At 49.3% G+C, this 48,181-nt stretch carries 43 protein-coding genes and 1 riboswitch; of the genes, 5 read left to right on the top strand and 38 right to left on the bottom strand.

The genetic code is table 11. The annotated features are described in order from the left end of the window. Nucleotides 1–324: 324 nt before the first annotated feature. From AB4124_RS33200 to AB4124_RS33250, 11 genes are all read right to left on the bottom strand, one after another. A complete protein-coding gene (locus AB4124_RS33200) occupies nt 325–750 on the bottom strand; it encodes an NUDIX hydrolase (RefSeq protein WP_430131529.1) in 426 nt (141 codons plus the stop codon). Between the two features lie 167 nt (nt 751–917). Beyond that, complete coding sequence (locus tag AB4124_RS33205) at nt 918–1,730, bottom strand: DUF2785 domain-containing protein (protein WP_430202813.1); 813 nt, start codon at nt 1,728–1,730, stop codon at nt 918–920. Between the two features lie 125 nt (nt 1,731–1,855). Further along, complete coding sequence (locus AB4124_RS33210; protein WP_076321873.1) at nt 1,856–2,386, bottom strand: DUF6933 domain-containing protein; 531 nt, start codon at nt 2,384–2,386, stop codon at nt 1,856–1,858. A 278-nt stretch (nt 2,387–2,664) separates the two neighbouring features. Continuing rightward, nucleotides 2,665–3,195 carry a GNAT family N-acetyltransferase gene (locus tag AB4124_RS33215; RefSeq protein ID WP_441975365.1) on the bottom strand — a complete coding sequence of 177 codons (531 nt, stop codon included), beginning with the start codon at nt 3,193–3,195 and terminating at the stop codon, nt 2,665–2,667. 35 nt (nt 3,196–3,230) lie between these two features. Continuing rightward, the gene (locus tag AB4124_RS33220; RefSeq protein WP_441975366.1) at nt 3,231–3,614 is read right to left on the bottom strand and encodes a GNAT family N-acetyltransferase; all 384 of its coding nucleotides are present in this window, start codon (nt 3,612–3,614) and stop codon (nt 3,231–3,233) included. 162 nt (nt 3,615–3,776) lie between these two features. Then, a complete protein-coding gene (locus AB4124_RS33225) occupies nt 3,777–4,667 on the bottom strand; it encodes a GNAT family N-acetyltransferase (protein WP_441975367.1) in 891 nt (296 codons plus the stop codon). A gap of 193 nt (nt 4,668–4,860) precedes the next feature. Next, nucleotides 4,861–5,322, bottom strand: a complete 462-nt coding sequence (locus AB4124_RS33230; protein ID WP_379413610.1) for an 8-oxo-dGTP diphosphatase — start codon at nt 5,320–5,322, stop codon at nt 4,861–4,863. Between the two features lie 312 nt (nt 5,323–5,634). Then, a complete protein-coding gene (locus AB4124_RS33235) occupies nt 5,635–6,453 on the bottom strand; it encodes an SPL family radical SAM protein (RefSeq protein ID WP_441975368.1) in 819 nt (272 codons plus the stop codon). Between the two features lie 86 nt (nt 6,454–6,539). After that, complete coding sequence (locus tag AB4124_RS33240) at nt 6,540–7,253, bottom strand: 2OG-Fe(II) oxygenase (protein WP_441975369.1); 714 nt, start codon at nt 7,251–7,253, stop codon at nt 6,540–6,542. After that, nucleotides 7,246–7,794 carry a methylated-DNA--[protein]-cysteine S-methyltransferase gene (locus tag AB4124_RS33245; RefSeq protein ID WP_441975370.1) on the bottom strand — a complete coding sequence of 183 codons (549 nt, stop codon included), beginning with the start codon at nt 7,792–7,794 and terminating at the stop codon, nt 7,246–7,248. Before AB4124_RS33245 ends, AB4124_RS33240 begins: the two co-directional genes overlap by 8 nt. After that, the gene (locus AB4124_RS33250; protein WP_441975371.1) at nt 7,766–8,377 is read right to left on the bottom strand and encodes a bifunctional transcriptional activator/DNA repair enzyme AdaA; all 612 of its coding nucleotides are present in this window, start codon (nt 8,375–8,377) and stop codon (nt 7,766–7,768) included. Before AB4124_RS33250 ends, AB4124_RS33245 begins: the two co-directional genes overlap by 29 nt. Before the next feature lie 141 nt (nt 8,378–8,518). Between AB4124_RS33250 and AB4124_RS33255 the strand changes: the two genes are divergently transcribed. Continuing rightward, nucleotides 8,519–9,505 carry a DNA-3-methyladenine glycosylase family protein gene (locus tag AB4124_RS33255; protein ID WP_441975372.1) on the top strand — a complete coding sequence of 329 codons (987 nt, stop codon included), beginning with the start codon at nt 8,519–8,521 and terminating at the stop codon, nt 9,503–9,505. 97 nt (nt 9,506–9,602) lie between these two features. Here AB4124_RS33255 and AB4124_RS33260 read toward each other — a convergent pair whose 3' ends face one another. The 20 genes from AB4124_RS33260 to AB4124_RS33355 form a co-directional block, all read right to left on the bottom strand. Continuing rightward, complete coding sequence (locus AB4124_RS33260) at nt 9,603–10,076, bottom strand: DUF3574 domain-containing protein (RefSeq protein ID WP_071220445.1); 474 nt, start codon at nt 10,074–10,076, stop codon at nt 9,603–9,605. A 224-nt stretch (nt 10,077–10,300) separates the two neighbouring features. Then, nucleotides 10,301–11,347 (bottom strand): ATP synthase beta subunit C-terminal domain-containing protein, encoded by a 1,047-nt coding sequence (locus AB4124_RS33265; protein ID WP_441975373.1) that lies wholly within the window; start codon nt 11,345–11,347, stop codon nt 10,301–10,303. Then, entirely contained in the window at nt 11,335–12,114 is a 780-nt protein-coding gene (locus AB4124_RS33270; RefSeq protein ID WP_441975374.1) for an alpha/beta fold hydrolase, read from the bottom strand. Before AB4124_RS33270 ends, AB4124_RS33265 begins: the two co-directional genes overlap by 13 nt. A 99-nt stretch (nt 12,115–12,213) precedes the next feature. Then, complete coding sequence (locus AB4124_RS33275; protein ID WP_441975375.1) at nt 12,214–13,170, bottom strand: acetamidase/formamidase family protein; 957 nt, start codon at nt 13,168–13,170, stop codon at nt 12,214–12,216. A 335-nt stretch (nt 13,171–13,505) separates the two neighbouring features. Further along, nucleotides 13,506–14,519 (bottom strand): LacI family DNA-binding transcriptional regulator, encoded by a 1,014-nt coding sequence (locus AB4124_RS33280; protein WP_441975376.1) that lies wholly within the window; start codon nt 14,517–14,519, stop codon nt 13,506–13,508. 101 nt (nt 14,520–14,620) lie between these two features. Beyond that, nucleotides 14,621–15,703 (bottom strand): glycoside hydrolase family 172 protein, encoded by a 1,083-nt coding sequence (locus tag AB4124_RS33285; RefSeq protein WP_441975377.1) that lies wholly within the window; start codon nt 15,701–15,703, stop codon nt 14,621–14,623. 14 nt (nt 15,704–15,717) lie between these two features. Next, nucleotides 15,718–17,736 carry a hypothetical protein gene (locus tag AB4124_RS33290; protein ID WP_441975378.1) on the bottom strand — a complete coding sequence of 673 codons (2,019 nt, stop codon included), beginning with the start codon at nt 17,734–17,736 and terminating at the stop codon, nt 15,718–15,720. Next, nucleotides 17,733–19,175, bottom strand: a complete 1,443-nt coding sequence (locus tag AB4124_RS33295) for a DUF4185 domain-containing protein (protein WP_441975396.1) — start codon at nt 19,173–19,175, stop codon at nt 17,733–17,735. The genes AB4124_RS33290 and AB4124_RS33295 overlap by 4 nt, the downstream gene beginning before the upstream one ends. 66 nt (nt 19,176–19,241) lie before the next feature. Continuing rightward, a complete protein-coding gene (locus tag AB4124_RS33300; RefSeq protein ID WP_441975379.1) occupies nt 19,242–21,461 on the bottom strand; it encodes a DUF6259 domain-containing protein in 2,220 nt (739 codons plus the stop codon). 31 nt (nt 21,462–21,492) lie between these two features. After that, nucleotides 21,493–22,317 carry a carbohydrate ABC transporter permease gene (locus tag AB4124_RS33305; RefSeq protein WP_076321887.1) on the bottom strand — a complete coding sequence of 275 codons (825 nt, stop codon included), beginning with the start codon at nt 22,315–22,317 and terminating at the stop codon, nt 21,493–21,495. Between the two features lie 21 nt (nt 22,318–22,338). Continuing rightward, nucleotides 22,339–23,226 (bottom strand): carbohydrate ABC transporter permease, encoded by an 888-nt coding sequence (locus AB4124_RS33310; protein WP_076321888.1) that lies wholly within the window; start codon nt 23,224–23,226, stop codon nt 22,339–22,341. A gap of 92 nt (nt 23,227–23,318) precedes the next feature. Then, nucleotides 23,319–24,719, bottom strand: a complete 1,401-nt coding sequence (locus AB4124_RS33315) for an ABC transporter substrate-binding protein (RefSeq protein ID WP_441975380.1) — start codon at nt 24,717–24,719, stop codon at nt 23,319–23,321. Nucleotides 24,720–24,792: 73 nt separating this feature from the next. After that, nucleotides 24,793–25,908: a DUF4185 domain-containing protein gene (locus AB4124_RS33320; RefSeq protein ID WP_441975381.1), complete on the bottom strand. Its 1,116-nt coding sequence runs from the start codon at nt 25,906–25,908 to the stop codon at nt 24,793–24,795. A gap of 40 nt (nt 25,909–25,948) precedes the next feature. Beyond that, nucleotides 25,949–27,058, bottom strand: coding sequence for a glycoside hydrolase family 172 protein (locus AB4124_RS33325; RefSeq protein WP_441975382.1), 1,110 nt, complete (start codon nt 27,056–27,058; stop codon nt 25,949–25,951). Nucleotides 27,059–27,263: 205 nt separating this feature from the next. Then, complete coding sequence (locus AB4124_RS33330) at nt 27,264–28,940, bottom strand: ribulokinase (protein WP_441975383.1); 1,677 nt, start codon at nt 28,938–28,940, stop codon at nt 27,264–27,266. A 12-nt stretch (nt 28,941–28,952) separates the two neighbouring features. Beyond that, nucleotides 28,953–30,749: an L-fucose isomerase gene (locus AB4124_RS33335; protein WP_441975384.1), complete on the bottom strand. Its 1,797-nt coding sequence runs from the start codon at nt 30,747–30,749 to the stop codon at nt 28,953–28,955. A 40-nt stretch (nt 30,750–30,789) separates the two neighbouring features. Further along, on the bottom strand, nt 30,790–31,797 hold the full coding sequence (locus AB4124_RS33340) for a LacI family DNA-binding transcriptional regulator (RefSeq protein ID WP_441975385.1): 1,008 nt from the start codon (nt 31,795–31,797) through the stop codon (nt 30,790–30,792). 336 nt (nt 31,798–32,133) lie between these two features. Then, the gene (locus tag AB4124_RS33345) at nt 32,134–33,006 is read right to left on the bottom strand and encodes an aminoglycoside phosphotransferase family protein (RefSeq protein ID WP_441975386.1); all 873 of its coding nucleotides are present in this window, start codon (nt 33,004–33,006) and stop codon (nt 32,134–32,136) included. Continuing rightward, nucleotides 32,990–33,523: a hypothetical protein gene (locus tag AB4124_RS33350; RefSeq protein ID WP_441975387.1), complete on the bottom strand. Its 534-nt coding sequence runs from the start codon at nt 33,521–33,523 to the stop codon at nt 32,990–32,992. The genes AB4124_RS33345 and AB4124_RS33350 overlap by 17 nt, the downstream gene beginning before the upstream one ends. 232 nt (nt 33,524–33,755) lie before the next feature. Further along, nucleotides 33,756–35,636 (bottom strand): beta-L-arabinofuranosidase domain-containing protein, encoded by a 1,881-nt coding sequence (locus AB4124_RS33355; RefSeq protein WP_441975388.1) that lies wholly within the window; start codon nt 35,634–35,636, stop codon nt 33,756–33,758. 192 nt (nt 35,637–35,828) lie between these two features. Between AB4124_RS33355 and AB4124_RS33360 the strand changes: the two genes are divergently transcribed. Next, nucleotides 35,829–36,689, top strand: a complete 861-nt coding sequence (locus AB4124_RS33360; protein WP_430104721.1) for a helix-turn-helix transcriptional regulator — start codon at nt 35,829–35,831, stop codon at nt 36,687–36,689. A 26-nt stretch (nt 36,690–36,715) separates the two neighbouring features. Here the strand turns inward: AB4124_RS33360 and AB4124_RS33365 are convergent, their stop codons facing one another. From AB4124_RS33365 to AB4124_RS33375, 3 genes are all read right to left on the bottom strand, one after another. Next, entirely contained in the window at nt 36,716–37,510 is a 795-nt protein-coding gene (locus AB4124_RS33365; RefSeq protein ID WP_339265756.1) for an SDR family NAD(P)-dependent oxidoreductase, read from the bottom strand. A gap of 118 nt (nt 37,511–37,628) precedes the next feature. Then, nucleotides 37,629–38,474 carry an aldo/keto reductase gene (locus AB4124_RS33370; protein ID WP_441975389.1) on the bottom strand — a complete coding sequence of 282 codons (846 nt, stop codon included), beginning with the start codon at nt 38,472–38,474 and terminating at the stop codon, nt 37,629–37,631. A 132-nt stretch (nt 38,475–38,606) separates the two neighbouring features. Further along, entirely contained in the window at nt 38,607–39,812 is a 1,206-nt protein-coding gene (locus tag AB4124_RS33375) for an MFS transporter (protein WP_441975390.1), read from the bottom strand. A gap of 192 nt (nt 39,813–40,004) precedes the next feature. On the opposite strand from AB4124_RS33375, the gene AB4124_RS33380 reads away from it, so the two are divergent. Then, nucleotides 40,005–40,409 (top strand): winged helix-turn-helix transcriptional regulator, encoded by a 405-nt coding sequence (locus AB4124_RS33380; protein ID WP_076321900.1) that lies wholly within the window; start codon nt 40,005–40,007, stop codon nt 40,407–40,409. Between the two features lie 243 nt (nt 40,410–40,652). Then, entirely contained in the window at nt 40,653–41,282 is a 630-nt protein-coding gene (locus AB4124_RS33385) for a dihydrofolate reductase family protein (RefSeq protein WP_441975391.1), read from the top strand. 121 nt (nt 41,283–41,403) lie between these two features. Here AB4124_RS33385 and AB4124_RS33390 read toward each other — a convergent pair whose 3' ends face one another. From AB4124_RS33390 to AB4124_RS33405, 4 genes are all read right to left on the bottom strand, one after another. Beyond that, on the bottom strand, nt 41,404–42,402 hold the full coding sequence (locus AB4124_RS33390) for an ABC transporter substrate-binding protein (RefSeq protein WP_441975392.1): 999 nt from the start codon (nt 42,400–42,402) through the stop codon (nt 41,404–41,406). A gap of 33 nt (nt 42,403–42,435) precedes the next feature. Then, on the bottom strand, nt 42,436–44,151 hold the full coding sequence (locus AB4124_RS33395; protein ID WP_441975393.1) for an ABC transporter ATP-binding protein: 1,716 nt from the start codon (nt 44,149–44,151) through the stop codon (nt 42,436–42,438). 94 nt (nt 44,152–44,245) lie between these two features. Further along, a complete protein-coding gene (locus AB4124_RS33400) occupies nt 44,246–45,280 on the bottom strand; it encodes a FecCD family ABC transporter permease (RefSeq protein WP_441975394.1) in 1,035 nt (344 codons plus the stop codon). Next, on the bottom strand, nt 45,280–46,335 hold the full coding sequence (locus tag AB4124_RS33405) for a FecCD family ABC transporter permease (RefSeq protein ID WP_339265771.1): 1,056 nt from the start codon (nt 46,333–46,335) through the stop codon (nt 45,280–45,282). Before AB4124_RS33405 ends, AB4124_RS33400 begins: the two co-directional genes overlap by 1 nt. A 232-nt stretch (nt 46,336–46,567) precedes the next feature. Next, nucleotides 46,568–46,628, top strand: a riboswitch (Fluoride riboswitch). A 73-nt stretch (nt 46,629–46,701) separates the two neighbouring features. Here AB4124_RS33405 and AB4124_RS33410 point away from each other — a divergent pair. Beyond that, nucleotides 46,702–48,024 (top strand): voltage-gated chloride channel family protein, encoded by a 1,323-nt coding sequence (locus tag AB4124_RS33410; RefSeq protein WP_441975395.1) that lies wholly within the window; start codon nt 46,702–46,704, stop codon nt 48,022–48,024. The last annotated feature ends 157 nt before the right edge of the window (nt 48,025–48,181 follow it).

Genomic DNA, 48,181 nt, shown 5'->3' on the forward strand with positions numbered 1-48,181 from the left:
CCATCTAAGACCATTCCTTTCTTTGAGCCTGAACATCTCAAGTTTATCGGAATGGTCTTAGTGGTCAAACCCTCAATCCCTCCACCCGCATAGCGGGTGGTTTTTTGTTTCGCGCGTTTCACGCACTCAACTGGCTAAAGCCATAAATATAAGAGCAGATCTCAGTAGAGATCCGCTCTTATTGTTGATCATCATAACATAGAAATTGTGCATTTCAAGTACTACTAAAGATTTTAATGCCTCGAACAGACTGAGTGCAGAACGTCCTGCAGCGTGAGCATATGGTTAGATGATGTATGCAGCGTCTTTATCTACTCTATACTCTCATATATTCTTCTCGTCATTAAATTCAATACAAAACGGTTGCGTTTCTGGGCTTAAACAGCACTCAATTCTTTGTCTAAAATCTTTCCATTCAACTTTTTTCAGTGCTTCTTCTATTGGAAAAAAGCCTGACTCCAAGCTCTCTGATGATTGTATTAATTCTCCACCTATAGGCTTCGCTAAAAATAGTGTATTGCAAATTGAATTTCCTACGTTCTGAAATATTCCACAGAATTTGATAATTTCTATGTCTATCCCTGACTCCTCTTTGGTTTCTCTTATGGCTGCGTGACTTAAAGATTCTCCTACTTCAACTTGACCACCAGGCATCTCCCAGCCTCTTCTTGGTCCTTTAATAAGCAACAATTCGTTTTTTTCATTTATTACAATGGCAGCTGCCGAAACAATATGCTTGGGTGGATTCATAAAAGTCTCTCCTTAATCGATTGATTTAATTATGATCTAAGGTATTTTTGTATGTTGTATGACGTACGCAACTTCTGTGAGATTCTTTAACCAACTACTCGCAGCGTGAATATATTGTTATCGGATGTTCGGAACTTCTTCAATTTAGTTAGAAATAGATTTGTTTTTTAAAGCTGTTTTAATGTTTTTATTATTTCATCTGTTATAACTTCAGATCCACTAATATCCAGTAATTTAAAATAGACACTTCGTAAAAGGTTTTTGGTATTTCCTCTTATAATCTCATCTTGAGGATATATTCCCAATCTTTCAAAGCCTCCAAGTTGTTGCACCCAATTAATTATAATATCTTTCTTTAGAGTATTACGTTTTACAATTTGAAGAACGACTTCGGCTATCCTTTCATCTTCACCGTTTGTAAAATAATAGTTATTAACACAAGCCTTTTCCCCTATCAATTCTAAAATAAACAATATCTGTTTATGAGAATAATAGGACGAGGCGACGATTGAATCTAAAGCATCAGCCGCATGTGCAATCGAATGTGCCCATCCCTTGTCTAATACATATCCTCTAAAATCCTTTTCAAGTTCAAAATATAAAGTCACTCTAGAGTAAATATATTCATAGTCCGTTTCAGTTAAATAATTGGAGATATCGTTGTAATGTAAAGCAAGTGGTATGAACAATACTGAAAAAGAACGCGTAAATACGGTATCTTGATCGTTATCCCCAATTCCATAGAATAAATGATCATCATCTAAGGTAACGTATAATACTTTTCTTACTGTTTCTATACTTAGTTCTTGAGTCATTATCCATTTACTTAAAGTTCCATAAATGAGCTGATCCCTTAATTCCTCATCGATCGACCCAATGTGTTGAATCATTTCTTGAACTACTTGATCAATATCTGTTCCCTCAGGAACCTTATAATTATTATCTCTTACATCTCTCAGAAAGCTTTTAATGTTGTTCATTTTTTTCTCCTTTTGTTTAGGGTTCAGGTACTAAGGTTGCGATATCTCCATAAGGCATACAGGACCGGGGAGCTATTTGCCCCGCTCGGGAACGTAATGTTAACGATTTTATTAACCTTGATTCATTAACTGTCAAATAATCCTATGTATCGTTTTTCTAATTCCTTATTAAATAAATCTATAGGTCTAAGATATTCTCGTTGATTATTTAGATCTATCGATTTGTAAACTCTATCATTATTCCATCTATTTAAATCATAATAATTATCAAATTCCTTTCCTACTTCCTGCATGATTAGAACAATATCATTCAGTGTTCCGAGAACACTCCTATTGTTAGTTGTTGTATAAACAGCTTCATTACACTCGTTTAGGTATTCATTAATTGTTGAATTGTTAATGTTTTCAGATATTAGATAATTCTTTAATTGTTCCTTGAATATATTCTCCAGGTTTTTGTATTGGGTACTTCTAATTCCTGCTAAAGTCAAACTCAATCTCGACAGATCATTTATTAAAACTATATGCTTCCGTTTGTTCACAAAAACGAGATTAGCATGCCAACTAAAGAACGGATCAGCTATGTCAATTGTGGTTATGGTTTTATCGATTTTCATATCCCTTAACAAATTCTTTGTTGATCGGATAACAAGCAAAATATCGCCTCTTCTTTGGTTTGATCTATTTATTATACATGGTTTCACCTAACGTTGTTGTATTCTTGAGTCCGAGTGGCTTAAGGGAGCACAGCGACTAAGTGGCTTCGCCACATAGTATCCTCGCTTAATTGTATTACAGATCTCTCATATAACGGTCTGCAAGAAACCTCTTCCTCGAAATCTCTCCAGCAGCCCACCCACGGGCGTCAGCCTGCCCGCTGCGTAAACGCATTGTTATGCGATTCCTTTGCCCATCTTCCAAACTGCTTCAACCTTTATCCATCTTCAAATTTGTTATACCAGAATACTGCTTTTTCATTAGCTGTCGGAAATTTTGAATAAAGCATATTATCAACTCCACCGATAATAAAATTGTTCTTGGAGTAAAACCTACATGCTGAAATATTAACATCTTGAGTTTCGAGCATAAGACCGATAAGTTTATTCTCCTTTGCCCATTCAATTGCTTTCTCTAGTAGTAATTTCCCAATACCTTTGTTTCTCCAATTCTTTGCAAAAGCGATATCTTCTAATAAAGCATAGCCATTCCAATAAGTACTAAGTTGTATTTGGCCTACACAATTATTGTCAACATAATAAAAGTAGACAGCTTTTTTATCGTTATCTATATAACTTACGTCGATGTCTTCATTGTCATATCCCTTAGTATATTGTTCAGAGAATAGTTCTTCCGTGTAAGTCCAAATATCGTCTTCGTATTTAGGAATTATCCTTCCGAATACAGTCAATTCTTCATTAGCCTTATTAAAATCCTCTATATTTTCATGTGTCATTTTAATAATCATAATCCCAAGTATCTCCTTAGATAGTTTACGTTTACTCAGATTTGAAAGGGCTTCGCATAACGTCCTAGTTCATTAAAAGCATATTCAATTAATCTACTAATAACCTCTGTTGCAAGACCAACTCCCCAGTATTCTGGAAGGCACTGATACGACACTTCAATGGTTTCACCATCGTAATATTCATCCAAAGATATCAAGCCGATAAATTCTTTGCTTTCTGACATTCTCACAATCCAATAACTTGAACTATCCTCATTAGATTTATTAATGATTTCGAGATATTTGATTCTCAGGGATTGTTCATCATCAGTTGTTCCGCCAAGGTAAGATCGAACATGCTCATTTATGTATAATCTCTTTACATTTTCATAATCACTTTCTTGAATTATAGAAAGTAAACATCGTTTTGTTGTTAACATGGAGAACCTCCATGGATCATCTTTTTAGTTTTTTAAAATCACGCTGGTTCACATAACGTTTGGTGTTCCCGACATTCAACTCCACTAAGCCCAAAAGGGGGGAGTCGCAACTGCGGTTAGGGAGTTGAATATGGTTGCTGAGTCCGCTTCTTCGAAATGCTGCTAATACATCTCGTCGGGCGGTCTACTCAATCGGCTGTCCGGTCTATAGTATTTAGTTACGATATGGTACAAGGATTTTTCCTTGAAGCCGAGACTCTCGTACAGCGTTTTCGCAGGATTGCCTTTGACTACCTCAAGCTTAACGATCTTTTCGCCACGATGCATCATCTCATTCAAAAGAAATGAAACGAAGGCTTTACCGTATCCACGAGATTGCAAATCTGGCCGAACTGCCACCTGACGCAGCTCACAGCCGTCAATAACTCCACATGCCGCTATTTCACCATCGATATCCATTACAAATCTGTTGTTTCTATCTTTCAAAAAATTATTCCGTTCCCATTCTGAAGGTGCAATATAATACGATGGGAGAATACCAACTCGTTCACGCATTTTGTAAAAAGCCATTTCGCGAATAACATGCCACACAGGATAATCATCATCTTCATACTGCCTGATAGGAAAATGACTTTCAGGAAGAATTTTTCCTTCACGCACCATGATATAAGAAGAATGAAGTATATGGTAACCGTTCTTACATACAAATTGCAGAGAAGACCGATCGCCGTCCATACATGCACCAATCGAACGTTCTACTGCCTCGTATTGATTAAGTAATTGTTCTGCGCTTTCAATAAGCTTGCTACCGATGCCTTTTCCTCTATATTCCTTCCTTACAAAAATTGTCATCTCGGTTCCTCTCCCCTTAAAACCGCTAAAAGAGAGAAATCCCACGGTCACATTGTTGTAACAAGCAACAAATATACCTTCAGGAAAATTGATTTCGGTCTCCAGAAACTTTTCCTTAAAGTATTCATCCCCAAACAACATGGCTTGGATAGCGGATATATCCCTTTCGGGTTTGTAGGGTTCTATTATTAGATTCTCCACCTTGATAATCCTTTCAATTAATAGGGAGGTAACATCACCGTTTTGTGTGTTTTATCCACTCGTTATAATCATGACATCAATGTATCGCCTGAATCCTATTCCTCGAACCATCTCCGTCGACCAAGGGGCGAATGCCTCGCAGTAGGAATGTCAAGTGAGTTGATGTAATTGCCATCTCCAAAATACCGTTAAATCATGTTTCCCTTATATGTACTTCTTTCTCTCCATCTTCCCAAACCACATGAATTTCGAATGTCCCATCTTGGAAAAAGTAGGGCATTCTTCTTCTGATAGATTGTTGCATAGGTAAATGTTCTAAATCTGAAATCTTCACCCACTCTGGTATACCTTCTGTGAAATCCGACAATAATTCTCCAGAAAAATCGTTTGTTAAGTAATTTAAAATAATGTGTCTATCATTGGCTTCTTCATTTACATACTCATAGATCCCTTTAAACCTCAGATTTTTAACAATAAGTCCTGTTTCTTCTTTTACTTCTCTGATCGCACCTTCAATTGGACTTTCAGGAAATTCCAATTTACCTCCAGGAGCAATATATCCCTTAAAATTATCATGGGTTCTATTAAGCATTAAAACCCTATCCTCATCTTGCACCATACATAGAGTCCACATCTTATAATTTACATCTTTCATAATTCACCTCATCGATATAACTTCTTCGCAAAAGTAAACGGATTGATCAGGTAATTTCGTACTCTCAGCTACTCCATCTATGTATTCAATATCTCCTCTTTATCCGATAATCTCATAACGTCAAACCCATCTTCATTGTGCATTCGCTCCTCTACCGTCTGACTGGTTATTTTCGCCTATCATACCATAATCATCTATCACGAGACATGACAAAAAAAGACCAGAAACGAACTCCTGGTCCTGGCCTAAACCTATCATAATCTATCTAATCCATGGATCACGGATCACCTTCTAAACTTTACAACCTAAACCTTACGGTTCAAAACCCTTCTGACTCACAAACAACTGCTCCTCCGGAAACTCCCTGCTAAATCGGTCATAGACCACCTGATAAGCAGCTGGATCGTACCACTCGTGCTCCCCAAGCTCCTCGTACAAAGCCTGAACAGGCAGTCTTTTTGTACGTTTCCCGCCACTGCCATCCCCCATAAAATAATCGTCGATGCACACGCGATTCACAAGCGGCCGCAGGATCTGTGGGAAAGCCTCCGTGCTCGGAAGCACGGGTGCAATCGCTGCTTGAACGGGAATTCCTGCGTCTCTCAGGAGTGCCAGGGCTTTCAGTCTCGCTTGGATCGGCGGGGCTGATGGCGTAAAATGCTTGCGCATCTCATCACGGTCCGTCTCGACCGTCATGCTTACCCGCGCGCGTTCTCCTAACTGCTGCAGCAGATCAATATCCCGCTGGACCAACGGACTGCGCGTCTGTACGAGCAGAAAATCCGGCGGTTCGCTGACCATCACCTCAAGCAATGCGCGAGTCACTTCTTCCTTGGCCTCAACCGGCTGGTAAGGATCGGTGCTGGAAGACATGAAAATCGTGACGGGTCCCTTGGACTTGGCACGCTTCAGTTCTTTACGCAGGATGGCAGCAGATTCGAGTTTAACGTCAACCCAGCTCCCCCATTCCTGATTGCGGAATATCGATACCGGCATTTGCCGGACATAGCAGTAAGAACAAGCGAAGGTGCAGCCCGTATACGGGTTCAATGTATGGCTATATCCATTCAGGAATCCCGTTCCTTTATTGAGCAGGGTCTTCGGCGTTTTATAGAGCACTTCTTGTTTCACCTCGGACACCCCATTTCTACACTTTCTTCTATTATACTATTTCTCTCCTCACAACTCATAATGAATGAGTAAACACACGCGCCCCTCTACTTTGCATCATGAAAAATAATCCCGAGGCTGTATCTGGTACCCGACGTAATCGTGCTGACACCATGCCGGAGCGTGGTCCGGTAATACCCCCGCGTTCCCTGAACGGGACGATGGTTGGTCGGAAAGATTAACCCCGCACCTTGTTCCAAGGTGATTACATGCCCCCGGCTCTGTGCCCGCGGCCGCTGCTCGATGAGCAGAAATTCTCCTCCCATGTAATCGACTTCCTTCTCATTCAGAACAAACACCACTTGAAACGGAAAAAATTCATCTCCGTACAAATCCTGATGCAAGCAATTATAGCCGCCCTCTTCATATTTCAAAATCAACGGCGTCGAACGCTTTTGCCCCTGAGCATGGCACATGCCAAGAAACTCATCCAAGCTCGCCGGATACCTCTCCTCATGTCCAAGCTGCGTCAACCAGCGGTTAGCCGTCAGCGCAAGCTCTGGATAGAAGCCTTCCCGAAGCTGCTGCAGCGATTCTGGCAGCGGAGCTTGATAATACTTGTACTCTCCGAGCCCAAACCGGTGCCTAGCCATATTGATCGTGCTTCGAAACCGATCCTCTTCCGAATAGGTGTTGATAATCTCTGTACACTCTTCAGATAGCAGCAGCTTTGGTAGGACAGCATATCCCTGTTCATCCAAAGCTCCTTGTATCCTCGTCCAATCAAGCCCTGCTATGCGTTGCGGCAATGAATTAGGCATAATTCAACGTCTCCCTCATCCTGGCTCGCTCACCCTCAAGCTCCAGCAGCCGGGTCTTCATGGCAAGCCCCCCGCGATACCCCGTCAATGCGCCGCTTTTGCCAATTACCCGATGACAAGGAACTGTTATCAGCAGCGGATTAGCCCCAATAGCCGCTCCTACAGCTCGAACTGCTGCCGGCTTTCCGATCTGGTTGGCGATGTCAGAATACGTAAAAGTCTGCCCATATGGGATCTGGCATAGCGCATTCCATACCGCCATCTGAAAAGCGGTCCCTTTGTAATCCAAAGCCAACTCAAACCGATCGCGTTTCCCCTGAAAATACTCCATCATCTCGGCGGCATATGGCTGCATAGCTTCATCATTCTGCACGATTTCACAGCCAGGGAATTTTGCTTGTACCCAGTCCTCCAACTCTGTTAAAGGCTTATCCTGTGATCCGACGAAGCATAATCCCTGCTCCGTGGCCGCGATGTATACACTCCAGTTATCATGGCGCAGTTGAGTCCAGTTAATGGTAATCGAATGATTGGATTTCATGATCGTGCACCTCCGCACTCGTATTTTTTAAATATTGCCCGCGATAGTTAAGGGGGGTCATCCCCGTTTTCTTCTTAAACAACGTGATAAAATAAGCTGTGTTCTCCATGCCCACTTTATGGCCGATATCCGAGATCGCCAAGCTGGAATTCGTCAGGAGCTCCTTGGCCTTGCCGATCCGGTAATCCTGAATGTATTCCATCGGGGTCTGACCTTTGACACGCTTAAATATCCGGTGCAGATGGTACGGACTGCCGTGGCTCACATCGGCCAATACATCAAGTGATAAATGATCCATGTAGTGTGTATCGATATACTCGGTGACGAGTTCAATCCATTCGTGGTCCGGCAGACGTTCTCCCGTCGGCTTGCACCTTTTGCATGGCCGGAAACGCTCAGCTTTCGCTTCATCTGCCGATTGAAACACGCGCACATTTTCAAACTTCGGGGGTCTGGATTTACAGGATGGCCTGCAGAAGATCTTTGTTGTCTGCACCGCATAGAAAAACTTGCCGTCACTGTCCTTGTCGTTGTTGATAATGGCCTGCCACTGGGCTTCGGTCGGTTGTATTCGGTTTGCCACGTTTCCTCACCTCCGCTAACATTATAACCACAGGATAATCCTGTTGTACGCTTTTTGGAATAGAAGAGCAAGATAACAAAATTATACGGTCTGCATTTATGGTACAACTAGTATGGAAGAGTTCAGGAGCGAAAGGAAACGATGAAGATGCAGAAGCGAAACCAGATACATGACGATAAGCCCTATACTATGGAGAATCATCTCCCCCGGGACAGCTGGGAAGATCATGCCGAAGCCATAAGGCTGTTCGTACCGAAGGAGTTCAGTTTTACGGAGAACCTCAATTATTTGCAAAGATCGCCGAACGAATGTCTTTTTCATATCCGGAATGACAGCATCTACCGGGCTATCCCGCTTGATGGTGACATCGCTGTGATTGAAGTCAGTGCGGAGCCTCAAGAACAGGCGATCCTTGTTCGGTTTTTGGGGAATACCGCCCCCTCCGATCCCTGCAAGCGGGCGGAAGTAGCGGGTTATGTTCGGGACTGGTTCGATCTGAATACCGATCTCGTACCGTTCTATACGATGGCGGAAGCAGATCCATTACTCAGTCAAGCCGTTCAATCCTTCTACGGGCTTCGCAATATGGGTATTCCCGATCTGTTCGAGGCTTTGTGCTGGGGCATTCTGGGGCAGCAGATTAACCTGGCCTACGCCTATACGTTAAAAAGACGTTTCGTAGAAGCCTTCGGCCGCCGCGTGGAGTGTGAAGGAGAGGTTTATTGGATTTTTCCAAGACCTGAGGACATTGCACCGCTACGTGTTGAAGACTTGGACGGGCTTCGGATGACCGTGAAAAAAGGCGAGTATCTTATCGGAGTGGCCCAGCTTATGGTAGAAGGAAAATTGACCAAGGAGCAGCTGCTTGAAGCAGGCAGCTTGAAACAAGCGGAGAAACAACTGGTCAGCATTCGCGGGATCGGACCATGGACGGCCAATTATGTGTTGATGCGCTGTTTGCGAATGCCGGCCGCTTTTCCCATCGATGATGTGGGTCTGCACAACGCCATCAAACATCTGCTGGGCTTGGAGGTCAAACCGACGAAGAAGGAAATACTGGAGCTGTCGGCAGCATGGGCGAACTGGGAATCCTACGCCACATTTTATCTGTGGAGGTTTCTTTATTAAAGTTCAAACATAATAAAGAGGACGTCTCCCTCTTCTGCCAATCACTGACAGCAGGGAGACCTCCCCTATTTAGCAAACCCTTTGATCCGAGAATCAACTATTCGATGAAGTACAGTTTACCGTCAACCTCGAGTGAGATCGCGGATTGCGACAAATCGTCTTTAAGCTTCTTCGCATAATCCACCACTTGATTAAGCGAGTCCTTGTCAAGCTTCTCGGCAAACGCGTACACGATCGTTACTTTTTCCTTGATCAGGGTTTTGTTATTGTCCACCCATGCCCCTTCACCCGGAATCGCCGTTGCCCCGCCAAACCAGCCGGACAGCTTTGTCAGTGTTTGGTCAACAAACTTCTGATGAGCTGCATCCGTAATCGGAATATCTCCCTTCACCGTTGAAGGCACGTAAATCTTAACGACATGATCCAAGTGGAACTGATCGTTCAGAGCACTCTGTGTAATGGCAGTTGCCGTCGGATTGCCCTCTGCACTAAAAGACTGCTGAACCGGTACTACGATAAGTGTTAACAATAATGCCGCTGCAAAAGCGATAAGCCAACCTTTTCTCTTCATATCCATTTCTCCTTTATGTATGGTCTCGTATCCGTACAAGCATGGCATTTCAGTTGTCCAGTGCAACCTTCCTGCCATCCGCACGATACAAACTAGCACATATTATATACTGGCCTTTGCTTATCAGCTATGGGACATACGGATTATATTATGCGGAATCATGTAAAAAAGCCGATATTCCCGATAAACAAACTACGAGAATTCGACTTTTGATGATTACACCGCTATTTTATCGATCCGATCCAGGATAAACTCTCCACCGAACGATGATCCATGCTGCCGTTCAAAATAGCTTGAACATCATGCAGCGTATCCTGCAAATGCACCCGCTCGCCAGATAACCCGGTGTAAGCCTCGGCAACGTAAAAAGGCTGCGTAAGATAAGCCTCAAGCCGTGCTCCACGCTCATAAACCTCCGTCTCGGGTGCCGGAATGGCCTGCAATCCTCGCACTTGAACCAGCGAACGCAGCTCGCGATAACGGCGCAGCAGCTTCTGGGCCCGCTGTTGGACCGATAAGTGAGCCTGATCCAGGTGAACGCCTTCCGATACGGAAGATGTAGAATATAACGGGTTCACGGCAGGAAACATATGTCTGGCCGCCAGATCGGCATCGAAATACCACAGCGTCTCCAGCGGACCGTAAGGCATGTCTTCATCGACAACCGCACCTTTAAGGTCCACAAGAAAAGTCGTGACCTGCCTCAAACCCTCTTGTTGAAGACGTTCCTGGAGGTCGTAGATTTTGCCGGTCAAGACATGCTCCCGGTCCGCTGCAAACACAATCTCTTTATTGGTATTTGCATTCGTCACAATGGAATAGGTTTCTTCTATTGAATTGGCAACCCGTTCTACGTCATTCAGCATATCCTGCAGCTCGGGATATTCGCCTTCCGGCTTCAGCAGAATCGTCATATACCCTTCCTGCTTGAAGAGATGAAACAATTCACCAAGCAGCACCAATTGGCCCATTCCGGGACGGGCGACCAGCCCGACGGTACCGCCTTTGGCCAGAGGAGCAAATAGATCAAGGGGCTTAATGCCCGTTTCGATCATCTCCACGCTTTCCCCGCGCAGGATCAGTTCATCCAAACTGCATTTTGCCAGAGATGCCAATGCAGCAATGGTGCGGACTTCCGCCCGACCAACGGGAATTTTTCCTGTGCATAGGTTGGAGACTGTGGCCGGCCGTAATCCCACGGATTTGGCTGCGCTGGTCAGGTTCGGAACCCTTTGTCGTAACAGTGATACATTCAGCTTCAGATTGTCCAAGTGCGTACACCCTTTTTAGTGATAGATTGATGGTTCTTACTAATCTCTTTCAGAAAAGAGTCTGCGGTGCGGACAAACACATCCACATCCGGTTCAAAAATATTATGATCATGCTCCTCGAACGCCACGATGCTTGCCTGAGGCAGCGACACCTTATATTGTTCCACTGCTTCTAATGATAACCCGGGATGTGGTTTTACGCCACGGATAATAAGGACTGGGCAAGTCAATCGGGTTAAGTCGTTCCACAATTCGACCTTAGCCGATTCCTGTTGCAGCGCCTGTAAAGCCGATGTTTTCATACGGTCGGACAGCTTCTTTCCTCTCCAAGGCGGTAGCGAAGCGAAGAATTCCACCCATCCCGCTGGCAGCTGGGTATGAACCGCGGGATAGTCTCCGATGATCAGGCCTTGAATGCGTTCCGGATTCTGAACCGCGTAGCCTAACTGATAGGACACCCCTCGGGAGTATCCCATGAGTACGAATTGCTCAAGTTCAAGATGACAAATAGCCGCATCAATGTCGCTGATATGGTCTTCGAGTGCATATCCCGAGACAGGCGAATCACTTCGTCCCCGGCCGCGAAGTGTGATGACAACGATATGTCTGGGCGTCAGCTTTTCCATTATGGCGATGTAATCCTCAGCCGACTCGGACAGTCCCGGGATGATGACCAATGAGTTCTTTTCATTCCTAAGCTCCCGATGTACCTCCGTCACATGAATATATACCCCTTGGTTATTGACCATTGTCTCGTATAACTGCATACATTAGACCTCCTTAAAAATGGACATTTATTTATGAAGTTTGATTATAGAGTTATCTCCTTTTTTTCATCCGTCTGAGCCATCCCCCTTAACTTCCTTTCACCTCAACGCCCCAAAAGGTAAAAATGCGTGCACGCCCTTAAGGATGTTCACGATCTGGGTTACCCGCAGATCCACCGTCAAGGTGGCGTAGGCGTACGCCTCCGTTCTTGAAATAGAGTAAAGCTCGGTCATGAGATCAAGCATCCCGCTTAAGGCCATCCACATGGCTTCGTCCAGATCCTCGTGGAACCCCATCGTAAGCCACCCGGTACTCGTCTTGGCTCTGGGCATCGTTATGGGCATGTCGTCACGGACATGAAAAGTTAGACATACCTTATCCATGGGGCATTCCAGGGCGGGACCGCTAACTTCGCCGTCGCCCTGAGCCGCATGTCCATCCCCTGTTGAGAACAGCCCGCCATCCACAGGAATCGGCAGGTACAACGTGCTGCCAGCTGTCAACTCTTTGCAATCGAGATTGCCTCCATATGGGCGCGGCACAAAAGTCGTATGCTTGCCTTTTTCCTTCGGCGGCATGCCCATAACCCCCATAAACGGTTTCAGGCCGATGCTGTGTTTGAAATCTCCGAACTGACTCCTGCCTGTCATTGTCCTGGCATCCAATTCAAAATCCAGCGTCACTTCCTTGGTGTCGGTCATGCCCAGCTTCTCGTTCCAATAACTCGGAAAACCTCCGGCAGAGGTCCACCCCCACGATCCGGGAATTACTTCGTTGATCTGAATCTCCAATGTAAGTCCGGGTTTAGCCCCTTGAATATGGACGGGACCCAATAACGCATGCCCAAAATGCTCCTCCTGCCGCTCCGGCTTGCGCTCCGTAAACTTCGTTCTCGCCGCGCCCGGGGCTGTGCGTTTCTCGAGCCCCCAACCCGCATCCAAGGTTTGATACACGACAGTATCCCCAGACTGAATGTATAGGGCGGGCTCCAGTTCCCTGCTAAAAAATCCATGAAGCGTATGAATATCCGGGTGCAGCATATGAACCTGTGACATCTATCTTTCTCCCTTCACAGCCATCTTCAGAGTGGTCATTTCATGTCTCATATTCACCCTGTTACTTTATAAGGTATTTTAAATTACTCTTAGAGTCAATAATTAATTACTTCATAGCGTAATATTAATTACTCTTAATACATTTTGTTACTCATACCCGTTCGTACCAAAGTAGGTCGTTGCAGCACAAAAAACCGTCCGCTGCGCAGCTTCACTGCGAGGGACGGTTCATCACTATGTTCAGTTAAATTTCATATCAGCTAATGACTGAGCGTTCAGGGGAATGGTAACCGTTATTGTGCGCATGACCATTCTCATTACACTCTATTCTTTCTTCAAACCCTTACACTGGAATCCCGCACGACCATCTGCGGCATCAATTTCACGGCCCGCTCTTCCCTCGGAATTCCCAACATGCGATCCATCAGGATTTGTGCTGCCTTGCGGCCGATTTCCTCCTGCTGCAAGGCAACGGACGTCAGCTTGGGATATACGCGGGAGGCAAGGTCCAGATTATCCATGCCCACAACGGCAACGTCATGGGGAATGCGCAGACCGGCTTCCTCGCAGGCCTTCATGACCCCGATCGCCATTAAATCGTTCGCGGCAACAATGCCCTCCGGATGGTCGGGCCCTTCCAGCCACGCCTTCGCCATTGCATGACCGCCGCTTTCGGTGTAATCGGATTCAGCGATAAAACGCGGGATCAAGGGCATTCCGGCATTCAGCATGGCATCCCGATACCCGCAGAACCGCTCGTGGCCGGTCTGCTCGCTCAGATTGCCGCCGAGATAGGCGATGCTGCGCAGGCCTTGACGGATCAGATGCTCCGTGCTTTGCTTGATCCCGTCATATGTGTCCACATACACATAGTCGAAGCGGTCATTCCCTTCCGGCGAGACATATTTATTCGTGAGCACGACCGGTGCTTGCAGTGCATTGATGGCCCCGATATTCTCTTCACCGAAATGAAAGGACACCATGATCATGCCGTCGGCCACATTTTCCCGCAGGGTCTGAATCGCCTTCATCTCCTCCTGGAGCCTGTGCTTGGTGTAGAACAGAATCATCAGGTAATCATGCTCTTCCAGCACCTGATTGATTCCGTTGATCATATCGAAGTAGAAAGGGTTGCATATATCTGGCACGGCAAAAATGATTTTGTTGGTTTGTCTCATTTTCAGCATTTTCGCTGCATGATCGGGCGCATAGTTCATTTCTTTGGCAGCTTCCAGAATTTTGCTCTTCGTCTTGGGACTGCAATAACCTCGTCCCGACAAGGCTCTGGACACCGTAGAAGGGGATACGCCTACCCGTTCAGCAATCGTATAAATCGTATGTTTGTCCATCCTATCCTCCATTAACAACCATGGAAACGCCATATGCTCCCGCAAAAGGCTCCATGGATTCACACTATCACCTTACCGCCAGGTAAGCAATAGCTCCTCCTTTATATAACCTCCCGCTCATCATTATCCGGAAGCTCCGGGAATGGCGCATGGGGCTCGGCCTGATACCAGAATGCCGTCGATGCAATATCGCTCTGCTGCGGAAGATACCTTCCTCCGGACCTCCAGCCGAGATCCTGAATGGTCACGCGAAGATCGCTTTGAAAGCGGATTGGATCCATGACATGCCATCGATACATGCCAAAACGCTGTTGACTTCGATACAAACCGTCCGGCTTCAGCACTTGGTGCATCCCCAGATATGGCGTCGAGTAGGTTCGATAGGTACCAATCGGCTGCTCCCAATTCCAGGCTCCGCCAAAATAATCTTCCGTTCCCGTACCGCATAGGGTCGGATAATCCTGATCCCCGTCCATATAGAACTTGATCTCGCCTTCGCCCCACCAGCCGTTATTATTCACCTGCCAAGCGAGGTAAGTCCCTACATAGTGCCCGTGTCCAGTTACGCCATCCAGAATGGTATAAACCTCTTTATAAGGAACGGGATTCGTTCTCCGCCACTGCGCGTGAAAATAAGCCTCATCTTCCGGGATGTTCGTCAGCGTATAGTCAATTTGATAGTAAAGGACTGCCTTTTCCGGCGCACGGTTCTCCATCGTCAATCGGGCATGCTTGCGGAAAGGCATCTGCCAGTAGCTGTTCATGCCGCCGGCCGGATTCACGGCAACCGGAATCGAGTTGACATCGCTGCGCTCCCCCCATCCGTTACAGAACAAATCACCGACGGGTACCTCAACCGAAGGGGACTTCTCATCGTCCCAATACATGCGGATAATCAGATTGCGCCACAGCGTCGGATGGCAGGTAAGCCAGATATGCTGAATCGCCCCGGGACCCTGAATGTCACCCATCGTAAACGTTTCTCCCGGTAAAATCTCCACGGAAGGAGAGACCTTCCAGCCCACGCCCAAGTCCCTGGAAGCCGCTGCGCCCGTGCCGTCGGTGGCCATGCCGCCCTTTCCTTTGTCACCGGTAAAATTCTCCGCGCTGATGGATCTTGTCTGCGCATTGGACAGCCGGGATAAATTTCCGAGGTGCATGTTGAGCCCATTAAAGTTCGTCATCTGTTATCGCTCCTTTAGTATGTGATATCGTATCCGTACCGTTCTTTCAACGTTTGACCCAGGTGATCCTTAATTCGCAGGTAAGCTTCAGCGGCCGCACCGTTCCCCCAATCGAAGATGGTGAATGTCCCCATGCCTCGTCCCTCCTCGTCCACAACACCATCATGACCGTAATTCTCCATCATGAAGCCGTAATCCTTCTCGTTAAAGAAAGGATACGCCCGCTCCCACTGCTGTTTTGTTTTTTCATTCTCGGGACAATACATCATGACGAACGAGGCCTGCAAAGCGGCGATCCCGCGCTCAATATATTCGGGCAGATCCAGTTCCATCCCATATTGCAGGATCAACTCGGCAAACAAGCTTTGCCGCGCATCATTCCACTCCCCATCACAGTTCATGACGCCGAATCCGCCCAATACGTCAACATACAGGTAGGGAGGCTGCCAGGAAGCCTGCGTCATCAGCATTTCATCCAGCACACATTGGCCAACGTTCAAATAGGCAGGATTGCCGCTCATTTTATACATATGGTATAACGCTTCTGCCGTCCAAAACATGGAGAAATTGCATTGCTTGAACATATTATTCCTAGCCACCTTGTTGCCTGGAAGCTCTTCACGACCATAACCGCAGCAGGACCAATAGGTCTCGAAATCCTCCCACCTGCCGGTCGGCACGATCTCCTTCATCACAACCTCCAGCGCCCGCTGTGCCGCTTCCTTGTATTTGGAATCCGGGCGCAATTCATGCAGCTTCAGCAAAAAAGTGACGGATAGCGAAGTTTCCGGGGACTCTCGAAGAATATCCAGCGGAACTAACGTATCCTGATTGAGCCAGGCCGGAAAATAGCCTTTCGCGTCTTGGAGGGGCACAAGCGTATCTGCATAGCGCACGGCATATTCCAGCAGCCTTGGATCCGGCTCTAGCTCATCAAACCAGCGAAGCATGAGCAGCGCCGTCCAGCTCATATCCAGCACGTGATAAGGGGCATCCGCAATCGAACCCCATGGATCAGCCGGATTGCGATTGGAATTTCCCCAGAAGGCAGACGCCCAGTTCCCGGAACGGTTAACCTCCTGTCCATCTACCACTACCCGCTTCATCTCCGTTGCAATGACGGCGGGAAAGAACCCGCCGCGCTGCGGAGCAGCGAGAGCAAGCTCTTTCATGAGCAGAGCTTTCCGAACTAACTCCGAATCGCATTGTTCCCGACCGTAACGACAGATGCCTTGTGCCGAGCGAAGGGAGCTGAACCATGCCTGATTCCAGACGGATCGGCTCTCCCGCTCGTTTGGCACGCCCGGATAATTCGGGCTTTGACTCACATCGGCAATGAATACCGCAGCCCCTACGTTCCGTCCGTCCCATTCGAACTCCTGCCATACCGTGTCTTTCCAGTGACGAAAAGCCCACTCATAGGCATGCTTTACATAGTGGTCAAGATGGACCTCTTCATAGATACTGTGACGGAATTGCGTACGCCCCCACCTGTCCCATAAAAACTGCAGTACCAGCCGCCAGGGATTGAATACGGCTTGATCAGCCTCCACCATTTTAAGAAAGAAGCCGATTCGTATCGTTCCTGGCGGGTATGAAGCCCCATTCACCTTCTCAAACAGCACATGGTCGCTCACCCGAGTTCGGCTCATTCCCAAGACAAGCAGGTTATTAGGAGCATCCAGGTCCATGTACCAACGAGCGTCCGCATCCTTCGTGATCAGATCCAGATCCGGTATGAGCATGAGCGTCCTTGTATCGTCATGAACGATGAGCGCGGGCGATCGAAAGCAGTGTTGGTCCATCACATGCCGGGATGTCGGTGTTACATGAGGCGCCCAGTGAAAATGAGGCAGGAATGCCGGTTCCAAGCGCATCTGCCAGTCATCCTGTTGAATCTCCTGATCCAGCTCAAATGTCAGTATGCAATGAATCGTGTCCTCATCCAGCTGATGCAGACTTACCTTCGGAGCCGCTTGCCGAATATGGTCGTAACCCCACTGCTTTACAAATAACTCCGGTAATCGTCTCATAAGTTCCTCCTTTCTCCCCGGTTTTCTGCCATGGGCTCATCATTAATTCTTAACCACGCTGAAGCGGTTTCCTTAGCGACGGCACCATCTACAGGCTCCCTTATCCCGAAGTAACCTTCCGTATTGTTGCTCGATGTACGAACCCAGCCTTTCAGCGTGTAATTGGTGTACGGCTGCACCACGACCCGCTGCTTGATCGCGTTCCATCCGCTGCCATTGCGTACATAGCCATTATTCTCACCGGTTCGGGCATTTCCGAGCTTGCGGTCCAAGCCGCCCTCGCCCGTAACATACCATGGAGCCATGACCGGCGTTTTTATCTGCGTTTCGAAGCCTGGGTCCGAGATGAGATTGTCGCCGAGCATGTCAGGGGCCAGCGTGGTCTTCATTAGATGAGTATTGTAATCCGGGTACCAGGTCGACATGATAAAATACATCTCAGGCCCGTTATTGGACAGCGGATGCATATACGCATTGTACTGACCAAGGCCCGTAAAATCTCCAGGCACCAGAATTTTTTCCCCGCTCCATGGGCCGATCGGCGTTGCCGCATCCCGCATGACGATCGCCTGCCGGTCTTCGTTCAGATAGGTCATGATATACCGTTTGAAGTGGGCGTTGTAAGCAACGGACATCTCGCCCGCCACCCCGATCGCCACTGGCTGGGCCGCAGCCTGTGCGGCCGACCAGCCGTTACCGTCCCAATAACGATAATCCCCGATATTCAGCAGCGCATTCTCCGGTACCCGTGCAAGATATACGTCCCCGAAGCGGCCATTTGGCGTAGCATACATATAGACGAATCCGCTGTCCTTAAGGAATGCCGCCATTTGAAAAGGATTGTTCCAGGTTGACGTGTTGTTGTACCAGCGGGCGGACGGACTCTTGGTCCAGTTCTGCCCGTTGTCATCCGAGTAAGCGATGCCGGAGTAATTCGTATACCATCGCCCTGCTGGTCCCCAGTGATTCACGGACATATAATGGATATAATGCCTGTTGCCGACGGTTACGCCTGCCGTCGGGATGACTGTCATCTCATCATTGTTGATTTTTTTGGAGGGGAGAATCTCTTTGGCGTGGCCGGGCTTGCTCTGAATCATTGTTGAGAACGTAAGTCCATCCTCCAGATTCGCATCTGATGAGATCGCCAGCAAATTGCTCCGGTTCCAGTTGCCTGCCGTGTCGTTGGTATCGCCGAAAGCAATGAAATATTCGCCGCCTCCCTTATCCCACACGATGCCCAAATCCGTCCCGCCGACATTGTAGTTTACGTTGGTTTGATTCGGATTCGGCATGGTCTCTCCGGCAGGCGTTGCACCCGTTACCCGGGCGATCATCTTCGTGCCTTCCGGCGTCAGCGCTTCGGCGCTGCCTGCCCACGCGGAAGCGAATATTATGGACACGGCGAGAACACCTGTCGTCATCTTTTTCATAAACATCACGGACACCCTCCTTCACATCATCGGCCTCAAGCAGCGGTGCTATTTATGTTCTCGAATACATGGCTAAGTCAATTCCAGCATTGCCATGCTTCGGGGAGGAAGCGTTAGCAAGCGCTGAGCATCTTGCTGTGGACCGCAATTAACGGCCTGCTCACCCGCTAGCGTGAACAGCCGTCCGTTTACTGCCGTTTTCCCGTAGTCTTCCGGACGAAAATCCACACGAATCGTTTGCTCCTCTTCAGTCACATTCGCAAAGAATAAACCGACATGCCCCTGAGCGTTTAGCCATGCCGCGTGGATGACGGAGTCAGTCAAAAGTTCCCCCTCATTGTTATACTCCGGTGTTTCCTTACCATGGTTATAATGAAACCATTTCATGGAAGTCTGAGGGCTGTCGAAGGAGAGCGGCCGAACCATGGTCCCATATGACCAATACGCCTTCGCTGCTCCGGTCCGTAGTCGTGCATACAGGGCCAAGTAATCTGCCCTGTTCGTGGAGAAGGAATACCCGCGCGGATCAAACGAATAGTAATGCTCCTCCGCCTTATTTTCGTTGCCATCCAGTACCTCCATTGGGCTGTATTCGTAATTCAATTCGTACAATCCGCCCCAGAGGTACGTGCGTGCCACCGTAAAATAGTACAGCTCCCCGATCTCCTCCGTCAGCTTGCCCCAGCCATCTAGTCTCAGCGCGCCGTACTCATGATATACGTACGTGAACATCGGGATCAGGCGGGCCTCGCCTGACTTAAGCAGTTCCCGGATTGGCCAGCCTTCAAGCGGTGCTGCGGGCTGCCCTCCGGCCCGCGCCTGATAATAGTCGATCAGATCCAGCATCGTTTCATTGATCATCTCGGTGCCCATGGGGATATAACGGCCTGCAGTTTTGCACATGGCCGCCTTCGTATCCGCATAGTTCCGCCTGTAGGCATCCTCTATCATGATGCCGGCTCCAACCGGATGACCATGACTTTCATCCATGCAGATTTTCAGAATGTTGTTGGCGGAGATGTCATAATAAATCGCATCGACATCATCACTCTGCTGCAGCGCCGTATCCCGTTTCACATGAAAGTCATGAGTATACGGATGTGCCGGACAGAGGAACGGGAAGCGGTACGCATCCACGCTTTTTTTCAAATCGGGAAATTTCTGCGCGGCTTCCCTGCCAAGTGCGCCGTCCGCTCCGTCGAAATGATACAGGTAATCGAACTCGAAAGGAGCGAAGCGGTGGCCCAGCTTTCGGATCAGAGCGATGTTCTCTGGGTTGAAGCGGGTCGGAAACCAATCGTCGTATCCCCCAGGCACGCCGCTGCCAAACGTTTGCGGCCGGTGCGTCCAGTCTGGGCCCAGGATGTGAAACATCGGCGTTCCGATGCTTTCATGGTATTTCTGAATCCATGCGGTCCGATCCGATCCCGCATTGATCCCAAAGGTAGCTGCCCCCATATCCTCATGCAGCCATTGACTCCCCTCCTTCTCAGCCCTGCCCGCAAGCTTGCCGCGTGAACACCATTTCTGCTGTACGGCCCAGCTCTTGTATCGATCAGCAGCTTCGTACCACCCGGTTCCTGACAGAAGCGACAGCTGCACCGGGTAATGAGGCTGAATCCCTTTACCGGGACCCATATCATCGCAGCCATGGATCATCGAAGCTTCCAGCATGCCGTTTCCGTTCTTGAAGAAATTAAGCCACTTCGGATGGCCTTCGCCGTCCAGGGCCGCGAAATACAGCCCGCCCCTGTCCTTGCCATAATAGGCAAAGAACTGCATCGTCGCCCCCGAGAAGCTTTCCGGGTACGGCATGAAACGAAAACCGATCCCATTCATTTCAAACACCTTCATCGGGTCGTTGACCTCAAATCCGGTAGCAAAGGGGTGAGCAATATAATCCTCCTCCCCATGCTCCGTAATCGTGGTCAAATTCGGGATAATCGGATATTCCAGACTAAGCAATCTGCAATCCGAGTTGTTTTCAGCGTCGCATCGGAATTCAATACCGTCCCCCTCCGCCGAGAGTGTCAAGGAAGAGGTTACGATCATGCCTTCCTGCGTGTGCCAGCTTAGTCGAACTTGATCCTGCCCGGATGCCGCCTTGTTCCTGCCCCAATCGAATCGCTGAAAGGAACTGCTGAAGCCCGCGTCTGTCTCAAGGCGAAAGGGATCCGTAATGCCCGCAACCGCGATATAATCGATCCCTCTTAAGTTATCGCGAACAGCTTGAATCGTACCGTCCGTCTCGCTGAGTTCAAGCCGGATGAGTCTGTTCTCAAGAATAATCATGCTTCACCTCCACCTGTATGGCTTAGATCGTTTATTTTAATCCAGAGATTTTGATTCCTGATATGATGTGCTTCTGGAAGAAGAGGAACAGGATAATGGTCGGCAGACAGGAAAGCGCCGATCCGGCCATCAACATGCCCATTTCCGTTGCACGCTCGGAACGGAAGGTGTACAAGTACTGCATAATCTGAAACAGCTCCGGATTGGTAATCGTCATCGTCGGCCATACGAAGGAGTTCCAATAGGCTAAATAGGAGCCAATGCCCACAATGACAAAGACCGGGAACGACATTGGAATGAAAATATGCGTAAAAATCTTGATCCTGCCCGCTCCATCGATCAATGCCGCCTCTTCCAGCGCCATTGGAATATTCAGATAGAATTGGCGGATGAAGAACATATGTCCCGCGGAAGCAATCCCGGGCAATACGAGCACCGCAAGGGTGTCGAGCATGCCCATCTCATTCACCACGATAAAGGAGGTCAGCAGGATCGCCATGCCGGGAATGAACATGGTGATGATGACGTAAACCCACAGAAATGTCTTGAACCGGAATTCCAGCCTGGAGAAGACGTAAGCCGCAGTAGCGTTAACGGCCAAGCTTAGCGATGCAAAAAGAACGGCGCCCCCGAATGTAACCAGCATCGTTTGAATAAAGGCCGAATCGCCCAGAATGTCCATATAATTCTGAACCATCCATTTCTTCGGGAAGAATCGGAACGGAGTGGCAAGCACCTCCGCTTTGTCTTTGAACCCGGCAAGGATGACCCACAGCAGCGGGAACAGAGCCATAATGGTCACCAGGCCGGTCAAGAGTGTCATCAATGTTTTTTGAAGTCCGTTGAACGTTTTCATCTTGTTATCCTCCTGTCTTCCCTAACCGTCGATCGCTTTTTCCGAATTCAACACTCTGAAGATGATGGCCGAGATACTGCCCAGGACCACAAACAACAGCAGCGATGCCGCAATCGAGTTGCCGACCATGACGTCGTTGCGGAAATGGTTCAAGATGTACAGGTTCGGCGTTGTGGTCTCGCTAAGCGGTCCGCCGCCCGTCATCACGAGGGACAGCTCGAACTGTGAGATTTGCGCCGTAAATCCGGTTACGAGCAGATACAGGATCACATTGCGCATGAGCGGAATCGTGATATACCACATCCGGACAAAGGTGCCCGCTCCTTCCAGTTCGGCAGCCTCATAGTAGCTTTTCGGAATATCGTGGAGACCTGCCAGCATGATCAGCGTTGTAAGGCCGAAGCCCAGCCATACGGCAGGGGCTGCGATGCTGGGCAGTGCCGTAGCTACTTCGGCAAGCCACGCTTTCGGCTCGTATCCGAACAGTCCGATGATGTAGTTGGCCAAGCCGCCTGCATAATCGAAGATAAAGACGAAGATGACCGATGCAACGATCCCGGAAATGATGGTTGGGATGTACACGGAGGTCTTCACAACGCTTGCAAAGCCGGAGCCCAGGTTCTTAATGATGTTGGCGAACAGAAATGAGAGAATCAGCATTGTCGGAACGACCATAAGGGCAAACTTGAGCCCTACCCAGATGGACTGGAGAAAGAGGTCATCGGTCAGCACCATATAGAAGTTCTGTAAGCCCACAAAGGTGGAATCCTGGTAGAAGCTCCAATTATAGAAGCTCACGCGCAGGGCATAGAAGAAAGGTATGATGACAAAGATCGTCAGCAGGATGACGATGGGTGCGAGAAGCAAATAAGCCACCCCATTGTCCTGCCGGTAATTTTTCTTAAACATGTAGAGTCACCACCATGACCTAAGGATGAGGCAGCCATCCGAAATCGGATATCCGTATCTGAAGGGATGATCCCCGGGTGGCCGCCAAAGCGCTAATTTTTCGGATTTGTGCCGGCAAGATTGTTCTTGGTTATGAAATCGTTAATATCCTTTTCCGCTTTCTCCAGCGCCTTATCCACCGGCGTTCCTTTCATGGCGGACTCAATGGATGTGGAGAGTGCAAAGCTGATGTCCCATGGATAGATCGGTTCAGCCTGGGAGTGTGGAATGATCTGCTCAGAGACCAGCGCACGCCAAGTATCCTTGGATGCATCCGGATCGGATTTCATCGCTTCGTCCACCGATTTACGCGGGGGGAACTTGGAGAATTGGGACGTCTTGAAAAAGTCGATCATGATGTTCGGATCCCCGGCGAGGAGATAAGAGATGAAATCTGCCGATTCTTGCGCATGCTTGGATTTTCCGTCTACCGCGAGCGACCAGCCGCCAAGCGTTGCCGTCGGTTTCGTCAAATCGCCGTCCAACGATGCCATTGGTGCAATCCCCACTTTATCCACCAAATCCTTATAGGTGTTGCGAAGCTGCCCCATCGCCCAGGAACCGCAAATCTGGATGGCAATCTTGCCCTCGCCGAAAGGCTTGATATCCGCATATCCGGCCAGAGCCTGCTTCGGCATGACGCCAGATTGGTAAGCTTTCTGGTAAAAATTCAAGAGCGCCTTGTAGCCGTCATTGTTTACGTCTGCTTTGGACCAGTCCTCCGTAACCGCAAGATGTCCTGCTGCATTATACTGCAGCCCCCAGCTCGACCAGCCCAAATCCGGAGCGGTTTGTGCGATCGATAACCCGAACACGCCTTTCTTGGTCAGCTTCTGAGCTGCATCCAGAAGCTCATCCCACGACTTCGGCGGCTGATTCGGATCAAGCCCGGCCTCCTGGAACAAATCCTTCCGATAGAACATGACGGCAGAAGGTTCGACCAGCTTCGGATAAGCGTAGTACTTACCGTTAACGGACACAAATTCCTTCATGTTGTCGTACAAATCATCGAATACTGCCGGATCCATCAAATCGTTTAGTGCCGTCAGCTGTCCTGTCTTCGCGGCATTAGCCACGTTGCCGTAGTTGATCGTTCGGATATCCGGCGCTTTCCCCGCGGCTTGAGCCGCTTTCATTTTTTGATCCCAAGCGTCGCCCGGAACGATCGTCAGTTTCACTTCCACATTATTCTGAGATTTGTTGTACTCGCCGACCCATTTTTTGAACCACTCATCGGTCGTTTCCTCGAATTTTTGCGCCCAAAAGTTGATTACGACTTTATCGCCGCTGCTGCCACCGTTGTTTGCGCTTTCATTTTCCGGTGAATTGCTTGATGCTCCGCCTGCCGGGCCGCCGGATCGTCCGCCACAGCCTGTAACGAGCAGCGCCAGTACCATAAGTGTGGAGAACAAAACTTTCCAGGATTTGAAACTGATGTTTGTTTTCTGCACCATGAACCCTCCTTATAATGGATCAAACTATTTAAACGCGATTCGCATTTAAACCGAACATTCGTTGAATCCGTTGTCATTTTTCCAGAGAAGCTTTATACCAAAAGACGTTGTACGGATCCCACAAAGATAGCGTGAAATAAATCGTTCGCCCGTCATTCTCGGTATACCGATCATTCATATAGGGACCATACAGTCCTGGATAATCCTCGGCTCGGACCAAGTCCAGAGGCTCGCCCCACGGCCCCCACGGCGCCATCCCTTCACGTATGACAACACCCTGGCCTTCCTTCAGATATGTCATCAGCCAACGTTCCAGATAAGAGTTCCATACAACAGATAGCTCGCCGACCGTGTCATCCACTACATCCTGGGCATCTTTCTTATCGGTACTCCATCTGGGATTACCATCATCGTCCAGACCACTATAGTACTCGTACTCGGACAGATTCTCGATGTTCTCTTCTCCCACCTTCATGAGCTGAACGCCGCCATAGCGTCCGGCTGGAATACCCCAGAAATAAATGTCCGTCCCGCCTGCTTCATTCTTTACCTTATAGGGACTGACCTGAATGAAATTGCTGTCCCCTGGCCAACGCAGTTGATCCTGGAGCTCCCACGTCTCACCGTTATCAACCGATTTGGCCACGCTGCTGTAGTTGGCGTCCCACTTCCCGGGATCTCCCCAATGATTGACCGACATGTAGTACACATACAATGCACCGCCTGCCGCAATGCCATGAGTCGGAATTTTGGTCATTTCTTCATAATCGATTTTGACGGAGGGCAGCAGCTCCTTGGCTGTACCGAATTCATCCGTCACCATATTTTCAAACGTGATGCCATCAGCCGGTTCCATATCCGTGGTATAGGCCATCGTATTGGAGCGCCAGTAGCTGCCCCCTCCGCCTATCTGATCTGGCGCCCGTTCGCCGAACGTATCCCCGAACACGAAGTAGGTTCGTTCCCCATCATTCATCATAGAACCGAGATCGGTACCGTACACCGCGTATCGATCGGTACGATTTGGGGATTGTTCGCCAGTCAATTGCGAAATTTGTTCCAGGCCGGTAATGCCTGTTAATATAAAGCCCTTGTCTGTTTCATCTAGCTGGGGATTCACCTTGCTGCCGCTCATGCAGCCGCAAAGAAGCACGAGTAGGCTGGCGAGCAAGGCCGATTTCAATTTCAAGCTCATCTCCCCTTTCGATTCACTATTCCACCCCTTTATATTAAGGGTTGGAGTGGCCGAATATTTGCTTCATGCTATCATCGTTAAGCGGCTTGATATCCGGCAGAGGCTTTCTCTTATCCACCTTAGGCAGCGCCGGGAAAGGACGATGAGGTTCAGCCTGATACCAGTACGCCGTAGAGGAAACATCGTCGCTCCGATGATTGTTATGTCCGTGCTCGATCGTTACCTTGATGCTGCTCTCGAACATGATCGGGTCGAGGATATGATACCGGTACGTGGAGATTTTGCCGCTCCAGTTCGGTCCCCCTCCCAGAATAATGCCATGATAAGGCGTGCACACCTCCTGCTGCGGACACCAGGCCGTGTTGAAATAATCCTCCATCCCCGTTCCGTGCAAGGTCGGAGGCCATGGCTCCCCATCGATGAAGATCATGTCGTCCCCTTCGCCGTACCAGTTCCACTCCCGCGTATCGCGCAGGTTATGGACATTGAAGTTGCAGCCGATGTAATGACCTTTCCCCACCGCATCCAGGATGACATAGTTCCCGTCGCCGGTCGTATTCTTGCCGCCGAATTCATAGAAGGCGTTATCCACTTCGTCATCCGGTATCCCGTCCGAAGGATTTTCTCGATGCCACTGGGCATGAAATCTAAGCTCCTCCTCAGGCAGCTTATCGTATGATTCGTAATTCACATAGAAATAGAATTTGATCGGTTGGTCCGCCTCGCTCTCAATCGTAATGCGGGCTCCATCCGCAAACGGCATGCGGAAGAAGCAGTTGAATGCCTTGCCGTCCTCGGGACTCATCATCAATGCCGCAGACGTATAGTTTTTGGTGATCCCGTGCCCCATTCCGAAAAAATCACCGATCGGCGCTTCCACGCTGGGCTCCGCCTCCTGGTCCCAGTACATGCGGAGAACGATTTTACGCGGTAGATACAATTCCTCAGCAGGCGCGTCAGTCGCCATCGTCATCCAGATGTGGGTGATGGCGCCCGCGCCTGGAATGTTGCAAATTTCGGTCAGGTCGCCAGGGTTGATGGAGAAGTAATCTTTATTGCCTCCCGAACGGTCGTAGCTGGATTCCCGTTTACTTTTCCCGTTGCGAGTAAGGCTGAGTGAAGATAATGCTGAATGATTGTTCATGGATGGTTCGCTCCTTTTAGATTGGTGGATAAAGGTTATATAAGTACTTCTAGAACTCGTTTCCCAAAATGTGACATCGATTGCAGAATTGATGGTGATGGAATGCAGGGTCCTTCCAGAACCTGCATTCCCAGTTTATGAGTCCAACGCCGCCAGGCGATATTTCGTTGTGACCTCGCGTTTATTCAGGCTTTCATTCACACATTCATTCCGGTGATTTACCGCTTCTTAATGCCTTCAAGCGTTTCAGCACCCCGTTTTCGCCTCTGCCCAAATAATCATGAAGGCCTTTATATTCCTTGTACAATTGATCATACACGCGCACATTGGCCTCAATCGGCTTAAAGGTCTCTTTCCGAACACGGGCTATTGCTTCCGCAGCCTCAACGATGCTCCCAAAGCCACCTTGCTCTTTGCCTGCCGCCACGGCACCGAACATGGCTGCACCAAAAGCGGCCGTCTGGATTGTATCCGCTACTTTGAGTTCTTTGCCGGTAACGTCAGCATAGATTTGCATCAGCAAACGGTTTCGCTGCGGCAATCCGCCGCAAGCATAGAGCTCCTGGACTTCTACGCCGCTTACGGTAAAAGCATCGATAATCGCCCGCGTTCCAAAGGCAGTGGCCTCCAGCAGCGCCCGGTATATTTCCGCAGGCTTGGTTTGCAGGGTCAAGCCGAGCATTACGCCGCTAAGATCGGCATCCATCAGTACAGAGCGGCTTCCGTTCCACCAATCGAGTGCCAGTAGTCCGCTTTGGCCAGGCGCATACCCAGCCGCTTCCGTCTCAAGCCACTCATGAATGCCAAGCCGCTCTTCGGATGCTTTGCGACGAACATATTCCGGCACAGCCTCTTCCACATACCACGCGAAGATGTCGCCTACGGCCGATTGCCCGGCTTCATACCCGTAATAACCGGGAATGATCCCGTCCTCGACGACGCCGCAAATGCCTTCGCCCGTCACTTCCTTGTCGCTTAAAATCAAGTGACAAGTAGAGGTTCCCATCGCAAGCACCAGCTTGCCAGGGGTTACCACACTAACGGCCGGCACCATGGCATGGGCATCGATGATGGCTACGGCGATCGCGGTGCCCGGCAGAAGCCCGGTCATGGCTGCCATAGATTCGGTTAATCCGCCCGCTTTCGAGCCCAAGGGCTTGATCGGGCCTCTCAGCTTCGTCTCCACGAGGTCACCAAACCTCGGATCAAGCGACTTCAGGAACTCCTTGGACGGGTATCCCTCCCGTTTATGCCAATTGGCTTTGTAGCCTGAGGTGCAGCTGCTCCGCGCGAGCTGACCGGTCAATTGCATGACCACCCAATCGGCAGCCTCCATGAACAATACAGCCTGCTCATAGATCTCCGGAGCTTCATTCAGAATCTGTAAAGACTTCGCAAGCATCCACTCCGAAGAGAGCTTACCTCCATAGCGAGCAAGAAATTTCTCACCCCTCCGTATTGCGGCTTCATTAATCAGGTTCGCTTCATCCTGTGCCGCGTGGTGCTTCCACAGCTTTACCCAGCTATGCGGGTTGTCTCTCCACTCCTCCAGCATGCACAGCGGAGTTCCCCCGGCATCCAGCGGCATCATTGTACACGCTGTAAAATCGACGCCGATCCCTATGACTTGATCAGGTGATACGTTAGCCTCCAACAACACACGCGGGATGGATTGCTGAAGGACTTCCATGTAGTCCCCCGGATGCTGCAGCGCCCAATCCTGCTCCAGCTTCAAGTCCGAGTGGACCAGCACCTCGTCCATAACTCCGTGCGTGTATGGCGTCACATGCGTCGCAACTTCTTGCCCTGTATTGATATCAACGAGCAAAGCCCTGCCCGATTCCGTACCGAAATCCACGCCAATAGTGTATAACTGCTTCATTTCATCCGCCTCCTATTTATACAACGGACCATAAGACGCGCATGCCCGGTAGTCTGCCGAGACCGGCTCCAGTCCGCCGAAAGCGGTCCATGCGCTCGGCCGGAATATCCGTTCCTCCGGTACGTTATGCATGCATACCGGAATGCGAAGCATCGAAGCCAAGGTGATCAGATCTCCGCCGATATGGCCGTAACTCATGGCAGCATGGTTGGATCCCCAGCTGCTCATCACGGTGTATACATCCTTGAACAGTCCCTCGCCGGTCAGATTTGGCACGAACCAGGTCGTCGGCCACGTAGGATCGCTTCGCTGATCCAATACATCGTGCACCGCCTCCGGCAGCTCCACGGTCATTCCCTCGGCAATATGAAGGACCGGCCCGACACCCGCAACCATATTGATCCTCGCAATCGTGACCGGCATGCCTTCCCGGGTCGTGAAGTCTGTTGAGAAGCCGCCGTCGCGGAAGAAATCGATAGCCGGACACCACTTGACCGCATCCAGACAGTCTTGAACTTCCTCCTGCGTGATTTCCCAGAACGGCTTCATCGCCGGTCTGCCGTCCTTCGTCTGCCTTCCCGTTCCGTCAAGGGCAGCAGGCCCGGAGTTGATCAGATGGATCACGCCCTGCTCTGCGATCCCCTCAAGCTGATACCCTGTTACACGTTTTACCGCTTCAGGGCTCCAATATGTACGAACATCTGCAAATACCTGGGCTGCGTCCGTCAGGAGATGTCCGAACAGCATCGTAATTCCGTTCAAATTATCGTTCTCAGTTGCAACCATGTAGGGTTCCCTCAGACCATTCCAATCAAAGGAGGAATTGAGTACTGCCTCCATGAAATCTCCGGTCGGGAAATAGTCCGTCCAGGCACGCTGTCCTTGAAACCCTGCTGCCAGCGCATTTCGCCCGAGCGCTTCCTCCCCGTATCCCATTTCCGCCAGCTTCGGATTGCCCACCATCAAATCGCGTGCGATTAACGCCATCTTCGCGACGGTCTCCCAATCCTGCCGCTTCTGCTCATCGGTTCGCTTTAAATGCTCCGGATTGATGTCCGTCCCTGGCTTGCAGTTCTCTTTAATCCAGGCCAGTGCCCGCTCATATTCGTCGCGGTCGTATATTTCCAGCTCGATTCGCCTTACGAATTCCGTCATATCCACGTATTCATTGCGCATCCCAAGATACTTCTGGAAAAAGTTCTCGTCGACGATACAGCCCGCTATTCCCATGGATACGGTACCCATCGACAGATAGGAAGTCCCCTTCATGGTCGCTACGGCAAGGCCTGCCTTTGCAAATTGCAGAAGCTTCTCCTGTACGTCAGCTGTAATTTCGGTATCCCCGATATCCTGCACATCGCGTCCATAGATCGAGAAAGCCGGGAGTCCCTTCTGATTGTGTGCTCCAAGAGCTGCTGCCAGATACACGGCACCGGGGCGCTCGGTTCCGTTAAATCCCCAAATCGCTTTCGGCCTTGTCGGATGGGTATCCATCGTTTCCGACGGATAGCACCAGGAAGGTGTCACCGAAATGGTTAGTCCTACATTTTCTCTGGCAAACTTCTCTTCCGTTCTTGCGGCTTCGGCTACTCCTCCAATGCAGGTGTCGGCAATCACGCATTCGACCGGAAGCCCGTTGCTATGCCTTAGATTTTCGGTAAGCAGGCGTGCAGTTCGCTTCGCCATATCCATCGTTACATCCTCTAACGATTCCCGAATGCCTCCCCTCCGACCATCGACGACTGGACGAATGCCGATCTTCGGCAATTGATTCTGCAATCGATTGCAGATTTGGGTTTGATAATGCATTGTCATCATCCTCTCTGTTTTTAGAACGGCAGCTTATAGGTCAATTCAGCTGTTTCACTTCATTGCTGTAAATTTCAATTTCCGGATCAGACAGCGGTGCTTCTTCGCGAATTCGACGAAGAAGAATCTCACCGGCTTTGATTCCCATTTCATAGGGATGCTGTTCCATATAATAAAGTCCCGATCCTTTGAGTAATGGACCGGCCTCTACCTCACCGAAAGAAGCTACTGCCATGTCATCCGGAATCTTTAGTCCACTGCGTACAATCTCAAGCAATACGCCAAGACTCATTCGGTTATTCAGAGATATAATCGCAGTGGGCCGATGCTCCAGCCCCAGAAAATGCCGTACCGCCCGGATTCCGTCCTCTGTAGAGAAGTCGCCATTATACACCATCGGTTCCTCGTGCAGTCCGTATTCCTCCATCGCCTTCCGAACACCGTCAAGACGCTCCCTGCCCGTACTTGATCTCGTCGGGCCGTTTACCACCACAATGGCCGTATGCCCATCCTCTAACAGTTTTCTGGTTAGACGGGTTGCGCCTTCGGTATTGTCCTCGGCTACCAGATCGAGTCGAAATCCTATTTCAGGCGAGTCCAGTTTTCTGTCTATGAGGATGATCGGCATTTTAGAATCTGCCAGCTGCTTGATCGCCGGATCATTTCCGCCTGACGTCGCCAGTACGACGGCGTCCACGCGCTTTTCCTGCATAAGCTTAAGCAATCGTTTTTCCTTATCCGGATTCTCGTCCGAGCTGCAGAATATGAGCTGAAAGCCCTCTTTGCCTACAATATCCTCAATACCTTTGGAGATTCCCATGAAATAAGGGTTGGAGATATCGGGAACGATGACCCCGATCATATACGTACGGTCCTGCTTAAGACTTCGGGCGATGGCGCTTGGCCGGTAATTCAACTGGTTCACTGCCGCCATTACGCGCTCTTTAATTTCATCGCTTACATAATCGCTGTCGTTCAGCACTCTTGAAACGGTTGCCGTAGATACTTCTGCTGCCGCTGCTACTTGTTTAATCGTTGCTCTTGCCAAACATTGTTCACCTCAAAACGTTATGATTCCATTATGTAATCGATTACGTAAACGATTACAATCACAGATTACAAGATCGGATATGCTTCTGTCAACCCTCTTTTTTTAATTTTTGGTAAGAAGATTATCCGAGCGTTGTCGGGGCTTTTATGACTTAGCGGGCGATCTTCTCCCTGTGCGCTCGGTGCGTGAACCCGGCCTTGGCTCATCCCGCTGCTTCATAAAAAAGCCCCCTTACCATCTTGTTGGATGGTTATAGGGGGCTGAATGTACTGCTGTAAATTTCCCGATTCGATCTAACTCTTGATCTGAGGGGCAGCTGTGTATTTTTTTGGATCAGACTAAATCAAGCTTGAGCTTTAAATAGTTGCTGCGCGACAAGATTGACCTGACCCTTGCGATCGTATCCTTTCTAATGGGTAGGCGGGCCACTTTACTAAGCAAAACCCAGCGCAGACAGGCTATAGCTTCAAAAAGCTCGAGCTCATCCGCTTCGTAACGGTTCTCGGTACAAAATACAGCACGGTAGAAAGAAGCTCGCTTCTCGCTCACATATATCCACATTAAGAATATCGACCAAGCGATGTCATACCTGGGATCGCCCATTTGGACATTAGTCCAATCGATGACGGTCAACTCGTCTTCCATCTCAAGAATATTGCCCAGATGGTAGTCGCCATGGATGACACAATCTTGTTTCATGTTCGCACGCTGAACAAGCTCCATCAATGGCTGTTTGATATCGGGAAACTCATCAATTCGAGGATAAAAATAGGAGATGAAATCATATCTCTTCAACCCAGAGCCTCTCTGGCTATCCAGGGGAAGCTTATGTATATCCATTAGCATCTTAGCAAGTTTCATTAGTTTAGGCTGATTCACATTTTGAACGGGAATACCATCGTAACTGGTCAGCAAAACTGGGTTGCCATTCCGGTCTGTCCCCCAGCCTAAAGGTTTCGAAACCGCGCTTCCATGCGTGCACAATGCATTCAATATGTGATATTGCATCTGAACGTTGGGCTTGGAATCTTTATTCCAAACCTTTAGTACATAGTCTGCCGTTAATGTGGTGATCATCATCACTTCTGCCTCCATCCCGGAATCTAATGGGACGGCATGGAATGAAGTTTCATGCTTGAGCAATGACTCAAGCGTCTCATTTTTCTCCAACCAATTTATTTCTCGCAAATTACGTTCCTCCGTCATTATGCAACGACTCGATGGTCGCAAAAATATGGGAATAGACAGCCTGGATATTGGTCTCATTCATTACACCGTTGTATAAACCGTAACCCCAATGCGACGCATCCTTGCCGTAATATCCTGTTGCGTACATATCCGATGAAAGATCCGGAACCTCATCGTAGGACAATTCCTCGATCGTGAAGGGGACATGAGATTTTTTAGACTCGATATAGAAAAAAGGCACTTCAGCCTGATGATAAACTTTTGTATACTTGGGCTCAGAAGCTTCCACCAGATGTTCTTTGGTTATGAAAACAGCGTCAAGCTCCGCGGGAATGTCTAGATCCTCTAGCTGCTGAAACGTAACCTCCCTAAAACCCACATGCCCCTTCTCCCTAACTCGCGGTGTTTCTCCGATCACACCAATAACGAGGCTTCTGCCCTCATAAAGGGGTATATCGATCGAATCTCGTTGAGCATTGCCATTTATTAGAATAACAAATACAAGCAATAGGACCACTATTATTTTTCTCTTCATGAGATCTCCTTCGGCAAATTTCCCTTTCTCACCAACGCATTCCATGTCTCTTATCCCATTACTCTTTCTTTTTTATACTTCTTCCTAGCGACAACAACATGCGTATTATCCAATAACTCCATATTATGTGTATTCCTGAGCTTCGTAAACATTTATCTTAACCTTTGCACACATATCTGTATAACAAAAAAACCGCGATCCACGCGGTTTTTCGATGGTTCAATCCATTTAATTATTTCTTAGCGACTCTTCTCCGCTCCCCGATCAGAGGAAATTCACCGATCCGAAGCCTGGCGCTTCCGTACGGAACTAACTCCAATTCCGTAATGGGCTGTCCGTCCGTGTTCGGATGCAGCGGAGGGTTTCCGGCATTATTGCCTTCCATTTTCCAATCCCGAATCAGTTGACCTTTAACCTTCACCCTGACAGGTGCAACCTTCGCCAGGAACGGCTGGCGGACCATATCCTGCTCAAGTACCTCGAATGACGTATCGGCGACCAAACCGTATTTCCACGGGGATGCAGGGTATATCTCCCAATCGTGGAACATGTCGCGCTGCCGGATCATCTGCCAGTTCTCCTTTACGGGCAGCACATACACCAGCGGCCCTCTTTCAATGCTGGTAGCGTACATGCTGCGCGACACGGTCTTCACTTCCATGGGCAAATGAATGTCCAATCGGTCGCCGTTCTGCCAGTTCTGCACGATTCTTGCATAACCGGACTCCACCTGTAATGGCAATTCGCGCCCATTCAGAGTTATGAGTGGATCGTCGCACCAAGCCGGGATGCGCAGCGAAAGAGGAAACGATGCCGCGGATTCCAACGACAATTTAATTTGAATCCGATCCTTGAAAGGATATTCTCCGGTTACCTCGACGACAGCCGGAACTCCTTGACGACCGGCCGGGGTCCTCACCGTGCATGGGGCATAGGAAATGGCAACAAGCCCGTCCTCCTGATCCTTCATCCACAGATGCGACGTCAGCTTGGGCCAGCCCTGATGCATATTGGCCGTGCAGCATCCGAAGTTTGGCTCCAGACCGAAGACGTTGGCGTCCGGACTGTTGCTCCAGGCCCGTGGAGCGACATTGCAGATCATCTGGTTGACTTGCTGATCATACTGATGCGAGGTCCAATCCGGGGAGATGGCGGCAGGCAGTGCATTAAATGCAACCTTCTCCAAAATATCCCCGAAACGTCCGTCCCCGAAAATACGCGTCAGCTGCTCCATCGAGAACATATACTCCACGACGGCACATAATTCTACGCCTTGACTCGGATGGGTGCCGGATAACCATTCGTCTCCGGAGAACATGCCATGCGCTTGGCCGTGATACGTCATCAGGGAATCGATGCCTCGATGTACACTTTCCCGCTCTACCGGATCACCATTCAGTTCAAACAATACGCCCGGCGTTTTGATTCCCATCGCCACATTCACGACATGGGTTGTCCAATCCCACTCTTCGACCTTGCGCCAGAACGGAAAATCATGAAAGATGTCGCTCCAGTCCGTTGTTTGTCCGGTAACGATATCGGCAAGCTCTAACAGAAAAGGTTGCTTCGTACGTCGATATAACCACACGATGCACAGCAGCATCTCCGCACCCCTTGTTTGGGCCCAGCCCCGCAGCGGCTGTTCCTCGATAACCGAATGGACATAAGTAAAAAACTTCGTCAGAAAAGGGACGATCCGTTCATCGCCCGTTGCTTCCTCATGCTGCATCATCACTTTCAGCATGATCATGTAATGCCACCAGTCCTGCTCCTTATCGATATCCTGGTTCACGGAGGTAATGCGCACCGGACCGAACATGCCATTCTCCTGCTGGCTCGCAAGCGACCACTCGATCCACCGATTCGCTTTGGCAATCAAAGACTCATCTTCGAGCAAATAAGCTAACGGAAGCAAGCCGTCGACATAATACGGTCCCCGTTCCCAGCTCTCTCCCTGGCCTCCAAGCCACCCGTTCTCATCCCCTACGTCTTTCCACTGTTCTTCCAAATGTCCGGTAAACCCGCTTGCTTGAATCTCCAACTGACTCTTAAGCCAGCCAGCCGGTTTAATTGCTCCTAATGGCAAGCTGTTAAACGCAGTCTCATGCAGCATCAACTTCCACGCTCCTTGTTTCTGTCTTGTTGGTGCACACTCTGGTAGAAATATACCATCTGGGCCAGGCGTTACCCTATACACAGAAACAACATCTTTTTATCCAATTGCAACATGCTGTCTTATTGAATCCGGAACAGTAAAACGATTATCATAGAGAAAAGTTCGTTTGAGGAGGAGGCCTGGTCGCAGATGATCTTCCAGTTCACAGCGCCGCCGCTACCGCACTATATGATTTGTGGAGAAGATACCTATCAGGTAGGAGACCAACATCCGGATCGCTATAACATTGGGGTCTTTGATCTGATTCTGGTGACAAAAGGGGCGTTATTTCTGGAGGAGAACGGAGTTGCTTACAGGGTAAAGAGCGGCTGTCACCTGATTTTAAGACCCGATGCCGCGCACCGTACGTATCTGCCCTGTCAGGAGGAGACCCACTTTTATTGGCTGCATTTTCAGACGTGCGGTCGTTGGATTGAAACGGAGGAACTGACCCTTTTTGCCTTATCGCAAACCGATCAGCCTATTGTACAGATCGAGAGTTTCTCTTTTTATATACCCAAGTACGGAGAGCTACCTTCGATAGAGCAAGCGAGACTCCTGATAGAGCAATTGCAGAACCTTCAGCCATCGTCTTCTTCGGCGGCACGCTGGAAGCAGCAGCAGCTGCTGCATGAGCTGCTCCTGCTGTTTCAAGCCGAAGAGGATGGAATCCAGCATCAGAATCCTCAATATGCCATAGCCGAACGAACCGCCAACTATTTGAGACAACATTACAAAGAACCGGTTAGCTATCAGAGATTATCCGATGCCATGCACTTCCACCAGAACTATCTGTCGATCTGCATGAAAAAAACGTTCGGCTGCACGCCCCTGGAATATCTGACACGGCATCGGATCGAACAAGCCAAGCGATTATTGATCCACACCAACGATCCGATCGGACGCATTGCGGAAGAATCCGGATTCGGCTCTTTTCCGTATTTCATTCGCTGCTTTATTCGTTATACAGGCTTCAAACCCAAATCCTTTAGGCAGAAATACCGTTCCTAACAGAGCGTTCACAGCACCTCGGTTGCTTAGAATACGCTTCGTACCAAGCCCCCGTCGATTCGAAGCGCTGAACCGTTAATCGCCGAGGATTTGGGACTGCTTAGATACGTAACAAAATCCGCAACCTCCTCCGGTCGAATCAATCGCTGAATAATGGAAGTCGGCCGATTCTCCTTCATAAACCGCTGCTCGGCTTCTTCGATCGATAGATCCTCATCCGGATATAGCGTATTCAGCATCGTTTCAACGCCTTCCGTAAGAGTGGATCCAGGCATGACGGTATTCACCGTGACGCGGGTTCCTGTCGTCAGCTCGGCCAAGCTCCGGGAAAGGGACAGCTGCATCGTCTTGGTTGCGCTGTAATGCGCCATCTCCTGAGACGGCATGACGGCTGCTTCACTCGCGATAAAAATAATTCGACCTTCATTGCGATTGATCATGTTCTTCAAATAGTGCCGGGTTAACCGAACACCGCTCATAATATTGGTCTCGAAGAACCTAAACCACTCCGCATCAGGGATATCGAAAAATTCAGCAGGCTCAAAGATCCCTAAATTGTTGATCAGAATATCGACGACCGGAGCAGCTTCCCTGACCTGATGACAGCCCTCCTCCGTTCCGAGATCCGCCACAGCAATACGCAGCTCGGCGTCCGGATGCACAGCGTGAATGTCATGAATCGTCTGCTTTACTTTGTCCTCATGTCTTCCATTTATTATGACGGAAGCTCCCTCTGCTGCAAGCGACATGGCAATCGCTTTGCCAATGCCGGATGTCGAACCCGTTACCAATGCGACTTTTCCCTTCAGATCCAAATTCATTATACTCTCTCCTTCCGTTATGTAGGAATGGACCCTCCTGATTCCCGTCGTTACTGCCCGAGGTCCAGGAGAGTCACAATATTTATTACACTACTATCCTTGCGTAAACGCAGATTTCTTAGAAATCAAAATTGTCGGGATCCGGTCCCACTCTGTGATCCTGATTCAAGCTGTCGATGCGCTGCATCTCTTCATCGGACAATTCAAAATCAAAGATTGCCGCATTCTCGGCAATCCGATGTTCTTTGGTCGATTTCGGAATCGTGACAACGCCGTTTTGTAAATCCCAACGAAGAATGATCTGAGCGATGGATTTATGATGCTTTTCTGCAATGCGCTGAAGATCCTCTTGATCCAGCAGCTGTCCTTGCATTAATGGAGACCATGCTTCGAGCTGAATTCCATTCGTACGGCAGAACGCCTGCAGTTCTTTTTGCGTTAGTCTTGGATGATATTCGACCTGGTTCAACATCGGTTTAATTTCCGTTTCCTTCATTAACTTCTCCAGATGATGGATCTGGAAATTGCTCACGCCAATGGCTCTCACGCGTCCTTCCTTGTACAACGTTTCTAACGCCTTCCACGCATCTATATATTTCCCTTCAACCGGCCAGTGTATAAGGTACAGATCCAAATATTCCAGACCCAGCTTCCGAAGACTCTCCTCGTAAGCCTTCATAGTCGATTCATAACCTAGATCGGCATTCCACACTTTGGATGTGACAAACAGATCTTCCCGCTTGATACCGGCAGCTTCCAACCCCTTGCGAATGCCTTGTCCGACGCCCTCTTCATTGCCGTATATGGCGGCCGTGTCCACGCTGCGATACCCATACTGGATGGCCGTACGGACGGCATTCACCAGTTCCGGTCCTTCTTCTATCTTATATACGCCTAATCCAAACCAAGGCATGTTGACGCCATTATATAAAGTGGTTGTATCTTGTAAGTGTTGTGCTGTCATGTTGATAAACCTCCGAACATTTTTTGGGTTGTGATGTTGTGATGAAAGTTAACCTATATTGAAGTATCTCCGATAAAACGCTTTGACATCACCTCCCTTCACCATAAAATAATCATTCAGGCATTCAGGCTTTCAGGCCGCTTGCTTTTCCGGCTTCTCCGAGTTCTTCCGTTCCAGTTTCAAGCTCCATCCGGTGAGAACGACCGCGCCGAGCACCATCAGCGCCCCGATCCATGCCGTATGAATCAGGCCCATGGAGTTCGTGATCAAACCGCCCAGAAAAGCGCCGATGGCGATGCCGGCATTAAATGCGGCAATGTTCAGCGCGGAAGCCATATTCACTGCCCCGGGTGCAAACCGCTCAGCCAGCATTACGACATAAACCTGTAGTCCCGGCACATTCATGAAAGCCAGAAATCCCATGAGAATAATCGTGATCAATCCCGCCACTTGATACGGTGCGGTAAACGTAAGCGTGAACAGCACCAGCGCTTGCGCGATGAACATATAGAATAGTGCTCGAAGGGGGTTGCGATTGGCTGCCTTCCCACCGATCACATTACCGACCGCAATGGCAATCCCGTATACAAGCAGGATGATGGCCACCGTATTTTCCTTGAGGCCTGTTATATCCTGCAGCAATGGGGATAAATAAGTGAAGACCACGAAGGTCCCGCCATAACCGAGAGCCGTAATCAGGAGCATAAGCAGCAGTCTTCCATTCGTCAGCAATTTAGCCTGGTCACGGAATGAAGTTCGTTCTCCCCTAGGCAAGTCCGAAGGGACCAGGATACTGTTCGCGATCAGCGCAACAATACCGACCACAACAATGGCGACAAAAGCAAGTCTCCAGCCCCATTGTTGACCTATAAACGTTCCAAGCGGAACGCCGGTAACCGTAGCTACCGTCAGCCCCGTAAACATAATGGAGATCGCGGTCGCCCTGCGGTTCTCAGACACCACGCTTGCTGCAATGATCGAGCCGATCGACATAAATACGCCATGCGAAAAGGCCGAAAGCACGCGTGCTGCAAGCAGGATACCAATGGAAGCTGCTCCCGCTGCCAAGCTGTTACCAATAATAAAAATGATCATAATCCAGAGCAGCAAAGTCTTCCTGGACATCCTTGATGTCAGCGACGTAAGGATCGGCGCACCGAAGGTAACGCCAAGCGCATACATCGAAACGGTTAATCCGGCTGTCGTCACGGATATATTCATATCCTCCGCAATCAACGGCAGCAGCCCTACGCTGATAAATTCCGTTGTTCCGATGGCGAAGGCACTGATTGCAAGCGCCAGCAGCGCCAGCAAACTTCTTCTTTTATCTATCATCATGGTGTTGATATTTCCCCCTATCCTATTCTCTTGCTTGTATATTGTAAAAATATTGAGTATGGTTTAATCCAGCCGGCAAATGCTATTATGATCTATATCGTTTCTTGTGTGAAGAACGTACTTTTTTGTAATGTAGGTACCTGATAGTACCCTAGATACTTTTTAGTGCCTATTAGAAATAGGAGGATGAATATGCAAACGAAGAAATACAACATCGCCGTCGAAGCGACATTGGAAGTGATCGGGGGCAAATGGAAATGCGTGATCCTCTGCCATCTGACCCATGGACGTAAACGAACCAACGAGCTGAAGCGTCTCATGCCGAATATTACACAAAAAATGCTGACGCAGCAGCTGCGGGAGCTCGAGGACGATGGCGTGATCAATCGGATTATTCATAATCAAGTGCCGCCTAAAGTGGAGTATGAGTTGAGCGATTACGGCATGAGTTTGAGTGGAATTCTCGATATGCTCTGTGCATGGGGCGAAAAACATATCACGAAAGTATACGGGGACAAATTCAGCGTGCTTGAGGACAGTATCCTGAATGATAAACTGAAAGTCTCGGACGAGCCCACAACCACAGATACACGCTAGACCTGATTTATAAGCAATACTGATACAAAAACAATGGCAAGGTCCGTGATCACGGACCTTGCCATTTTCATATACACCCTCTTCTATGGCATCTTCGAAGATAGCAAATCATAAGAAATTTAGACATATCGTGAATGCTATACTGATCCCTGAACAATCATATTTCGTAAATACGATGTCAATACAGGGAACTAAAGAAATGTAGGCAACAAGGAAATTTCCGGATGGAAGGTGAACCAATCCATGTCTCAAGTTATTGCTGAAATGTCGATGTCATTGGACGGATATATAACAGGTCCGAATCATAGCGCACGGCTGCCACTTGGCAAGGGAGGTGAACGACTGCACGAATGGATCTATGAGCTCACCAGCTGGCGCGAACTGCATGGCCTGGCCGGGGGCGAGTTTAATCAGGACGCGGAGTTGATCGCCGAATCCAATCGCAGAACGGGCGCTGTTATCCTCGGCCGTACAATGTTCGATCATGGCCATCCATTTTGGGGAGATACCCCTCCTTTTCATATGCCGGTGTTTATACTGACTCACGAAGCTCGCCCCGCAGAAATCAAGAATGGCGGCACGACTTATACCTTCGTTACGGATGGCATCGAACGCGCCTTAGTACAAGCCAAAGCTGTGGCGGGGAGCAAAGACGTTAAAATTGCCGGAGGCGCCAACGTGATACAGCAATATATTGGAGCAGCTCTGCTGGATGAGCTCCTGATCACGCTGGTACCGATCCTCCTCGGCAACGGTCAGAAATTGTTTGAACATATCCACTCGCCGAATATCGAATTTGTTCGGACCGCTGTCATCGAATCTCCGAATGTCACGCATCTGAGATTCCGACTGTTCCATCACACGAAGGCATAATAGCGGCCCGTATTCCTGGCACTGAACTAATGTTCATGAGAACACAAATGGCAGACCGCTCTTGTTCAGGGTCTGCCATTACCGTCCATCACTATCCGTGCGGTATCACCGAGCTCGCTGGTTATTTCGTGTTTTCCTTCTCTTTTTGGCTGACGATCATTTCCGTCACTTCCTCCGCCTGAGCTAGGACAGCAATCGGATCAAACGGCCAAAATCGTTTGGCATCGAGATAAAACACGCGATCCTGCTTCACCGCTTCAATCGAAGTCCACACCTTGTCCTTCTTATCCATCTCGGCGCCGTTAGACTCATCAAAGAAGATATAATCGCCTGCATAATCTTTGAGCACTTCCATGGAAACCTCTTTGTAAGTCACGTTAGCATCAATCAATTCTTTTTGGATCGTTGCCGGAGGCGTTAGCTGGAGCTCCTTGTAGATTGCCAAGCCTCCTCGATAAATGCCATCTCCGTAGAGATAGAAGGTTTTACCGAATGCGCCAAAGATCGAGAACGTCTCTCCCTCTTCCAAAACACCGTTCACTTTTGTGCGCAGTGCTTCTATTTTTTCATCGAAACCGGCGAGCCATTCTTTTGCTTCTGTTTCTTTGCCCAGTATAGCACCGAGTCCCTCCACTTCTTCGTGCACGCCTCGATAGGTTTCATAAGGGAGAATGACCGTCGGTGCGATTTTGGACAATTTCTCGTATAATTCCGGGTCCGAGTTAGCGCTGATAATCAGGTCTGGGTTCAATTCCACAATCTTTTCCGGAGCGCTTTCCCCCGTGTTCTCTATGCCCTCAATCATGTCTTGAATATGGACGTTCTCGAGATCCGTCGCTGTCGCGCCGACCGGCTTTTCTCCGAGCAACAGCAGAGTTGGCAGGTAGGCATCAACTACAATTCGCTCGGGAGCGGCCGGAATTTCGATTTCTCCGTTAATCGTATCCACCTCTCTAGTCGTGGGCGCTGAGGCCTCAGTCTGGGGCTTGTCCGTGCCCGCAGCTGTTTCACCGGCAGAGCCGCCATTATTCACGGTATTCCCATTCCCGCTGCATGCCGAAATAAAGATCGAACATAAAACGAGCGTGGAGAGCATGATGCGTAATTTAGACTTGAACATGTTGATATCCTCCCAAAAAAATGATAGCTGGATTTAAGCCCCGAATTGGGCTCGATGTAATCGGCTGTATATGCCGTGCGCCGCGAGCAGTTCTTCGTGGATGCCTTGTTCGGCAATGCCTTTGTCAGCAACAACCACAATCCGATCTGCGTTCTTGATGGTAGCGAGCCGGTGCGCAATTATAAGTGTCGTCCGACCTTCCGACAATTCGGCCAATGCCTGCTGAATCGCCGCTTCGGTCTCCGCATCCAATGCGGACGTCGCTTCGTCCAAAATAAGAATCGGCGGGTTCTTGAGGAACATACGGGCTATCGACAGGCGCTGTTTCTGTCCGCCGGACAGCTTGACGCCTCTCTCGCCAATTAAGGTGTCCAGCCCATCCGGAAGTGAAGCGACCAGCTCCTCAAGCTGGGCACGGCTCATGGCTTTCATAATGTCGCTATCGGCAGCATCAAGTCGGCCATAGGCAATATTTTCGCGAATGCTGCCGTCAAACAGGAATACATCCTGCTGCACGATGCCAATATGGGAACGAAGGGATTGCAGCGTCATGTCTCGGATATCGATCCCGTCAATCGTAATCCGGCCAGCGTCTGTATCATAGAAACGCGGCAGCAATGAACATAACGTTGTTTTGCCCGCTCCGGACGGCCCCACAAGCGCAACGGTTTCACCGGCACGTATGGACAAACTGATATCCTGCAGCACTTGATCTTTGTTCTCGTACCCGAAGGATACCCCCTGAAAGGCAATGTCTCCCCGCAGATCGTGAACCGGCTTCGCATTAGGCGTATCCGCAACGTCCGGTTCGCTCTCAAGCAGCTCCAAATAACGCTTAAAGCCGGCGATTCCCTTCGGATACATCTCAATGACCGCATTGATCTGTTTGATCGGACCGAGGAACACGTTGGACAGCATGACAAAAGCGATAAATTCCCCGTTGGTCATCCGGCCTTCGATCACGAACCAAGTACCGCACACCAAAACGAACAGGGAGATGAATTTCATCAGGATAAAGCTAATCGAAGAGTTCCACGCCATAATGCGGTAGGCAATCAGCTTTGTCACGCGGAAACGGTTGTTGTTCTCGGCGAAACGAGCCATTTCATGCTCCTCATTCGAGAAGGCTTGAACCACGCGGATACCGCTGACGTTGTTCTCCACCCTTGCGTTGTAATCGGCGATATCGGAGAACATGCGCTTAAACGCAGCCGACATTTTTCCACTGAAATAGAGTGATAAATAGACCATCAGAGGTACTATCACAAACGTCATCACCGCAAGCTCCCAGTTAATCCCGAGCATGATGCCCAAGGCTCCGGCAAGCGTCATAAGGGCAATGAACAGATCTTCCGGACCGTGGTGGGCAATTTCCCCGATATCCATCAGGTCGTTTGTCATCCGCGAGACGAGATGTCCCGTCTTGTTGTTGTCAAAAAAACGGAAGGATTGCTTCTGAACCCGATCAAACAGCTTTTTGCGCATATCCGTCTCAATGTTGATGCCGAGTTTATGCCCCCAATAGGTGACCACGTAATGCAAGAAGGAACTGACAACATAAATGCCGAGAAGACCCAAACAAGCGTATAAGATCCACTTCCAGTTACCGCTCGGCAGCAAGTCGTCAATCACGCGGTTGACGGCAACCGGGAATATCAATTCAAGTAAAGCCGCAAAGATAGCGCAGCAAAAATCCAGGATGAACAGCCTTTTATAAGGCTTGTAATAGGAAAAAAATCGACGCAGCATAAGGACCTCCTTAATCCGTAATTCCATTATAGAAATGAGCAAGTCCTTCCCTTTAATAAAGCGCACATTTTAGATCAGTTACGATCTTATCCTGTTACGCTCTCGACCTTGATAACAGGTACAGGAAATAGGGAGCACCAATCACCGCAACCACGATCCCCGTCGGAATCTCAGATGGTTGGATGATCCAACGTCCCAGAGTATCGGCTGTGATGACCAGCAGTGCACCGACCAGCGCCGTTACCGGCAGCAGCATCTGATGCTTCGCACCGACCAACCGTCTGGACAGGTGGGGCGCGATAAGTCCGACAAATCCAATTCCGCCGCTTACCGCAACGCACGAGGCTGCCAAGCCAACCGCCGCTGCCAACAGCTTCAGCTGCTCCCTTGTGACGGAAGCACCGAGTCCCGTCGCCATCGGTTCTCCAAGATTGAGCACGTTCATCACCTGCGCTTTATACATGACGAAGGGCAGAAGCACAAGGATCCATGGGAGCAATGCCAATACAAACTTCCAGCTGGAACCCCAAATGCTGCCCGCTAGCCAAGTGGCAACAAACTGATATTTTTCAGGACTCAAGCGCAGCGTTAGCACGATCATAGCCGCACTAATGCCCGCCGCAACGGCAATCCCTGTTAACAGGAGCCCCGTCGGCTTAAAACCCTGATTCTTCTTATAGGCCAGCACGCATATTAATGCAGCGGTTAAGCTCGCCCCAATCAATGCAAGCACCGGCAGTAGATAAACAGGGGCCGCCGTCGTGCTTGGGAAAAATGAAATGAACAGCATCACCATCAAGCCTGCTCCTGCATTAATCCCCAAGATTCCCGGATCCGCCAGCTCATTACGGGATATTCCCTGCATCACACATCCCGATATCGCTAGCCCGGCCCCAATAAGCAGCGAGATGACGATCCGCGGCAAGCGGAATTCGAACAGCACCAGCTCCTGCTTATCCGTCCCGCTGCCAAACAAGGTTTTGATGACCTCAAGCGGCGATAAACGAATGACTCCCGTATTCATACTGATCAGAAATACCAAAACGATCAGTGCAGCCAGAATAGACAGGGTTATGATTTTGCGCTTCTTATCTTTTCGCCCATGCATGGTGTTTGTGATGGTCTCCATTACAGTTCCCTCCTTTCTTTGCGTGCCAAGTAGAGGAAGAAGGGCACCCCGATCAACGCGATGATCGCGCCCACCGGTGTCTCGTAAGGAGGGTTCACCATTCTTGCTGCTAAGTCGGCAATGACGACCAGCAAGCTCCCAAGAACGGCCGAGCAAGGAATGATGAGGCGGTAATCCACACCGACCAGCTTGCGCGTGACATGCGGAATCATGAGACCGACAAAGCCTACCGCACCGACAACCGAGACGGCAGCCCCTGCCAGTACCAGCACGATCACCGTTCCGGCCAGCTTGACAAGTCCCGTTCGCTGCCCGAGTCCGCGGGCGATCTCATCGCCGAGGCTGAGCATGGTAATGGAGCGTGACAATGCAATAGCTCCCAATATGGCAGCGACTATCCACGGCAGCATAATCTTCAGATGGATCCACTTAATCCCCGCCGTTCCGCCGGCATACCAGAACGCCATGTCCTGTCCGACCTGAAAATACAATGCAATGCCTTCGCTAAGCGCACTTAACAAAGCACTGAGCGCAGCACCCGCCAGAACAAGACGAACCGGTGTCAATCCGCCTTTTGCCATGGAACTGACACCATACACGAGTACAGCACCTAATCCTGCTCCAAGGAACGAGAACAGAATCAGGTACATATAAGGCAGCCCCGGAAAAAACGAAAAGCAAAGGGCAATGGCAAACCCCGCTCCCGCATTTAATCCGAGCAAACCTGAATCAGCGAGCGGATTCCGAGTCATCCCCTGCATGATCGCGCCCGATACCGCAAAGCAGGCGCCCACCATCGCCCCACCGAGGACTCTCGGCAAGCGCAGTTCCTGTATGATCTGATGCTCCGTCACATCAGGATTAAAGAAAAACACCGCCTCCCATACATTTCGCAGATCAATCTCTGCCGCTCCGAGCGATATCGATAAAGCTATGCCAAGCACCAGCGCTGCCACACCTCCGGTGAGAATCAGGGTTGCAGCCCATGGTCGCCCCTTGAGTTTAACGTGGGTCTTAGAATCTGTAAGACTTGGATTGGACGTGTTTGATGACATCATTTTCTCCTCAATACTTTGATATTGATTCTCATTATCATCTGTAACTATAAAATAAAGGTCTTTCCTGCGTCCATGGACATCTTGAATTTCTCACCTAAAAAAAGTCCATGCCCAAGTCAAGCACTTTTTTCCAAATAAATGCGATACTTCTTTGGGCTCAATAAAAAGCTCCGCTCCTATGGATTGTGCCATTGACACTGAAACCTCTATTCCATTACAATAAATGCTAATTGAATGAGGCGATGGAGTTCGCCATAACCGCTTCGATAGCTAATGACTCCTACCAGAGGTCGCTTTCCTGGTAGGAGTCTGTTTGTGTATCGAAGGGTTTAGCGGCGAATATATAGAAACGGGTGAATTTGCATGATTAAAAAATGGTTTGAAGCTGACGAAAAATGGCCATACGCCTTGTTGTCCGGTTACTTCATCAAATGGATCGTTCTGGGAAGTGTTGTTGGATTGATGACGGGCAGTGCCTCCGCCTTCTTTCTTTACAGTCTGGACTATGTAACTTCCCTTCGCATGGAGAATCCTTGGCTGCTGTTCTTCCTTCCCTTCGGAGGCGCTGTGGTCAGCTACCTTTATTACAAATTTGGCAAGAGCAGTACCAAGGGGAATAATCTCATCCTTGAACAAATCCATGGCGGTACGGAATCCGTTCCATTGCGAATGGCACCTTTAGTTCTAATCGGAACATTAATCACGCATCTGTTTGGGGGCTCTGCAGGACGTGAGGGTACTGCCGTTCAGATGGGAGGAAGTTTATCGGAGTGGTTCGGGAAGCTTATCCGCGTCACGCCGGCGGATCGAAAAATACTGCTGATCTGCGGAATTAGCGGCGGTTTCGGATCCATCTTCGGCACGCCGCTAGCGGGAACGCTATTTGGACTAGAAGTCCTTGCCATCGGACTGATCTCGCACCAAGCCCTATTACCTGCATTCATAGCCAGCTTGGTCGGGAATCTGATCGCCACCTCCCTATGGGGCGTAAGCCATCTGCATTATCCGATCGGAGAAATTCCGGCTTTGAGTTTCCTGGTGATCCTAAAGGTGATTTTCGCCTCGATACTCTTTGGTCTGACAAGCCGACTATTCAGTGAGCTAACCCATTCCTTGAAGCGGTGGTACAGCTATTTCTTCCGCAATCCGATGATCAAAAGCGCTGTCGGCGGCATCATCATCATTGGGCTGGTTTATCTGCTTGGGACACGCGATTATTTGGGACTGGGTCTCCCCCTGATCGAAGCCTCCTTCACAGACGAGGTATCGCCTCTCGCCTTTCTCGGCAAAATCATCTTTACCTCGCTGACGCTCGGAGCAGGGTTCCAGGGTGGAGAAGTAACCCCGCTGTTTGCCATCGGGGCAACGCTGGGTAACGCGTTATCGGAATGGATCGGATTATACGCCCCGTTCCTGGCTGCATTAGGATTTATTGCTGTCTTCTGCGGAGCAACGAACACCCCGATTGCTTGCTTTATTATGGGAATCGAACTGTTCGGCGGTGAAGGCGCCGTGTATATGTTTATGGCCTGTGTGATCAGTTACTTGTTCTCCGGGCACTCCGGCATCTACACCTCCCAACAAATCGGCATATCCAAACACCCGCTCCTCTCGTTCCCGCTGGGCACCACGCTTGCGGGAGCGAAGACGTTAAAAAAACAGAAGCACAAAAAGACGTCCGAGTAATCGGACGTCTCAGGCTGTCGAGAAAGTCTCGACAGCTATTTTTTTGTATATTTAATTCAACACGACACCGCGTTAATATTATATAATATTAGTAAATAAACCGTTCGGAAGGGTGTTAAATATGTTGCGTTCTAACCGAGAAAAACAGCAGGCTTAC

It is taken from the genome of Paenibacillus sp. 2KB_20 (genome assembly GCF_052115765.1).
Lineage (GTDB): Bacteria > Bacillota > Bacilli > Paenibacillales > Paenibacillaceae > Paenibacillus_AQ.

Bases quoted from the DNA above. Each gene is read 5' to 3' on its own strand.
- AB4124_RS33200 (WP_430131529.1), bottom strand. From the start codon at position 750: ATGAATCCACCCAAGCATATTGTTTCGGCAGCTGCCATTGTAATAAAT.
- AB4124_RS33350 (WP_441975387.1), bottom strand. From the start codon at position 33,523: ATGAAGAGAAAAATAATAGTGGTCCTATTGCTTGTATTTGTTATTCTA.
- AB4124_RS33305 (WP_076321887.1), bottom strand. From the start codon at position 22,317: ATGAAAACGTTCAACGGACTTCAAAAAACATTGATGACACTCTTGACC.
- AB4124_RS33220 (WP_441975366.1), bottom strand. From the start codon at position 3,614: ATGTTAACAACAAAACGATGTTTACTTTCTATAATTCAAGAAAGTGAT.
- AB4124_RS33270 (WP_441975374.1), bottom strand. From the start codon at position 12,114: ATGCAGTTATACGAGACAATGGTCAATAACCAAGGGGTATATATTCAT.
- AB4124_RS33315 (WP_441975380.1), bottom strand. From the start codon at position 24,719: ATGGTGCAGAAAACAAACATCAGTTTCAAATCCTGGAAAGTTTTGTTC.
- AB4124_RS33360 (WP_430104721.1), top strand. From the start codon at position 35,829: ATGATCTTCCAGTTCACAGCGCCGCCGCTACCGCACTATATGATTTGT.
- AB4124_RS33245 (WP_441975370.1), bottom strand. From the start codon at position 7,794: ATGAAATCCAATCATTCGATTACCATTAACTGGACTCAACTGCGCCAT.
- AB4124_RS33215 (WP_441975365.1), bottom strand. From the start codon at position 3,195: ATGATTATTAAAATGACACATGAAAATATAGAGGATTTTAATAAGGCT.
- AB4124_RS33325 (WP_441975382.1), bottom strand. From the start codon at position 27,058: ATGAACAATCATTCAGCATTATCTTCACTCAGCCTTACTCGCAACGGG.
- AB4124_RS33240 (WP_441975369.1), bottom strand. From the start codon at position 7,253: ATGCCTAATTCATTGCCGCAACGCATAGCAGGGCTTGATTGGACGAGG.
- AB4124_RS33230 (WP_379413610.1), bottom strand. From the start codon at position 5,322: ATGAAAGATGTAAATTATAAGATGTGGACTCTATGTATGGTGCAAGAT.
- AB4124_RS33345 (WP_441975386.1), bottom strand. From the start codon at position 33,006: ATGACGGAGGAACGTAATTTGCGAGAAATAAATTGGTTGGAGAAAAAT.
- AB4124_RS33400 (WP_441975394.1), bottom strand. From the start codon at position 45,280: ATGGAGACCATCACAAACACCATGCATGGGCGAAAAGATAAGAAGCGC.
- AB4124_RS33355 (WP_441975388.1), bottom strand. From the start codon at position 35,636: ATGCTGCATGAGACTGCGTTTAACAGCTTGCCATTAGGAGCAATTAAA.
- AB4124_RS33410 (WP_441975395.1), top strand. From the start codon at position 46,702: ATGATTAAAAAATGGTTTGAAGCTGACGAAAAATGGCCATACGCCTTG.
- AB4124_RS33405 (WP_339265771.1), bottom strand. From the start codon at position 46,335: ATGTCATCAAACACGTCCAATCCAAGTCTTACAGATTCTAAGACCCAC.
- AB4124_RS33370 (WP_441975389.1), bottom strand. From the start codon at position 38,474: ATGACAGCACAACACTTACAAGATACAACCACTTTATATAATGGCGTC.
- AB4124_RS33330 (WP_441975383.1), bottom strand. From the start codon at position 28,940: ATGAAGCAGTTATACACTATTGGCGTGGATTTCGGTACGGAATCGGGC.
- AB4124_RS33380 (WP_076321900.1), top strand. From the start codon at position 40,005: ATGCAAACGAAGAAATACAACATCGCCGTCGAAGCGACATTGGAAGTG.
- AB4124_RS33300 (WP_441975379.1), bottom strand. From the start codon at position 21,461: ATGATTATTCTTGAGAACAGACTCATCCGGCTTGAACTCAGCGAGACG.
- AB4124_RS33280 (WP_441975376.1), bottom strand. From the start codon at position 14,519: ATGGACAAACATACGATTTATACGATTGCTGAACGGGTAGGCGTATCC.
- AB4124_RS33385 (WP_441975391.1), top strand. From the start codon at position 40,653: ATGTCTCAAGTTATTGCTGAAATGTCGATGTCATTGGACGGATATATA.
- AB4124_RS33310 (WP_076321888.1), bottom strand. From the start codon at position 23,226: ATGTTTAAGAAAAATTACCGGCAGGACAATGGGGTGGCTTATTTGCTT.
- AB4124_RS33395 (WP_441975393.1), bottom strand. From the start codon at position 44,151: ATGCTGCGTCGATTTTTTTCCTATTACAAGCCTTATAAAAGGCTGTTC.
- AB4124_RS33365 (WP_339265756.1), bottom strand. From the start codon at position 37,510: ATGAATTTGGATCTGAAGGGAAAAGTCGCATTGGTAACGGGTTCGACA.
- AB4124_RS33295 (WP_441975396.1), bottom strand. From the start codon at position 19,175: ATGTTTATGAAAAAGATGACGACAGGTGTTCTCGCCGTGTCCATAATA.
- AB4124_RS33255 (WP_441975372.1), top strand. From the start codon at position 8,519: ATGAAGATGCAGAAGCGAAACCAGATACATGACGATAAGCCCTATACT.
- AB4124_RS33205 (WP_430202813.1), bottom strand. From the start codon at position 1,730: ATGAACAACATTAAAAGCTTTCTGAGAGATGTAAGAGATAATAATTAT.
- AB4124_RS33285 (WP_441975377.1), bottom strand. From the start codon at position 15,703: ATGACGAACTTTAATGGGCTCAACATGCACCTCGGAAATTTATCCCGG.
- AB4124_RS33290 (WP_441975378.1), bottom strand. From the start codon at position 17,736: ATGAGACGATTACCGGAGTTATTTGTAAAGCAGTGGGGTTACGACCAT.
- AB4124_RS33335 (WP_441975384.1), bottom strand. From the start codon at position 30,749: ATGCATTATCAAACCCAAATCTGCAATCGATTGCAGAATCAATTGCCG.
- AB4124_RS33260 (WP_071220445.1), bottom strand. From the start codon at position 10,076: ATGAAGAGAAAAGGTTGGCTTATCGCTTTTGCAGCGGCATTATTGTTA.
- AB4124_RS33375 (WP_441975390.1), bottom strand. From the start codon at position 39,812: ATGATGATAGATAAAAGAAGAAGTTTGCTGGCGCTGCTGGCGCTTGCA.
- AB4124_RS33390 (WP_441975392.1), bottom strand. From the start codon at position 42,402: ATGTTCAAGTCTAAATTACGCATCATGCTCTCCACGCTCGTTTTATGT.
- AB4124_RS33275 (WP_441975375.1), bottom strand. From the start codon at position 13,170: ATGTCACAGGTTCATATGCTGCACCCGGATATTCATACGCTTCATGGA.